Here is a 57671-nt window from a genome sequence, read left to right as displayed (position 1 = left end):
GCCGCGTGTTGCAGCAGCCAGTCGCGGTAGTCGTCAAGGTCGCCGTCGAACGGCTGCAGACGGTGCTTCGCCACCAGCATGAACTGATCGGTCGTGGCGCGCAGCAAATGCCGGTCGTGCGAAACGAGGATCAGCGTGCCTTCGAACTGCGCGAGCGCCATGGTCAGCGCATGGCGCGTTTCGAGGTCGAGGTGGTTGGTCGGCTCGTCGAGCAGCAGCAGGTTGGGCTTTTGCCAGATGATGAGCGCGAGCGCGAGGCGCGCCTTCTCGCCGCCCGAGAACGGGGCAATGGGCGCCGCGGCCATTTCGCCGGGGAAGTTGAAGCCGCCGAGGAAGTCGCGCAACTCCTGCTCGCGCGTGTCGGGCGCGAGACGCGCGAGATGCTGGAGCGGCGAGTCGTCCGGGCGCAGCGTTTCGAGCTGGTGCTGCGCGAAATAGCCGATTTGCAGGCCCTTGCCCGTGCGCAGCTCGCCGGAGAGCGCCGTGAGTGTGCCCGCGAGCGTCTTGATGAGCGTGGACTTGCCCTGGCCGTTCGCACCGAGCAGGCCGATGCGCTGGCCGTTCTGGATCGAGAGCGTGACGCGCTCGACGATGGGCGTTTCGCTGCCGTCCTCGGCCCGATAGCCGCAGCGCACGTCTTCCATCACGAGCATGGGGTTGGGCGCGGAGTCGGGCGCGCGGAATTCGAACGTGAACGGCGAGCTGGCGTGCGCCGGTGCGATCAGCTCCATCTTTTCCAGCGCCTTCACGCGGCTTTGCGCCTGGCGCGCCTTGGTGGCCTTGGCTTTGAAGCGGTCGATGAAGCTTTGCAGGTGGGCAACGGTGCGCTGCTGCTTTTCATACGCACTTTGCTGCAGCGCCAGTTGTTGCGCACGCAGGATCTCGAACTGCGAGTAATTGCCGCCGTAACGCTTGATCTGCTGGTTCTCCAGATGCAGCGTGACGTTGCAGATCGAGTCGAGGAATTCGCGGTCGTGCGAGATCACGACGAGCGTGCCGGGATAGCGGTGCAGCCAGTCTTCGAGCCAGACGATCGCGTCCAGATCCAGGTGGTTCGTGGGCTCGTCGAGCAGCAGCAGGTCGGAGCGGCACATGAGCGCCTGCGCGAGGTTCAGGCGCATGCGCCAGCCGCCCGAGAAACTCGAGACGCTCTGGCGCGTTTGCTCGAGCGTGAAGCCGAGGCCGAGCAGCAGCGCTTCGGCTCGCGCGGGGGCAGTGTAGCCATCGGCGTCGGCGAAGGCGCCGTGCGCTTCGGCTTCGGCCGCGCCATCGTGCGCCGCCGAAGCCGCGGCGATGCGGGCCTCGATTTCGCGCAGCGCGGCGTCGCCGTCCAGCGCGTAGTCGAGCGCGGTGCGCTCGACGGCCGGGGTTTCCTGCGCGACGTGCGCGATGCGCCAGGACGGCGGCAGCGAGAAGTCGCCGGCGTCGGCGTGCAACTCGCCGCGCAGCACGGCGAACAGGGTCGATTTGCCCGCGCCGTTCGCGCCGATGAGACCGACCTTTTCGCCGGGGTTCAGCGTGAACGACGTCTGTTCGAAAAGCGGCTTGGTGCCGCGGGCAAGACTGAATTGGTTGAAGCGGATCACGACGGCGTCGGCGGGAAGAAACGAAAGAAGGCGCTATTTTAGACCGGGACGCGCAGACCGGGGCGCGTAGACCGGTGCGCGCAGCCTGCGCCGCGCTCCGGCCGGCATTGACCGAACGGCTAGCCGTCTGGTCGAGTGCTAATTGCCCGCTTTCTCACGTAGACTGGCGCTTTTCCACGGGAGAGCCAGATGACATCGATCTATTCGTTTTCGGCGCAACCGCTCGGCGGCGGCGAGCCGCTGAGCCTCGAGCGCTACACGGGCAAGGTGCTCCTGATCGTCAATACCGCGAGCGAGTGCGGATTCACGCCGCAGTACGCGGGCCTGCAAAAGCTCCACGACCAGTACGCCGCGCGCGGGCTTGCGGTGCTCGGCTTTCCGTGCAACCAGTTCGGCAAGCAGGAACCCGGCGACGCCGCGCAGATCGGCAGCTTCTGCGAGAAGAACTACGGCGTCACGTTCCCGATGTTCGAAAAGATCGACGTGAACGGGGCGAACGCGCATCCGCTGTATCGCTGGCTCACGGGCGAGGCGCCGGGGCTGCTCGGGCTCGGAGGCATCAAGTGGAATTTCACGAAGTTTCTGGTCGACCGCAACGGCGGCGTGGTGAAGCGCTATGCGCCCATGACGAAACCCGAGGCCATCGCAGCGGACATCGAAAAGCAGCTCTGAGCGCAGCCGGGCGACACAGGCGCGCTAGAGAATCGGCGCGAAGAGCCGCGCGAGATGCATCGTGATCTTGCGCCACGCGGGCGCGTCGCGATACTCGCTGCGATCGATCTCGAACGCCTGTTCGAAGTCGCGCAGCAGCATCGCTTCGACTTCGGCCGCGAAGCCGCGATGCACGGTCAGCACCATGATCTCGAAGTTCAGGCGAAACGACCGGTTATCCAGATTCGCGCTGCCGATGGCCGCAGCCACGTCGTCGATCAGCACGACCTTCTGGTGCAAAAACCCGGGCTTGTAGCGAAAGATGCGGATGCCCGCGCGCACCGCGTCGAAGGCGTACAGCATCGATGCCTCGAAGACCACGTAATGGTCGCGCCGGCTCGGGATCATGATGCGCACGTCCACGCCGCGCAGCGCTGCGAGGCGCAGGGCCGAAAACACGGCTTCGTCGGGCACGAGGTAGGGCGTCGTGATCCAGAGGCGTTTTTTCGCGGCGTTGATCGCCTCGACGAAGAAGAGCGAGCAGGTCTCCTGGCGGTCCGCCGGCCCCGTGGGCAGGACGAGGCAATACATGTCGTCGCCGTCCTGCGGCACGACCGTGGGCGGCTCGCAGCCGGGCAACTGCTGGGTGGCCCAGTACCAGTCCTCGGTGAAGGCGAACTGCACGTTGGCGACCGCCGGTCCGCGCAGTTCGATATGCGTGTCGCGCCACGGAGAGAGGCGCGCGTTCGCGCCCAGGTATTCGATGCCCACGTTGTGGCCGCCCACGAACGCGTGCTGGCCGTCCACCACGACGATCTTGCGGTGGTTGCGGAAATTGAGCTGGAAGCGATTCACGAAGTGGCGCTTCGTGGAGAACGGGTGCACTTCCACGCCGCCGTCCTGCAACTCGTGCACGTAGCTGGCGGGCAGGTCGAACGAGCCGATGCTGTCGTACAGGAAGTACACGCGCACGCCGCGTCTGCTGCAGTCGAGCAGCACGTCCTTGAGCATGTCGCCGAGCGCGTCGGCTCGCACGATGAAGAACTGCACGATCACGTAGTGCCGGGCTTGCTCGATCGCATCGAAAATGGCGGAGAAGGTCGCTTCGCCATTCACGAGCGTGCGCACCGCGTTGCCCGGCACGAGCGGCATCCCGCCCAGGCGCGCGAACGTGCGGATCACGCGTACGCCCAGTTCGTCGGCAGGCCATTCGCCCGTGGAGACGAGTTTGTCCCATTCGGGCGCGTGGGCGCGTGAGCGCAAGGTTTCGTTGCGCAGGCGCCTCGCGTCCGCATAGCCCGCGAACTTGCTGCGGCCGAGAAAGAGATACGGGACGAGCGTGAGGTAGGGCATCGTCGCGAGCGAGACGGCCCAGGCAATCGCGCCTTGCGAGGTGCGCGTGTTGAGGATGGCGTGGCACGCTGCGATCAGTCCGAGCAGATGGATGATCGCGAGCAGCGTGCCGAGGTGTGACCAGTCGAATCGCATAGATGCGTGGGACGCTCCTTCAGCCGGACGCAGGACCGGCCTACGCCGGAAAGCGCACGGCCGGAGGGCTCAATCTTACCGAACCCGCTGCGGCGACGGCTATCGTTCCGATCCTGCGAGCAGCGAGACACGGCGCACGGGCGCCGCGGCTCGCCGGGACAAGACGGGCAGGACGCTCAAACCGGCAGGTCGCAGGCCTGAATCAGGAAAACCTGATCGTCGCCGCCGCTCGTCGAGAGCCAGACGAGATCGAGGCCGCCGAACGCCGCTTCCACGTTCTCGCGCTCGTTGCCGATCTCGACCACCAGCACACCGTCGTCGGTGAGCCAGTTGCGTGCGTCCTTGATGATGCGGCGCACGATGTCCATGCCGTCCGCGCCGCCCGCGAGCGCGATTTCCGGCTCGTGACGGTACTCGGGCGGCAGCGCCTGCATCGAGTCGGCGTTCACGTACGGCGGGTTCGTGATGATCACGTCGTAGCGGCGCTCGGGCAGCGGCGCGTACAGGTCGCCTTCGAAGAGGGCGATGCGCTCGTCGAGATCGTGTTCGTGCACGTTGCGCCGCGCGACTTCGAGGGCGGGCGCGGACAGATCGACGGCGTCGATGTCGGCATTCGGGAACGCGTGCGCCGCAAGAATCGCAAGGCTAGCCGAGCCGGTGCAGAGCTCCAGCACCGCGCCGACCTGCTCGGGATCTTCCACGTAGGGCTGCAGGCCGTCTGCGAGCAGCTCGCCAATGAACGAGCGCGGCACGATGACGCGCTCATCCACGTAGAAGCGCAGGCCGTGCATCCACGCTTCCTGCGTGATGTAAGCGGCGGGTACGCGATCGGTCGCGCGGCGCTCGATCACGCCGAGCACCGTGTCGATTTCCTCGCTCGTGAGGCGCGCGTCGAGAAATGGGTCGAGCAGGTCGAGCGGCAAGTGCAGCGTGTGCAGGATCAGGTACGCGGCTTCGTCGTAGGCGTTGTTCGAGCCGTGGCCGAACGCGAGTTGCGCGGCCGAAAAGCGCGAGACACCGTAGCGCAGCAGGTCGCGAACGGTGGCGAAGGTAGCAGCGAGCGGATGGGTCATGTTCTGGACTCCAGAGCGTGTTCGGTTGGCCGGTCAGGCGATCAGCTGTTCGAGCACGCGGCGATAGACGTTCTTGAGCGGATCGATGAATTTCACTTCGATATGCTCATCGATCTTGTGGATGCTGGCGTTCGGCGGCCCGAACTCCACCACCTGCTCGCACATACGCGCGATGAAGCGGCCATCGGACGTGCCCCCCGTGGTCGACAGTTCGGTCGTGACGCCGGTTTCGTCGTGGATCGCTTTTCCGAGCGCGTCCGAGAGCGCGCCGCGCGGCGTCAGGAAGGGCAGGCCGCTCACGCTCCAGTGCAGGTCGTATTCGAGGCCGTGCTTGTCGAGGATCGCGTGCACGCGCTGTTGCAGGCCTTCCACCGTGCTCGCGGTCGAGAAGCGGAAGTTGAACATCACATCGGCGTGGCCCGGAATCACGTTGCTCGCGCCGGTGCCGCTGTGCAGGTTCGACACCTGCCACGTGGTGGGCGGGAAGTACTCGTTGCCGTCGTCCCACTTTTCGGCGACGAGTTCGGCGAGCGCGGGCGCCAGCAGGTGCACCGGGTTCTTCGCGAGATGCGGATAGGCGATATGCCCCTGCACACCCTTCACGATGAGCTTGCCCGACATCGAGCCGCGGCGGCCGTTCTTCACGCAGTCGCCGAGCGTATGCGTCGAAGTCGGCTCGCCCACGATGCAGTAATCCATTTTCTCACCGCGCGCCTGCAGCGCCTCGACGACCTTCACGGTGCCATCGGTGGCCGGGCCTTCTTCGTCGCTCGTGATGAGGAACGCGATGGCGCCGCGATGCTGCGGCTGCGCCGCCACGAACTCTTCGCTCGCCACCACGAAGGCCGCGAGCGAAGTCTTCATATCGGCGGCGCCGCGGCCATAGAGAATGCCGTCGCGATGCGAGGGCTGGAACGGCGGCGAACTCCATTGCTCGATGGGGCCGGTGGGCACGACGTCGGTGTGGCCCGCGAAGGCGAGCAGCGGGCCTTGCGCGCCTGCGGTGCCGCGCTTGACGGCCCACAGGTTGGTTACGCCGTTGGATTCGATCGTTTCGCACGCGAAGCCGAGCGCGCTGAGGCGTTCGGTCATGATGCGCTGGCAGTGCTGGTCGTCGGGCGTGACGGACGCGCGCGCGATCAGGGATTCGGTAAGGGCGAGGGTGGCGGACATAAAAAGACCACGTTCAATAAAAATGCCGGCGCCGCTGACGGAGCAGGGGCCGGCAACAACTTGTCATGACCGTGCGCGCCCGACTTGCCATGGAGCCGTTCAGGCGCACCGGTCTCATGCGGCGCTCAAGCGAACAGCTCCGCATACTGGTCGGCGGAAAAGCCGAGCGTCTTCACGCGGCCGTTCACCACAACGACGGGCCGCTTGATGATCGACGGCTTGTGGATCATCAGCGCGATCGCGCCGGTGGTCGTGTCGGCTTCGGCCTTGTGCACGTCCGACAGGCCGCGCCAGGTCGTGCCGCGCTTGTTGATCAGCTGATCGAGCGAGACGTCCTTGAGCCAGTCCTGGACGAGCGCATTCGAGACGCCCGCCTTCTTGAAGTCGTGAAACTCGAACTCGACGCCGTGCTCTTCGAGCCACACACGGGCCTTCTTCACGGTGTCGCAGTTCGGAATGCCGTAGACAACGGTCTTGGCGGACTTCGCCATCAGTCGCCTCGCAGCAGCTCGTTCAGGCCGACCTTCGCGCGTGTTTTCGCGTCGACCTTCTTGACGATCACGGCGCAGTACAGGCTGTGCGAGCCGTCCTTCGAGGGCAGGTTGCCCGCGACCACGACCGAGCCCGCCGGAATGCGGCCATACGAGACTTCGCCGGTTTCGCGGTCGTAAATCTTGGTCGACTGGCCGAGGTACACGCCCATCGAGATGACCGAGTTCTCTTCGACGATCACGCCTTCCACGACTTCCGAGCGCGCGCCGATGAAGCAGTTGTCTTCGATGATGACCGGGTTGGCCTGCAGCGGCTCCAGCACGCCGCCGATGCCGACGCCGCCCGAGAGGTGCACGTTCTTGCCAATCTGCGCGCACGAACCGACCGTGGCCCACGTATCGACCATCGTGCCTTCATCGACATACGCGCCGATGTTGGTGTACGACGGCATCAGCACGACGTTCTTCGCGATGAACGAGCCACGGCGCGCGATGGCCGGCGGCACCACGCGGAAGCCGCCCGCGGCGAAGTCTTCGGCCGTGTAATTGGCGAACTTCGAGGGCACCTTGTCGTAGAACTGGCTGTAGCCGCCGGCGGGCATCGGTGCGTTGTCTTCCAGGCGGAACGACAGCAGCACGGCCTTCTTCACCCATTGGTTGACGACCCAGTCGCCGTCCTTCTTCTCGGCGCAGCGCAGCGCGCCTTTGTCCAGCTCGGCGATGACGTGGGCGACGGCTTCGCGCACGTCGTTCGGGGCCGACTTGGGCGAGAAGTCGGCGCGGTTTTCCCAGGCGGTGTCGATGATCTGCTGAAGTTGTTGCGACATGGTGGTGATTTCGTGAGATTGATGGTTGAAAGCGGTGTTGCGCGCCGCGAGGTGCAGGACCCCGGCGCGCACGCAAAGGCTTTACGGTTTGAGCGAGCGGCAGAACTCGACGATGCGCTGCGCGCCCTCGATGCACTCCTCGACGTCGGCGACGAGCGCCATGCGCACGAAGTCTTTACCCGGATTCGTGCCATGCGCCTCGCGCGCGAGGAACGAGCCGGGCAGGACCGTCACATTATAGTCGGCGTAGAGACGCTGGGCGAACGCGGTGTCCGTGAGGCCGGTGCGCGCGACGTTGGCCCACAGATAGAACGCCGCGTCGGGCAATTTCACGTCGAGCACGTCAGCGAGCATCGGCGTGACGGTCGAGAACTTCCGCACGTACTTCGCGCGGTTTTCGCGCACGTGCGCCTCGTCGCCCCAGGCCGCGATGCTGGCGGACTGCCACACGGGCGACATGGCCGAGCCGTGATAGGTGCGGTACAGCAGGAACTGCCTGAGGATGGCGGCGTCCCCGGCTACGAAGCCCGAGCGCATGCCCGGCGCGTTCGAGCGCTTCGACAGGCTCGACAGCATCACGAGGCGCTCGAAGCCGCGGCCCAGCTTGTGCGCCGCTTCGAGACCGCCGAGCGGCGGCGCGGCTTCGTCGAAGTAGATTTCCGAGTAGCACTCGTCCGAGGCGATCACGAAGCCGTAGCGGTCGGAGAGCGCGAACAGCTCGCGCCAGTCGTCGAGCGTGATCACGGCACCCGTGGGATTGCCCGGCGAGCACACGTACAGCAGCTGCGTGCGGGCCCAGACTTCTTCGGGAACCTGCGAATAGTCGCAGGCGAAGTTGCGGGCCGGATCGCTGTTCACGAAGTACGGCTCGCCGCCGCCCAGCAGCGCGGCGCCTTCGTAGATCTGGTAGAAAGGGTTCGGGCAGAGTACGATCGCCCGCTTTGCCGGGTCTTTCACGCCCGCTGTCGGGTCGATCACGGCCTGCGCAAGCGCGAACAGCGCCTCGCGCGAGCCCGAGACGGGCAGGATTTCCGTATTCGCATCGATGGCCGGCAGCCCATAGCGCGCCTTCACCCAGTTTGCAATCGACTCGCGCAGCGCCGGGGTGCCCGCCGTGGCCGGGTACGACGAAAGGCCGTCGAGCGAAGCGACGATGGCGTCGCGGATCAGCGCCGGAGTGGGGTGTTTCGGCTCGCCGATCCCGAAGCTGATGTGGCGCAGGTCGGCGTTCGGCGTGACGTCCTTGAAGAGCACGCGCAGCTTTTCGAAGGGATAGGACTGAAGGGTGTCGAGTAGCGGATTCACTTGGGGCTGGACAGGCGTGGGCGAAAGACGGATGGCGTGGCGCGCAGGATCGGAGTGGCCACTGCGGGCCGGCGAGCCAGTTGCACCGCGCTGGGCGAAAAACGCGGATACGCGGCGCGGCCCTGCGGCTGCAAGCGGTCGATTATAGCGTGGCGCCGCTGCTGCTGCGGGCGCCGGTCCGATCCCGCCCTGGTGCCGCCCGTGCTTGCCGGGCAACGAAATAAAGGAAAAGCATGAAATTTTCGAATGACGACGCGCGTGCTGCGAACGCGCGGCCACGACAAGGGAAGCCCAGGCTATGAGCCAGAGCACGGGCTTGCGCGCCGCCTGGCCGACGCTTGCCATCATGGTTGGCGCGTCCGTCTGGGGTTTTGTCTGGTATCCGCTGCGCATGCTGGCGGCCGCGGGGCTCACCGGAACGGCTTCCAGCGCTGCGACGAGCGCGGCCGGCTGCCTCTTCGTGCTGGTGCTGCGCTGGCGTTCGCTCGCGACCGTGCGCTGGCACTGGGTGCTGCCGATGCTCGGACTCGCCGCGGGCGTGACGAACGTCGGTTTCGTGTGGGGCGCGATCCACGGCGAAGTGATGCGCGTGCTGCTGCTCTTCTATCTGACCCCGGCGTGGACGGCGATTTTCGCGCACTTCATCCTGCACGAGCGCCTGAACTGGGCGGGCGGCGCGCTTTCGGCGCTTTCGCTGCTGGGTGCGGTGCTGATGCTCTGGTCGCCGCAGCTCGGTGTGCCGCTGCCCGCCAACGCGGCCGAATGGGCGGGTCTTATCGGCGGCATGGGTTTCGCGATGAGCAACGTGCTCGTCGTGAAGACGAGCCGCGTGCTGCCGCACATGAAGCCGGAGATGCGCACCGCCGTGATCTTCGCGGGCGCGGCGCTGTTCGGCGCGCTGACCTCCTGTTTCGAGCCGATGTCGGCCGCGCCGGCGGGCGAGCATCTCGCACGCGTCGTGCTGCTCGTGCTCGCGCTCGGCGTCGTGCTCGGCAGCAACAACATGCTCGTGCAGTACGGGCTTGCCCGCGTGCCGGCGAACCGTGCCTCGATCATCATGCTGTTCGAGATCGTCGTGACGGCGCTCACGTCGTGGCTCTTCGCCGGTGAGACGCCGGGCCCGCGCGAATGGGCTGGCGGTGCGTGCATCGTGCTTGCTTCCCTGCTGTCGAGCTGGGTGCACCGGCAGCAGGACGCGCGCAAGGGCGGCGCGCACGCGAGCGCCGATGCGAGCATCATGACCCACGCCGACGCCAGCCGCACCGATGACGCGGACGACGCCGACAGCAACGGCCCCGGCGGCGACGATGGCAACGGCGGCGGCAACGGCGATGGCAGCGTAGGCGGCGCCACGGGGCCAGGGCCTTCCCGCGCGCGGAATGGCGCGCGTGCGATGGTATGATTGCCGCTGATTCCCGCCGGCCGCACGCGCGCATGCGCGTTCGTACGGCGAGCCGTAGCGGCTGCCCAGTGCGCACTCCGCCGTCGCGCGATCGATACCGGATGCGCGGCGGCAAGCGACGTACGGCACGGGCGGTCCCGTTCACCACTATTCCAACAGCGATATCGCCGTGCGTCTGACTTCGATTAAACTCGCTGGCTTCAAATCATTCGTCGATCCCACGCATTTCCAGGTTCCGGGCCAACTCGTCGGGGTGGTCGGGCCAAACGGCTGTGGGAAATCCAACATCATCGACGCGGTGCGCTGGGTGCTGGGTGAATCCCGGGCGTCCGAGCTGCGCGGCGAGTCGATGCAGGACGTCATCTTCAACGGTTCCACCGCGCGCAAGCCGGGCAGCCGCGCGAGCGTCGAACTGGTGTTCGACAACGCGGATGGCCGCGCCGCCGGGCAGTGGGGCCAGTATGCCGAGATCGCCGTGAAGCGCGTGCTCACGCGCGACGGCACGTCGAGCTACTACATCAACAACCTCCCGGCTCGCCGGCGCGATATCCAGGACATTTTCCTGGGTACGGGCCTCGGCCCGCGCGCCTACGCGATCATCGGGCAGGGCATGATCGCGCGGATCATCGAGGCGAAGCCCGAAGAACTGCGCGTGTTCCTCGAAGAAGCCGCGGGCGTTTCGAAATACAAGGAACGCCGGCGCGAGACCGAGAATCGTCTGCACGACACGCGCGAGAACCTCACGCGCGTCGAGGACATCGTGCGCGAGCTGTCCAGCAACCTCGAAAAGCTCGAGGGCCAGGCGATCGTTGCCACGAAATACCGCGAGCTGCAGTCCGAGGGCGAGGAAAAGCAGCGCCTCCTGTGGCTCTTGCGCAAGAACGAGGCAGCGGGCGAGCAGCAACGCCAGCAGCGTGCGATCGAGCAGGCGCAGATCGACCTGGAGCGCCATACCGCGCAGCTGCGCGAAGTGGAAGCGCAGCTCGAAACGCTGCGCGTGGCCCACTACTCGGCAAGCGACGCCATGCAGGGCGCGCAGGGCTCGCTTTACGAAGCGAACGCCGAGGTGAGCCGCCTCGAGGCCGAGATCAAGTTCATCGTTGAGTCGCGCAATCGCGTGCAGGCGCAGATCGCCGCGCTCACCGCGCAGCGCGAGCAATGGCAGGTCCAGGCGCAGAAGGCGCAGGACGATATCGAAGACGCCGAAGAACAACTGGCGATCGCCGAGGAAAAGGCAGCGCTGGCCGAGGAAGATGCGGCGGCGAAGCAGGAAGCGCTGCCCGCGCTCGAAAACCGCTGGCGCGACGCGCAGGCGCAACTGAACGACGAGCGCGCGGGCATCGCGCGCACCGAGCAGGCGATCAAGCTCGAAGCCGCGCATCAACGCAACGCCGACCAGATGCTCCAGCAGCTTCAGCAGCGCCACGAGCGTCTGAAGTCGGAGGAAGGCGGCCTCGACGCGCCGGACGAAGCCCAGCTCGAAGAGCTGCGCATGCAGCTGGCCGAGCAGGAGGAAGTCCTTCACGAAGCGCAGGCGCGCCTCGCCGACGCGCAGGAAACGGCGCCGCGCCTCGACGCGGAACGCCGCGCGGCGCACGAGCGCGTGCAGGCGGAAAACGCACAGATCCACCAGTTCGAAGCCCGCCTCGCTGCACTCAAGCAGTTGCAGGAAAGCGTGCAGACGGAAGGCAAGATCCAGCCGTGGCTCGAACGTCACGAACTGGGCGCGTTGCCGCGGCTGTGGAAGAAGCTGCACGTCGAAGCGGGTTGGGAAACGGCGCTCGAATCGGTGCTGCGCGAGCGGCTCGCCGCGCTCGAGGTGTCGAACCTCGACTGGGTGAAGGCATTCGCGAGCGACGCTCCGCCCGCAAAGCTCGCGTTCTATTCGCCGCCGGCCGCGGGTCAGGCGAGCGCTGCGGCCGCGGGCCTTACGCCGCTGCTCTCGCTCGTGCGGATCGACGATGCGGGCTTGCGCGCGGTGCTCACCGAATGGCTCGGCTCGACCTACGTCGCGGGCGATCTCGCCGAGGCGCTCGCCCAGCGCGCGCAATTACCCGGCAGCGGCGCGTTCGTCGTGAAGGCCGGTCATATGGTGACGCGCGTGGGTGTGCAGCTGTACGCCGCCGACACCGAGCAGGCCGGCATGCTCGCGCGTCAGCAGGAAATCGAGAATCTCGAGCGCCAGGTGCGCGCCCAGACGCTGCTCGCCGACGAGGCACGCACGGCTGTCGTGCGCGCGGAAGCGGCGCACACACAGGCGGCCCAGGTGCTCACGGATGTGCGCCAGCAGGCCGAGCGCGCGACCCAGCGCGTGCACGCGCTGCAAATGGATGTGCTCAAGCTGACCCAGGCGCATGAGCGCTACACGGCGCGCAGTACGCAGATCCGCGAAGAACTCGACGAGATTCGCACGCAGATCGAAGAGCAGCGCGCGTTGCGCGCGGAGTCGGAAGCGAACTTCGAGCGCCACGATGTGGAACTCGCCGAACTGCAGGCCCGCTTCGAGGACAACCAGCTCGCCTTCGAGGCGCTCGACGAGGAACTCGGCGCGGCTCGTAATGAGGCGCGCGACCTCGAACGCGCGGCGGCCGACGCGCGCTTTGCCGCGCGCAACATGGCGAACCGCATCGAAGAGTTGAAGCGCAACATTCAGGTCGCGCACGACCAGAGCGAACGCGTGTCCGCGTCGCTCGAAGACGCGCGCGCCGAACTGGAAACGATCAACGAACAGACCGCGCACACCGGCCTGCAGGACGCGCTGGAAATTCGCGCGCAGAAGGAAGACACGCTGCGCGCCGCGCGCGCCGAACTCGACGACCTGAGCGCCAAGCTACGCGCCGCCGACGAAACGCGCCTCGCCGCGGAACGCGCGCTGCAGCCGTTGCGCGACCGCATCACCGAACTTCAGCTGAAGGAGCAGGCCGCGCGCCTGAACGGCGAGCAGTTCGTCGAGCAACTGCAGGCCGCTGGCGTCGACGAGGCCGCGCTGCAGGAAAAGCTCACGGCCGATATGAAGCCGTCGTATCTGCAAGGCGAGGTCACGCGCATCAACAACGCGATCGCGGCGCTTGGGCCCGTGAACATGGCCGCGCTCGACGAGCTGGCCGCGGCGAAGGAGCGCAAGACCTTCCTCGACGCGCAGTCGGCCGACCTCACGAGCGCGATCGAAACGCTCGAAGACGCGATCCGCAAGATCGACCAGGAAACGCGCACGCTGCTGCAGGGCACGTTCGACGAAGTGAACCGTCATTTCGGCGAGCTGTTCCCGCGCCTGTTCGGTGGTGGTCAGGCGAAGCTCATCATGACCGGCGACGAGATTCTCGACGCCGGCGTGCAGGTGATGGCGCAACCGCCCGGGAAGAAGAATTCGACGATTCACCTGCTCTCCGGCGGCGAGAAAGCACTCACGGCCACGGCCCTCGTGTTCGCGATGTTCCAGCTCAACCCGGCGCCGTTCTGTTTGCTCGACGAAGTGGACGCGCCGCTCGACGACGCGAACACCGAGCGCTTCGCGAACCTTGTTCGCGCGATGTCGGACAAAACACAGTTCCTGTTCATTTCGCACAACAAGATCGCCATGGAGATGGCGCAGCAGCTCATTGGCGTGACGATGCAGGAGCAGGGCGTTTCGCGCATCGTCGCGGTCGACATGGAAACTGCGGCGGGTTTCGCCCAGAATACGGTCTAATCGATTTATACGGTCTAACGGACGGCGCGCGATGCGCGGCCGGCGGCGCCATCGGTTAGGCAGCCGCCGCGCGCAATGCGCTCGCCACAGAAACGGCGCACAGAATGCGCGCGCCGTCGAATAAGAATTGCTGATGGAGCATGCATGGATGAGTTGACTCTCGGGTTGATCGGCGCGGGCGCCGTGGTAGTCGGGGGCGTGGTGGCATACAACGCGTGGCAGGGCGCGAGGGTGCGCCGGCGCATGCCGCGCCCGATGCCCGAAGAGGCGGTCGAAGCGCCGCAGCGCGACGAGTTCCAGGAGCCGAGCCCGTTCATCGAACCGGCGCATGCTCCGTCGCGCCGCGAGCCGTCGCTCGCGGGCAGCACGGAAGCCGGGCGAGTGGAGCCGGGTTTCGGGACCGCGGCGCCACTCGACACGCCGGCCGACATCCAGGCGGAAACGACGACACCCAACGGCTTTCCGGAGGCTGAATCCGCTGCAGACGAGGGGGGCGACAAGGCGCCGGCCGCGAGTGCGGCTGCCCCGCAACCCGCAAAGGACGACGCGGACGAAGCCGGGCGCATCGAACCAGTCATGCCGGCCGCCACGACGATCTCTTCGGCGCCGCCCGCCGTGGTCGACCGTCGCATCGATTGCATCGTGCCGATCCGGCTTGGCGCGCCGGTGGCGGGCGAGCGGGTGATTCCGTTGGCGCAGCGGCTGCGCCGCGCGGGCAGCAAGCCGGTTCACATCGAAGGCAAACCCGACGGGGGCGACGGCTGGGAGTTGCTCCAGAGCGGTGTGCGCTACGAAGAACTGCGCGCGGCTGCGCAACTCGCGAATCGCAACGGTCCGCTCAACGAACTCGAGTTCTCGGAATTCGTGACCGGCGTGCAGCAGTTTGCCGACGCGCTCGACGCCGCGCCCGAGTTTCCGGACATGATGGAGACGGTCGCCATGGCGCGCGAGCTGGACGGCTTCGCGGCGCAATGCGACGCACAGCTTTCCGTCAACGTGATGTCGGATGGCGCGCCGTGGTCGGCAAACTACGTGCAGGCCGTGGCCGCGCAGGACGGCTTGCTGCTTTCGCGCGACGGCACGCGCTTCGTGAAGCTCGACGCGAAGCAGAGCCCCGTTTTCATGCTGCAGTTCGGCGACACCAACTTCCTGCGCGACGACCTCACGTACAAGGGCGGCGAGCTGATCACGCTGATCCTCGACGTGCCCGTGGCCGACGAAGATATCCTGCCGTTCCGACTGATGTGCGACTACGCGAAGTCGCTTGCGGAGCGCATTGGCGGCCGCGTGGTCGACGACCAGCGCCGGCCGCTGCCGGAATCGGTGCTGCAGTCGATCGACAAGCAGCTCATGACGCTTTACGCGAAGCTGGAGCAGGCCGGCATTCCGGCCGGCTCGCCGGCCACGCGGCGACTGTTCAGCCAGTGACGCCGCAGGCCGGCAAGCGGCCAACAGACAAGGCGCGACGCCGTAAGGGCGCCGCGCTTTTTTTTGCGCGCAGGCGGCGCGGCGCGGTGGGCGTCGGCACGCGTGTTGCAGTGCACTCAGGTTCGCCTCGCTGGACTCGGGCGTCAATGCGACGGACGCAGCGTTAGCCATTCGGCAAGGACGCTGGCGAGGCCCGTTCGGCGGCGCACGAAGATGGCCGTTCGGTCGATGCGACACGCGCCGCTTCCTGAGATAATCTGACGTCCGAAATCTCTTCCAACAGCGAGTTGCCCAAGGCATGGTCCGTACTCCCGCCCGTCCTCCCGAAGAAGCCACCGCTGCGCAGCGCGCGGTGTGGTTGCGCGCCGAACTCGAGCGTGCGAATCACGCCTACTACGTGCTCGACCAGCCGGAGCTGCCCGACGCGGAATACGACAAGCTGTTCGACGAACTTCAGCAGATCGAGGCCCAGCATCCCGACCTCATCACGCCCGATTCGCCCACTCAGCGCGTGGGTGGCGAAGTCGCCGGGGGCTTCGAGCCGGTGGTCCACGACGTGCCGATGCTGTCGCTCAACAACGGCTTTGCCGACGAGGACATCGTCGCGTTCGACAAGCGGGTGGCCGATGCGCTCGGCAAGATCGAGGGCGCCGGAATCGTCGAGGTCGAATACGCCGCTGAACTGAAGTTCGACGGCCTCGCCATCTCGCTGCGCTATGTCGACGGCGTGTTCGTCCAGGCCTCCACGCGCGGCGACGGCGCGACCGGCGAGAACGTCACGGAGAACGTGCGCACGATCCGCTCGCTGCCATTGCGCCTGAAGGGCAAGCGCGTGCCGAAGGTGCTCGACGTGCGCGGCGAGGTGCTGATGTTCCGCCGCGACTTCGAACGCATGAACCAGCGTCAGCGCGACGCCGGCCACAAGGAATTCGCGAATCCGCGCAACGCGGCGGCGGGCAGTCTGCGCCAGCTCGATCCGAAAATCACGGCGCAGCGGCCGCTGTCGTTTTTCGCTTACGGCATTGGCGTGCTCGAGGGCGAGCCGATGCCGGCTACCCATAGCGAACTGCTCGACTGGTACGCGGAAATGGGCCTGCCGGTCAATGCCGAGCGGGCTGTCGTGAAGGGCGCGCAAGGTCTGCTGGAATTCTTCCGCGCCGAGGGCGAGAAGCGCGACGGCCTGCCGTACGACATCGACGGCGTGGTCTACAAGGTGAACCGCCGCGACGAGCAGGACGCGCTCGGCTTCGTCTCGCGTGCGCCGCGCTTCGCGCTCGCGCACAAGTTCCCGGCCCAGGAGGCGCTCACGAAGCTGCTGGCCATCGACGTTCAGGTGGGCCGCACGGGCGCGATTACGCCGGTGGCGCGGCTCGAGCCGGTGTTCGTCGGCGGCGCGACGGTGACCAACGCCACGCTGCACAACGAAGACGAAGTGCGGCGCAAGGACATCCGCATCGGCGACACGGTGATCGTGCGGCGCGCCGGCGACGTGATTCCCGAGGTGGTCAGTGCGCTCATGGACCGCCGTCCGGCCGACGCCCACGAGTTCGTGATGCCGACTGAATGCCCCGTCTGCGGATCGCGCATCGAGCGGCTGCCCGACGAGGCAATCGCCCGCTGCACGGGTGGCCTGTTCTGTCCGGCCCAGCGCAAGCAGGCGCTCTGGCACTTCGCCCAGCGCCGCGCGCTCGATATCGACGGCCTGGGCGAGAAGATCATCGACCAACTGGTCGACCAGAACCTCGTGCGCACGCCCGCCGATCTGTTCAATCTCGGCTTCGGCACGCTCGCGCAGCTCGAGCGCATGGCGGACAAGTCGGCGCAGAACCTGCTCGACTCGCTCGAGAAGGCCAAAGCCACGACGCTTGCGCGCTTCGTCTACGCGCTCGGCATCCGGCACGTGGGCGAATCGACGGCCAAGGATCTTGCGAAGCACTTTGGCTCGCTCGATCCGATCATGAGCGCGTCGGTCGAAGAATTGCTCGAAGTCAACGATGTGGGCCCTATCGTCGCGCTCGCGATACACGAGTTTTTTGCGGAGGAGCATAACCGCACGGTGATCGAGCAACTGCGCGCACCGGGCAAAGTAACATGGGCGGAAGGCCCGCCCGCGCCGAAGGCGCCGGTGGGTGTGCTGGCCGGCAAGACGGTGGTGCTCACCGGCACGCTGCCCACGCTCGCGCGCGACGAGGCGAAGGAGATGCTGGAAGCAGCCGGTGCGAAGGTCGCCGGCTCGGTGTCGAAGAAGACCGATTACGTGGTGGCGGGCGCCGATGCGGGCAGCAAGCTCGCAAAAGCCGAGGAACTCGGCGTGCCGGTGCTCGACGAAGAAGGAATGCGCAAGCTCCTGGAGGGGCAAACGACATGATTCGCGAAATTCTCAGAATGGGCGATCCGCGCCTGCTTGGCATTGCGAGGCCGGTCGATCACTTCGATACGCCCGAGTTGCACGAACTCATTGCCGATATGTTCGACACCATGCACGCGGCGAACGGCGCGGGACTCGCCGCCCCGCAGATCGGCGTCGACTTGCAGGTGGTGATCTTCGGTTTCGAACAGAACGAGCGCTATCCCGAGGCGCCGGCCGTGCCGCAAACGGTGCTCATCAACCCGGTCATCCATCCGCTGTCGCACGACATGGAAGAGGGCTGGGAGGGGTGTCTTTCGGTGCCGGGCATGCGCGGCGCCGTGAGCCGCTATTCGATGATCCGCTATGACGGTTTCGATCAGTACGGCACGCCCATCGAGCGTGTGGCCGAGGGCTTTCACGCGCGGGTCGTCCAGCACGAATGCGATCACCTCATCGGCAAGCTGTACCCCATGCGCATTACCGACTTCTCGAAGTTCGGCTTTACCGAGGTTCTGTTTCCGGCACTCGACCCGAACAACGACGACTGACGATCGAAGCATCAAGAAAAACGGGAGCCAGATGGCTCCCGTTCTCATTCGGCGCGGCGTCGGGCGCCGATGTGGCCCGACGTGGCGTTAGAACGCTTCGTCGGCGGCCAGATAGCGCCATTGGCCTTGCGGCAGCGCGCCAAGCAGCACGCGGCCCATGCGCACACGCTTGAGGCCCACGACCTTCAGGCCGACCAGTTCGCACATGCGGCGGATCTGGCGCTTCTTGCCCTCGCGCAGCAGGAAACGCAACTGCTCGCCGTTTTGCCAGCTCACCTGCGCGGGCTTGAGCGGCACGTCGTCGAGTGACAGGCCGTGGCGCAACTGCGCGAGCAACTCGGGCGGGAAGTGCTGGTCGATTTCGGTCTCGATGTCGTTGTAGGTGACGCGCACGAGGTATTCCTTGTCGATGTCCGAACTCTCGCCGATCAACTGCTTGGCCACGCGACCGTCCTGGGTCAGCACGAGCAGGCCGGTCGAGTCGATGTCGAGCCGGCCAGCCGGGGCGAGCGTGCGCAGATGCTTCGCCGAAAAGCGGATACCCGAGTGGTCGCCGTCCCAATGGTTCTCGCCGGTGACGAGCGTGGCGGCGGGCTCATAGCCGTCCTCGGCCTGGCCCGACACATAACCCACGGGCTTGTGCAGCAGGATCGTCACCTGGCGCGCCTGCGCCGCGAGCGCGGCCGGATCGACTTCGATGCGCTGATTCGGCGTGACCTTGGCGCCTAGCGTGTCGACGACTTCGCCGTCCACATACACCCAGCCCTTTTCGATCCATTCGTCGGCTTCGCGGCGCGAGCACAGGCCCAGTTCGGACATGCGCTTGGACAGGCGCAGGGTGTTGTCGCCATCGACTTCTTCCCGCGGTGTGCGGCGCGGTGCGGATTCGCCGTCATCGGTGCGGCGCGGGGGCTTCCCGGCCGATTTGACAGGGCCGGCGGTCTTGCGGCCGCCACCGCCTTCGTCGGCGCTGCGGCGTGCACGCGGCGCGGCGCCTTCGCGGTCATCGCGCGAGGTGGCTTTCACCGGGCGCGCGAAACGGCGCTCCGTGCCCTCGTCGCCGGCGCGCGTGGGGCGGCGGTCGTCACTGTTCGTGCGGCGGGCGAAACGTCCCTCGCTGCCTTCGCCGCGGCCGCGCGGCGGACGGCAGTCATCGCCTTCGCTGCGCTGTTCGAAGCGGCGCTCGCCACCTTCCTCGCGGCTACGCGGCGGGCGACGGTCGTCGCCCTCGGCGCGGCGCGCGAAGGGGCGTGCACCGTCTTCTTCGCGGCTGCGCGGTGGGCGGCGGTCATCACCCTCGGGGCGGCGCGCGAAGGGGCGTGCACCACCTTCGTCACGGCTGCGCGGCGGGCGTCGGTCGTCGCCTTCGGGGCGGCGCGCGAAGCGTCGGTCGCCACCTTCTTCGCGGCTACGCGGCGGGCGGCGATCATCGCCTTCGGTGCGTCGTTCGAAGCGACGCTCGCCACCTTCGTCGCGGCTGCGCGGCGGGCGGCGGTCGTCACCCTCGGGGCGGCGCGTGAAGGGGCGTGCGCCGCCTTCGTCGCGGCCACGCGCGGGGCGGCGATCCTCGCCTTCGGTGCGTCGTTCGAAGCGACGCTCGCCACCTTCTTCGCGGCTGCGAGGCGGGCGGCGATCGTCACCTTCCGGGCGGCGCGCGAAGGAGCGTGCGCCACCTTCTTCGCGGCTGCGAGGCGGGCGACGGTCATCACCCTCAGTGCGGCGCGCGAAGGGGCGTGCGCTGCCTTCGTCGCGGCTACGCGGTGGGCGTCGGTCATCGCCTTCGGGGCGACGCGTGAAACGGCGCTCATCACCTTCGTTACGGCCGCGCGCAAATCCACGTGCCTCATCGCCGGAACGACGGGCCGGGCGGCGCTCGTCGCCGAACCCGCCTTCGCGAGCGGGTCGCGCCGGGCGCTCGCCCGGACGCGTATCGCCGGTGCGAGGCGTGGCGCGGCCGGCCGAGGTGCGGGCAGGCTTCCCAGCGGAAGTCTTCGCAGCCGATGCCGGCCTGGCGTCCGCCGGTCGCGCCTCGGCCGGTCGCACCGGCTTACGCGCGGTCGTACTGCCGCGGCGGACGGGGGCGCGTTCCGGAGTGGTCGGGCGCGGATGTTTGGCTGTCAGTTTGGCTCGCATGGATCTGGGTATTTCGCTTGGGTCATTCACACTGCGATCGCGCGCAGCAATTCGGTTTCGACGTGAATCTGCTGGCGGTTGTCGGAGAGTCCCGAACCGTCGAGCAGAAACACGTCTTCCACCCGTTCGCCGAGCGTATTGATCCGCGCCGCATGGACGCCGACATGATGCTCCGCGAGCACGCGCGCGATGGAATAGAGGAGGCCCGGCCGGTCGTTCGCCGACACGGACAGGATGTAGTATTGGCCGCGCTCGTCGGCCCGCAGGTCGACGCGCGGCGTCACCGGGAAGGTGCGTGACAGGCGCGAGAGACGGCCCTTCGACGGCTCGGGCAGTGCATTGCCCGTCGCCTTCAGGCGTGCCGCGAGTTCCTGCTCGACGAGGTTCGCGATATCGCGATAATGCACGTCGCCCTCGGTGTGGGCGACGATGAAGTTATCGAGCGCGTAGCCGTGGCGTGTGGTGCTCACGCGCGCGTCGAGCACGGAAAGGCCGCTGCGGTCGAAGTACGCGCACATCGTCGCGAACAGGTCGGGGCGGTCCTGCGCGTAGACGAGCACCTGCAGCGCCTCGCCGATCGGCGACGGGCGCGCGCGCACGACCGGCTCCGGCGCCTCGACGTGGCGATAGAGCACGCGCGTTTGCCAGGCGATATCGGCGGCGTCGTGGCGCAGGAAGTAGCCAACGTCGAGCTTCTCCCAGAGCGCGCGGTGGGCGTGCTCCGGCACGGTCTCGAGACGCAGCAGCGCGAGCGCCAGCTCCTGGCGCGTCTTGAGCTCCGAGTGCGCGTCAGGCTTGGCGCCACCGAGCACGGCGAGCGTCGAGCGGTAGAGGTCTTCAAGCAGCTTGCCTTTCCAGTTGTTCCAGACCTTCGGGCTCGTGCCGCGAATGTCGGCGACCGTCAGCAGGTAGAGCGCCGAAAGACGCCGTTCCGTGCCAACGAGTTCGGCGAAGCGCTTGACGACCTCGGGGTCGGTGATGTCCTGCTTCTGGGCAACCTGGCTCATCATGAGGTGCTGCTGCACGAGCCAGACGACCAGGTCCGCGTCGTCGCCCGTGATGTCGTGCTCGCGGCAAAAGCGCCGCGCGTCGGCCATGCCGAGCTGCGAGTGGTCGCCGCCGCGGCCCTTGGCGATGTCGTGGAACAGCGCCGCGACGTAAAGCACCCAGGGCCGCTCGAAGTTGGCGATGAGCTGGCTGCAGAACGGATACTCGTGCGCATGCTCGGCCACGGCGAAGCGGCGCATATTGCGCAGCACCATCAGGATGTGCTGATCGACCGTATAGACGTGATAGAGGTCGTGCTGCATCTGCCCGACGATGCGGCGGAAATTCAATAGATAGCGCCCGAGCACGCTCGTCTGGTTCATGAGCCGCATGGCGTGCGTGATGCCGGCCGGCTGCTTGAGGATCTCCATGAAGAGCCGTCGGTTCTCCGGGGCGCGGCGCCAGCGCAGGTCCATGGTCTCGCGCGCGTTGTAGAGCGCGCGCAGCGTGCGCGCCGACAAGCCCTTCACGCCGGGCACCTGCTCGTAGAGCAGGAACGCTTCGAGAATCGCGTGCGGCTCGCGTTCGAACACGTCGTCACTGACGATTTCCAGCATTCCCTGCTTCTCGACGAAGTGCTCAGAGAGCGTGCGCGTGATGCCACTTGTGCTCGGAAAGAGCTGCGCCTCGATGTTCTGGATCAGGATGGTGGACAACTGCGTGACCGCCTTCGCGGCCCAGTAGTAGCGGCGCATGAGCTGCTCGCTCGCGCGCCGCGCGCTGCTGGCCTTGTAGCCGAAGCTTTCGGCCACGGCCGTCTGCAGGTCGAACACGAGGATGTCCTGGCGGCGGCCCGCGATCACATGCAGGCGCGCGCGCAACGCCTTGAGAAATGCCTCGTTGCGGCGCAGTTCGCGCGCCTCGCGCCCGGTGATGAGGCCGCGCTGGTCAAGCTCCTTCCAGCTGCTGCCGAAGGCGGCGGCCTCGGTGATCCAGAGGATCAGCTGCAGGTCGCGCAGGCCGCCGGGGCTTTCCTTGACGTTGGGTTCGAGCGAATAGGGCGTGTCCTGGAAGCGCGCGTGGCGCTGGCGCATTTCGAGCACTTTCGCCTGGAAGAACGCACGCGGGTCCATGGCGTCGCGATAGCGCTGCGCGAAGTCGCCGAAGAGCGTCGCGCTGCCCGTGATGCGGCGCGCCTCGAGGAGCGACGTGCGCACGGTGACGTCGTTGGCGGCTTCTTCGAGGCATTGCGAGACGCTGCGCACGCTGCTGCCGATATCGAGTCCGAGATCCCACGCAAGGCCGATAAATCGCTCGATGCGTTCTTCGAGCGGCGCGAGCGGCTCGTCGTCCGGCAGCAGCACGAGGATATCGACGTCGGACCAGGGCGCAAGCTCGCCGCGCCCGAAACCGCCCACCGCCACGAGCGCCAGCGTGGCCGGCAGCTCGCACAGGTTCCAGGCGCTGCACAAGGTGTCGTCGGTGGTGCGGGCGAGGGCGCGCATCAACGAGTCGACATTGGTCGCGGTCTTGAAACGCTCGAGCAACTGGGCCTTGGCGGCCTTGTAGTCGGACTTCAGCGACGACGTATCGGGAACGGCGACAGCGGGAACACTCATGGGCTCGGGTCGTGTCTGGCGTGGTTGGGCGGGCGGCTGGTCGTGCGCGCGGCAGGCCTCGCGATGGCGGCTGGCCGCGTTGCTTCGTCGGTTAATGCGTCGGCTGCTTTGCAGGCTGCCTCATCGTGCTGCGGATGCCGGGCGGCGTCCGCATGTCCTGCCTCGCTTGCGTTGGGCGCGCTGGCCCGGGGCGCGGGCCGCTCTCTACGAGCCCATCCATTTTGCGCCGGATCGCGCCAGGAAGCGCTTTCCGGCACTTTTTCCGGCGGTCAGGCCGCTGTGCCCGCCATCTGCGCGACGATGGCCGGCTTGGCGGGCGTGCCCGCCGAGACGGTCAGGACCTCGTAGCCCGTTTCTGTCACGAGTACCGTGTGCTCCCACTGTGCCGAGAGGCTGCGGTCCTTCGTCTTGACGGTCCACTGGTCCGGCATGGTGCGAATGTCGCGGCGGCCGGCGTTGATCATCGGCTCGACGGTGAAGATCATGCCGGGCACGAGTTCAATGCCGGTGCCCGGCCGGCCGTAGTGCAGGACCTGCGGGTCTTCGTGGAACACCGTGCCGATGCCGTGGCCGCAGTATTCGCGCACCACGCTGTAGCCCTGGCTTTCGGCGTAGCGCTGAATGGCGTGGCCGATGTCGCCCAGGTGGCCGCCCGGACGCACCTGGTCGATGCCGAGCCACATGCATTCATAGGTGGTCTGCACGAGGCGCTTCGCGAGGATCGAGCCTTCGCCGACGATGAACATGCGGCTCGTGTCGCCGAAATAGCCTTCCTTGATGACGGTGATGTCGATATTGAGCGCGTCGCCGTTCTTCAGCGCCTTGTCGCCCGGAATACCGTGACAGATCACGTCGTTCACGGAAGTACAGATCGCCTTCGGGTAGGGCGGGTAGCCCGGCGGCTGATAGTTCAGCGGCGCGGGCACCGTGCCCTGCACATCGGTCATGTATTCGTGGCACAGGCGGTCGAGCTCACCCGTCGTCACGCCCGCGGTGACGAACGGCGTGATGTAATCGAGCACCTCGCTCGCCAGCCGGCAGGCGACGCGCATTTGCGCGATGTCTTGTTCGTTCTTGATCGAAATGGCCATGGTTTGCGCCCGAAAATGCAGTCGAATATTGAATTATCGCACCTAATGCCAGTGATCGCTGGCTTTTGAAATGGCGGGTCGCGATCCGGCGCGCGCTGCATGCGACATGGATGGCGCGGTATTCCGCGGGTAATAGCTGTCTTGAGTAAAGGGCGGTCTGCGTGCTATACTCTTCGGCTAAGTCGCTTCCCATATCTTTCGAATTCACGTTCGAAAGAAGTACGCAAGTACAAAGAGTACCTGTGGGGGCGGCTGGATCCGCCGTTGCCGCGGAGCGCTTTGCCAAAGACGGATTTTGGCGGGTGCGCGAAGAACATTCGGAAGCATCTTCTTCAGGCAGCACACTCGCAAGCCGGCGCACCCAGGGTGTCGGGCGCGTCGATCTCCGGAAACGGGAGGGCGCACCGATACGGCAGCCGGCTTCAGACCCAAACCCTAGCGGAGAATTGCAACATGGCAGTTACCATGCGCCAAATGCTGGAAGCCGGTGTCCACTTCGGTCACCAAACGCGCTTCTGGAACCCGAAGATGGCCCCCTTCATCTTCGGTCATCGCAACAAGATTCACATCATCAACCTCGAAAAGACGCTGCCGATGTACAACGACGCACTGAAGTACGTGCGTCAGCTGGCAGCGAACCGCGGCACGATCCTGTTCGTCGGCACGAAGCGTCAATCGCGCGACACGATCGCCCAGGAAGCACAACGCGCTGGCATGCCGTTCGTGAACGCACGCTGGCTCGGCGGCATGCTGACCAACTTCAAGACGCTGAAGGTTTCGATCAAGCGCCTGAAGGACATGGAAGCAGCCGTGGAAGCAGGCGAGCTCGAGAAGATGAGCAAGAAGGAAGCGCTCCTGTTCGAACGCGAAATCGCCAAGCTGCAAAAGTCGATCGGCGGCGTGAAGGATATGGGCGGCATTCCGGACGCGATCTTCGTGGTCGACGTCGGCTATCACAAGATTGCCGTGACGGAAGCGAACAAGCTGGGCATCCCCGTGATCGCCGTGGTCGATACGAACCACTCGCCGGAAGGCATCGATTACGTGATCCCGGGCAACGACGACGCGAGCAAGGCCGTTGCGCTCTACACGCAAGGCGTGGCTGACGCGATCCTCGAAGGCCGCGCCAACGCGGTCAACGAAGTGGTTGCAGCGGCGCGCGGCAACGACGGCGACGACGAGTTCGTCGAGGTCAATTCGGAGGCGTAAGCTGCCCCGTGTCCGGCAAGAAAAGGGGGCTTTCCATAGGCCCCTTTTTTTTAAGCCGCGACTTTCGTCGCCGCGACATATGCGCGGCACCGTAGCCCTGTAGAAGCAGCTGTAAAAAAGCGTTTCACCGCAGGCTCAAACGGAAACGAATTTCTGCCGGCCGCGTCGAAAGGCGGGCGGCGTGTACCAGACAGACTCAAGGAGCGAATGATGGCGGCAATTACCGCAAGCATGGTGGCAGAACTGCGCGCGAAGACCGATGCGCCGATGATGGAATGCAAGAAGGCGCTGACGGAAGCCGACGGCGACCTCGCGCGTGCCGAAGAATTGCTGCGCGTGAAGCTCGGCAACAAGGCCAGCAAGGCCGCTTCGCGCGTCACGGCCGAAGGCGTGATCTCGTCGTTCATCGGTAGCGGCGCTGGCGCGATCGTCGAACTGAACTGCGAAACCGACTTCGTTTCGAAGAACGATGACTTCATCGGCTTCTCGAAGAAGATCGCTGAACTCGTCGCCACGCAAAACCCGGCTGACGTCGCCGTTCTGTCGGCGCTGCCGCTGGACGGCTCGACGGTCGACGCAGTGCGCCTCGCACTGGTCGGCAAGATCGGCGAAAACCTCTCGATCCGCCGCTTCGCGCGTTTCGAAACCGCCAACCAGCTGGCTGCATACCTGCACGGCACGCGCATCGGCGTGCTGGTCGAGTACACAGGTGCGCAAGAGCAAGTGGGCAAGGACGTCGCGATGCACATCGCCGCGATGAAGCCGGTCTCGCTGTCGTCGGACGACGTGCCGGCCGACCTGATCGCCAAGGAGCGCAGCATCGCCGAGCAGAAGGCCGCCGAATCGGGCAAGCCGGCTGAGATCGTCGCGAAGATGGTCGAAGGTTCGGTCCAGAAGTACCTGAAGGAAGTCTCGCTGCTGAACCAGCCGTTCGTTAAGAACGACAAGCAGACGATCGAGCAGATGCTCAAGGCTGCTGGCACGACGGTGCAGAAGTTCGCCCTCTTCGTGGTGGGCGAAGGCATCGAGAAGCGCCAGGACGACTTCGCTGCCGAAGTGGCCGCGCAAGTCGCTGCTGCAAAGCAGCAATAAAGACCGGTAAGCCCGCCTGCCGCGCCTTGCACGGCAGGCGGCGACCGCAGTTGTTGCAGCACCGCAGTTAGCACCGTAGTTTGCTGAGTTGTAAGCCGTGGCGGAGCAATCCGCCGTGGCGGGCAGCGTAGCGGCGACGCGCATGGTAGTCCCCCGCCGTGCGCGGCGTCGGAAATCTTCGCTATTTCTGGCGGCGCTTGCCCGAAGCCGTATTTCACCCCTACAGTTTCAAGTTATTGCCCTTTGCGCGCGATCCTGGATACCTCCATGCCCACACCCGCCTATAAACGCGTCCTGCTCAAACTTTCCGGCGAAGCCCTGATGGGCGATGATGCCTTCGGCATCAATCGCGCCACGATCGAACGTATGGTGGCAGACGTGGCCGAGGTGGTGCGTCTGGGCACCCAACTCGCAGTCGTGATCGGCGGCGGCAACATTTTCCGCGGCGTCGCGGGCGGCGCGGCCGGTATGGATCGCGCAACGGCCGACTACATGGGCATGCTGGCCACGATGATGAACGCGCTCGCGCTGCAGGACGCCATGCGTCACGCGGGCATCGAGGCGCGCGTGCAGTCGGCGCTGCGCATGGATCAGGTCGTTGAGCCGTACATCCGCCCCCGCGCGATTCGCCAGCTCGAAGAAGGCAAGGTCGTGATCTTCGCCGCCGGCACGGGCAACCCGTTCTTCACCACCGACACGGCTGCTGCGCTGCGCGGCTCGGAAGTCGGCGCCGAAGTCGTGCTGAAGGCCACCAAGGTCGATGGCGTCTACTCGGCCGATCCGAAGAAGGACCCGACCGCCACGCGCTACTCGACGATCAGCTTCGATGAGGCAATTGGCCGCAACCTGCAGGTGATGGACGCCACCGCGTTCGCGCTGTGCCGCGACCAGAAGCTGCCGATCCGGGTTTTTTCCATCGTCAAGCCGGGTGCGCTCAAGCGCATCGTTCTGGGCGAAGACGAAGGTACGCTCGTCCACGTGTAAACTCTCGTCTCACGAGAGGTTCGAACACGGGCCGCGCCGCCCATCAGCGCGCTGGCGGGCTCGTTCCGTTATGAAGGTTCGGAGGTATCAAAATGGCTGTGGCTGACATCAAAAAGGGCGCCGAGCAGAAAATGCAGCGCTCGATCGACGCGTTCAAGAGCGATCTGGCAAAAATCCGAACGGGCCGCGCCCATACCGGTCTGCTCGACCACATCCAGGTCGACTACTACGGTTCGCCCGTGCCCATCTCGCAGGTCGCGAACCTCACGCTCGTCGACGCGCGCACGATCGGCGTGCAGGCTTGGGAAAAGAAGATGGTGCCGGTCATCGAAAAGGCGATCCGCGAGTCGGATCTCGGCCTGAACCCGGCCACGCACGGCGACCTGATCCGCGTGCCGATGCCCGCGCTCACCGAAGAGCGCCGCAAGGAGCTCACGAAGGTCGTCAAGAACGAAGGTGAAACGGCGAAGGTCGCCGTGCGCAACCTGCGTCGCGACGCCAACGAGCAACTCAAGAAGCTCGTGAAGGACAAGGAAATTTCCGAAGACGACGAGCGCCGTGGCGGCGATGAAGTCCAGAAGCTGACTGACCGCTTCGTGACCGAGATCGACAAGCTCGTCCAGACGAAGGAAGCCGAGATCATGACGGTCTGAGGCCTCAGGCCTTCCAGATTCGCCAGATTTCCGGCGTTCCCTTTTTTTATCGCAGTTACAGTCCGACGGCCATGACCTATACCAGCTCAACCGTTCGCGTGCCCGACGTGGCGGCCGTGCCGCGCCACATCGCGATCATCATGGACGGCAATGGCCGTTGGGCGACCCAGCGGCGCCTGCCGCGCGTCGCGGGCCACACGCGCGGCGTCGACGCCGTGCGTTCGGTCGTCGAGTCGTGCGTGGAGCGCGGCGTCGAATACGTGACGCTCTTCGCCTTCAGTTCCGAGAACTGGCGCCGACCGACCGACGAAGTGTCGTTCCTCATGCGCCTTTTCGTCACCGCGCTCGAGCGCGAGGTGGCGCGCCTGCACGCGAACGGCATCCGCCTGCGCGTGGTCGGCGACCTGTCGATGTTCAACGAGCGCATCCAGGACCTGATTCGCCGCGCGGAAACCAAAACCGCGCGCAACACCCGTCTCACGCTCACGATCGCCGCCAACTACGGCGGCCGCTGGGATATCCTGCAGGCCACGCGCAAGCTGGTCGAGGAAGCCGCGGCCACGGGTCAGGCGGTTCCCGTCACCGAAGACACGCTGTCCCAGCATCTGGCAATGGCCTACGCGCCCGAGCCGGATCTCTTCATCCGCACGGGCGGCGAGCAGCGAGTGAGCAACTTCCTGCTCTGGCAACTCGCCTACGCCGAGTTCTATTTCACCGACACGTTCTGGCCGGATTTCGACGCCGAAGCGCTCAGCCGCGCCATTGCGTCGTATGCCGAGCGCGAGCGCCGCTTCGGCCGCACGAGCGCGCAGGTCGTCGCCCAGAACGCCGATTCCCTTTCATGCTGAAGACCCGCGTCATTACGGCGCTCGTCCTGCTGGCAGTCTTCCTGCCGGTCACGCTGTTCGCGCCGGTGGCGGCGTTCGGCGCGCTGATCGGCGTCGTGGTCGTGTTCGCCGCGTGGGAGTGGGCGCGCCTCCTGAAGGCGGGCGCGACCGGCTCGATCGTCTACGCCGTGATCGCGGCGGCCGCCGTGGCGCTCAGTACGTGCCTGCCGGCGCCCCGGCCGCTCTTTCAGGCGGCGGGCGTGTTCTGGATCATCGCCGGCCCTTACGTGCTGCTGCGCAAGCCGGTGCTCGCGGCGGGCGCCTGGCGCGGCTTCCTGCTGGCCGCCGGGCTCGTCGTTTTCGCGGCCTGCTGGCACGCCCTCGTTGCCGCGCGCACGGCCGGCGTGGCGTTCGTTTTGTCCCTGTTGCTCGTGGTCTGGCTGGCCGATATCGGCGCATACTTTGCAGGTAAGGCATTCGGAAAGCATAAGCTTGCGCTTTCGATCAGCCCCGGCAAGACCTGGGAGGGCGCCGTGGGCGGCTGGGCCGCCGTGATGGTGGTGTCGGGCGCGGCGATCGCGCTGCACGCGTTCGAACCCACGCTGTATTCCGCGCTAGCCGCCCAGATCGGGCTCGGCCGTGCGCTTTTTGTACTTACCGTGCTGGTCGCGTTCAGCGTGATCGGCGATCTGTTCGAGTCGATGCTGAAGCGCCAGGCTGGCGTGAAGGATTCGAGCGGCCTCCTGCCGGGCCACGGCGGAGTCCTCGACCGCATCGACGCGCTGCTGCCCGTGCTGCCGCTTGCCATGTTGCTGCTCGGCTAAAGGGGCTTGGCCAGGACGCTCGGCTAGAGATTTGAATATGCAAAAACGACTCACACTGCTCGGTTCCACGGGCTCGATTGGAGACAGCACGCTCGACGTCGTCGCGCGGCATCCGCAACGCTTCTCGGTCTATGCGCTCACCGCGCATCGCAACGGCGAGAAGCTCGTCGAACAATGCCTGCGCTTCGCCCCCGAGGCGGCCGTGGTCGGCGACGCCGAAACCGCCGCACAGGTCGAGCGCAAGCTGCGCGCGGCGGGCTCGAAGACCATCGTGACCTACGGGCCGCAGGCGCTCGTCGAAGTCTCGAAAAGCGATGGCTGCGACACCGTGGTCGCGGCCATTGTCGGCGCGGCGGGTCTCGCACCCACGCTCGCAGCGGCGAAGGCCGGCAAGCAGATCCTGCTCGCCAACAAGGAAGCGCTCGTGATGTCGGGCGACATCTTCATCGACGCCGTGCGCGACAGCGGCGCCGTGCTGCTGCCGCTCGACAGCGAGCACAACGCCGTGTTCCAGTGCTTCCCGCGCGAAAACGCGCAGCGCGAGGGCGTCACGAAGATCATCCTGACCGCCTCGGGCGGCCCGTTCCGCACCCGCGAGCCCTCGACGCTCGTGAACGTGACGCCCGACGAGGCCTGCAAGCACCCGAACTGGTCGATGGGCCGCAAGATCTCGGTCGATTCGGCCACGATGATGAACAAGGGCCTCGAAGTGATCGAGGCGCATTATCTGTTCGACCTGCCGGGCGAGCGCATCGACGTGCTGATCCACCCGCAGAGCGTGATTCACTCGATGGTTTCGTACGCCGACGGTTCGGTGCTCGCGCAACTAGGCAACCCCGACATGCGCACGCCGATCGCGCACGCGCTGGCGTGTCCGGATCGTGTCGATTCCGGCGTCGCGCAACTCGATCTCGCGCAAATCGCGACGCTCACGTTCGAAAAGCCCGACTACGCGCGCTTTCCGTGTCTTGCACTCGCGATGCAGGCATTGGGCGCCGGCGGCGTGGCGAGCGCGGCGCTCAACGCGGCGAACGAAGTTGCGGTGGAAGCATTTTTGAACCGGCGCATCGGCTTCATGGCCATCGCCCAGACGGTAGATGCCGTACTCAACGCGCTCGAGAACCGCAACGCGTCGAGTCTCGAAGTCGTGCTCGAAGCCGACGCGGCCGCCCGCCGCGCGGCTCACACCATCATCGACAGCCTGCCGGTGCCGGCCTGACAGGTCAGCGAGGGGCTTGCGGAAGGGCCCTGGTGGCCCCTCAGGCACGCGAGCCTGACCTCGGGGCCGCTCCCGCACCGGTGCGCTGCTTCCAGCCCAGGAGGCGCTCATGAACCTGCTTACCGAACTGGTCGCATTCGTCGTGGCGATCGGCGTGCTGGTCGTCGTGCACGAATACGGGCACTACAGCGTCGCGCGCCTGTGCGGCGTGAAGGTCCTGCGTTTCTCGATCGGCTTTGGCCGGCCGCTCGTGCAGTGGGTCAGCAAGACGAGCGGCACCGAGTGGACCATCGCGGCGCTGCCGCTCGGCGGTTACGTGAAGATGCTCGACGAACGCGAGTCGCCCGGGCAGATTCCCGCGAGCGATTTGCCGCACGCGTTCAACCGCCAGTCGGTCGGCAAGCGCATCGCGATCGTCGCGGCGGGGCCGATCGCCAATTTCGTGCTGGCCGTCGTGCTCTTTTCCTTGGTGTACGCGAGCGGGGTGACCGAGCAGAAGGCCATTGTCGCGGCGCCGCCCGCGCAATCGGCGGCAGCTCGAGCCGGCTTCCAGGGCGGCGAAACGATTCTTTCGGTGAGCGATGCAAACGGCAGCCGCACCGAGCCCGTGCGTTCGTGGTCTGACCTGCGCTGGAAACTGCTTGCCACGGCGTTCGACCAGGGCCGTGTCGTCCTTGCCGCGCGCGATGGCGAGGGCACCTACGATTTCCCGCTCGATCTCTCGCAACTGACCAGCAAGGATCTCGACGACGACTTCCTGGCGAAGCTCGGCCTCGAGGCGGGCGGCAACACGCTCAAGGTGGCGGCCGTGGAGGCGGGTAGTGCGGCGCAACATGCCGGGCTGCAAGCGGGCGATCAACTGCGCGCAGTCGACGGCCGGCCCGTGGACAGCGCAAGCACTTTCATCGCGTACGTGAAGGCGCGTGCGGGCAAGCCTGTGCGGCTCACGGTCGCGCGCGGCGACGCTGCCCAGCACACGCAGCAAACGCTCACGCTCACAGTCACGCCCGCGCTGCAACGCGACGCGCAAACGGGCGAAGAAGTGGGTCGAATCGGTGCGGCGCTCTCGGCGCAGGCGCCTTCCGTGGACGTGCGCTATGGGCCGCTCGAGAGCGTGCGGCTCGGTGCGTATCGCACTTGGGACATCGCCGTGTATTCGCTGCGGATGTTCGGCCGCATGATCACGGGCGAAGCATCGCTGAAGAATCTGTCGGGCCCGGTGACGATTGCCGACTATGCCGGCAAGAGCGCGAGACTCGGTCCTTCAGCGTTCCTGTCGTTCCTCGCGCTCGTGAGCATCAGCCTCGGCGTATTGAATCTGCTCCCAATTCCGGTATTGGACGGGGGGCATCTGTTATATTATGCGGTTGAAGCCGTAACGGGCAAAGCCGTCTCGGACCGCTGGCAGCTCGTACTGCAGCGCGCGGGACTTGCCTGCATCGTCGCACTGTCGGCGATCGCGTTGTTCAACGATCTGGCTCGGTTAATCCATTTTTAAAGATGTCTGGCGGCGTCCGTGGGCGTGCCGCCTGACCTGATGCAGCTATACATAATTGGGGAAGCACGTTGTTCAGACCTCATCGCTTGGTTCCAAAAACGGTTGCGGCCGCGGCGATCGCCGCACATGGACTCGTTGCCCACGCAGCAACGACGCCTTTCGTGGTTCAGGACATCCGCATCGAAGGGCTGCAACGCGTCGAGCCGGGCACGGTGTTCGCCTACCTGCCGATCAAGCAGGGCGACACGTTCACCGACGACAAGGCGTCCGAGGCCATCCGCGCACTCTATGCGACGGGCTTCTTCAATGACGTGAAGATCGCCACCGAAGGCGGCGTCGTGGTGGTGCAGGTGCAGGAGCGCCCGGCCATCGGCACGATCGACTTCGCGGGCATCAAGGAATTCGACAAGGACAACCTCACGAAGGCGCTGCGCGCGGTCGGCCTCTCGCAAGGCCGCTACTACGACAAGGCGCTCGTCGACAAGGCCGAGCAGGAGCTCAAGCGCCAGTACCTCACGCGCGGCTTCTACGCCGCCGAGGTCACGACCACGGTCACGCCGATCGACCGCAATCGCGTCGGTCTGCTGTTTTCGGTGGTCGAAGGTCCGAGCGCGAAGATCCGCCAGATCAACTTCATCGGCAACAAGACGTACAGCAGCGGCACGCTCCTGGCGGAGATGCAGCTGTCCACGCCGAACTGGTTCTCGTGGTACACGAAGAACGACCTCTACTCGAAGGAAAAGCTCACGGGCGACCTCGAGAACGTGCGCTCGTACTACCTGAACCACGGCTACCTCGAGTTCAACATCGACTCGACGCAGGTCTCGATCTCGCCCGACAAGAAGGACATGTACCTCACCATCGGCATTCACGAAGGTGAGCCGTACAAGGTGTCGGGCATTCAGCTGTCGGGCAACCTGCTCGACCGTGAGGCCGAGCTCAAGAAACTCATCAAGATCAAGCCGGGCGACACCTTCTCGGCCGAAAAGCTGCAGGCCACGACCAAGGCCATCGTAGACAAGCTAGGCGAGTACGGTTACGCGTTCGCGACCGTCAACGCGCTGCCGCAGATCGATCAGGCGAATCACACGGTCAACCTCACGCTGCAGGTCGATCCGAGCCGCCGCGTGTACGTGCGCCGTATCAACGTGGTGGGCAACACGCGCACCCGCGACGAAGTCGTGCGCCGCGAAATGCGCCAGCTCGAAAGCTCGTGGTTCGACTCGAACCGCCTCGCGCTCTCGAAGGACCGTATCAACCGTCTGGGCTACTTCACCGACGTCGACGTGACCACGGTGCCCGTGGAAGGCACGGCCGACCAGGTGGACGTGAACGTGAAGGTCGCCGAAAAGCCGACCGGCGCGATCACGCTGGGCGCGGGTTTCTCGTCCACGGACAAGGTGGTGCTGTCGGCGGGCGTATCGCAGGACAACGTGTTCGGTTCGGGCACCTCGCTCTCGCTGAACGTGAACACCGCGAAGACGTACCGCACGCTGGCCCTCACGCAGGTGGACCCGTACTTCACGGTGGACGGCATCAAGCGCATTACCGACGTCTACTACCGCACGTACCAGCCGCTGTACTACTCGACCGATTCGAGTTTCCGCATCATCACGATGGGCGGCGACCTCAAGTTCGGCATCCCGTTCTCGGAAGTCGACACGGTCTACTTCGGCGCGGGCTTCGAGCAGGACACGCTCGACGTCGACTCGAACACGCCGCAGAGCTATATCGACTACGTGAACCAGTTTGGCCGCGTGTCGAACAATGTGCCGCTCACGGTGGGCTGGTCGCGCGACGCGCGTGACAGCGCGCTCGTGCCGAGCAAGGGCTACTTCACGCAGGCGAATGCCGAGTACGGCACGCCGGTTGGCGGCACGCAATACTACAAGGCTGACATCCAGGCGCAGTACTACTACTCGTTCGCGCGGGGCTTCGTGCTGGGCTTGAACTTCCAGGGCGGCTACGGTAATGGCCTCAGCGGCAAGCCGTACCCGATCTTCAAGAACTACTACGCCGGTGGTATCGGTTCGGTGCGTGGCTACGAGCCGAGTTCGCTGGGTCCGCGCGACAAGACGACGAACGACCCGATCGGCGGTTCGAAGATGCTGGTCGGCAACATCGAGCTGACCTTCCCGCTGCCGGGCACGGGCTATGACCGGACGCTGCGCGTCTTCACGTTCGTCGATGGTGGTAACGTCTGGGGCACGGAAGGCAACAGTATTGGCGCCAATGGCTTGCGTTACAGCTACGGCTTCGGTCTCGCGTGGATTTCGCCGATCGGTCCGCTCAAGCTGAGCCTGGGCTTCCCGGTTACCAAGCACGAAGGCGACCAGTACCAGAAGTTCCAGTTCCAGATCGGGACGGCATTCTGACGTATGTTTTGCCCGGCGTTCGTTGCGCGCGCAGCGCGCGGCGCCGGAATCCAGGAAACGAGAGGATGACTTTGCTAACGGGTATGTTTTCCAGACGGACGATCGGGGCGATGACCGTGTCGCTGGCGCTCCTCGGTTTTGGCATGGGCGTGGCGCAGGCGCAGGAAGCCAGGATCGCGGCGGTGAACTCCGATCGCATCCTGCGCGAATCCGTTCCCGCGAAGGCCGCGCAGACCAAGCTCGAAGCCGAGTTCGCCAAGCGCGACAAGGATCTGCAGGACATGGCGCAGCGCCTGAAGTCGATGTCCGATTCGCTCGACAAGAACGGCCCGTCGATGTCGCCGACCGATCGCGCATCGAAGCAGCGCGACCTGTCTGCGCTCGACAGCGACTTTCAGCGCAAGCAGCGCGAATTCCGCGAAGACCTGAACCAGCGCCGCAATGAGGAACTGGCCGCGGTGCTCGACCGGGCGAACAAGGTGATCAAGCAGATCGCCGAGCAGCAGCATTACGACCTGATCGTGCAGGAAGCAGTGTACGTGAGCCCGCGCATCGACATCACCGACCAGGTGCTGAAGGCGCTCGCAGCGAATAGCGCGGGCGGTAGCAGCAGCAACTAAGGCAACGAAAAGCAACTAAGGCAGGAGCAGCACGCGCATGGCATTTACGCTTGAGGACATCGTCGGGCGGTTCGGCGGCGAGGTGGTGGGCGATGCGACGCAACGCGTCAGTTCGCTGGCGCCGCTCGACCAGGCCGGTCCGCAACAGCTCGCGTTCCTCGCCAATCCGAAGTATCTCGCGCAGGTCGAGACGACCGGCGCGGGCGCGGTGCTCATCAGCCCCGGCGATCTCGAGAAGCTCGCATCGCGCGAAGGACGCAACTTCATCGTCACACCGAATCCGTATGCTTACTTCGCGCGTGTCGCGCAGGCGTACATCGACCTCGCCGCGCCGAAGGCGCAGCCGGGCATCCACGCCAGCGCCCACGTCGACGCGAAGGCGCAGATTGCCGCGAGCGCGGTGATCGGCCCGAACGTCACGGTCGAAGCAGGCGCGGTGATCGGGGAAAACGTGCGGCTCGACGCGAACGTCTTCATCGGCCGCGGCACCGAGGTGGGTGAGGGCTCGCACCTGTATCCGGGCGTGACCGTCTATCACAGCTGCAAGCTTGGCGCGCGCGCCATCGTGCATGCCGGCGCCGTGATCGGCTCGGACGGCTTTGGTTTCGCCCCCGATTTCACGGGCGAGGGCGACGCGCGCACGGGTAGCTGGGTCAAGATTCCGCAGGTGGGCGGCGTGGCCATCGGGCCGGACGTCGAGATCGGCGCGAACACCACGATCGACCGCGGCGCGATGGCCGATACGATCATCGAAGACTGCGTGAAGATCGACAACCTCGTGCAGATCGGCCACAACTGCAAGATCGGCGCGTACACGGTCATCGCGGGCTGCGCTGGCATTGCGGGCAGCACGACGATCGGACGCCATTGCATGATCGGCGGTGCAGTGGGCATCGCGGGGCACGTCACGCTGGGCGACTACGTGATCGTCACGGCGAAGTCGGGTGTCTCGAAGTCGTTGCCGAAGGCTGGTATCTACACGAGCGCTTTCCCCGCGGTCGATCACGCCGACTGGAACAAGAGCGCCGCGCTGTTGCGTAACATCGACAAGCTGCGCGACCGTATCAAGGCGCTCGAGGCGGCGGTCGCCCAGAAGCCGCCGGGCGAATAAGAAAGCAGTATCGAGGTAGCGGGCGGCGTGTCGCGGGAGCGGCGCGCCGCTTTGCGTCGCGGACGAGCAAAGCTCCCCGCCGGGGCTCCCCGCCCGGGGCTACCCGCCCGGGGCAATACGCATGCACGGGAGCCCGGGCGTGGCGCATACTTCGCGTCAGCGCGGGCGTGTTTGGTCAAGCGCCTCGAAAATCGAAATCGAAAGTCACACGCGCAATTCCTGCGTGAGCAGAACCACCATGAACATCGAAAAACTCAACTTCGACATCCACAAGATTCTCACGCTGCTGCCGCACCGCTATCCGTTCCTGATGGTGGACCGGGTCATCGAGCTGGAGCCGCACAAGAGCATCAAGGCGTTGAAGAACGTGACGGTCAACGAGCCCTTTTTCACGGGACACTTCCCGCAGCGCCCGGTCATGCCCGGCGTGATGATTCTCGAGGCGCTGGCGCAAACCGCCGCGCTGCTCACGTTCTCGGAGGAAGAGCAGGACTTCGAGAATACGCTGTACTACTTCGTGGGCATCGACGGCGCGCGCTTCAAGCGCGTGGTCGAGCCGGGTGACCAGCTCATCCTCAACGTGACGTTCGAGCGCTACATGCGCGGCATCTGGAAGTTCAAGGCGGTGGCCGAAGTGGAAGGCTCCGTGGCCTGCGAGGCGGAACTCATGTGCACCGTCAAGAAAATGGACGCGGCGCAATAAGAAGCGCCGCCGCATGCCGCAGCGCGCCTTGACCTCGAGGCGTCGGCGCACGGAAACAGAATCGGAGAGCGAGGACGAATGAGCAGGATCCATCCCACTGCGGTCGTCGAGTCGGGCGCGCAGATCGACGAATCGGTCGAAATCGGGCCGTTCGCGGTCATCGGTGCGAACGTCACCATCGGTGCGCGCACGAAGGTCGGTTCGCATAGCGTGCTCGAAGGCCACACGACGATTGGCGAAGACAACACGATCGGCCACTACGCGTCGATCGGCGGCCGTCCGCAGGACATGAAGTACAAGGGCGAGCCCACGAAGCTCGTGATTGGCAGCCGCAACACCATCCGCGAGTTCACGACGCTGCATACGGGCACGGTGCAGGACACCGGCGTCACGATCATCGGCGACGACAACTGGGTCATGGCCTACGTGCACGTGGGCCACGACTGCCGTCTGGGCAACAACGTCATCATGTCGAGCAACGCGCAGCTCGCCGGCCACGTGTTCGTCGAAGACCACGCGATCGTCGGTGGCATGACCGGCGTGCACCAGTTCGTGCGCATTGGCGCGCATTCGATGGTCGGCGGCGCCTCGGCGCTCGTGCAGGACGTGCCGCCGTTCGTGATCGCCGCCGGCAACAAGGCGGTGCCGCACGGCATCAACGTCGAAGGTCTGCGCCGTCGCGGTTTTTCGGCTGACGCGATTTCCGCGCTGCGCTCGGCGTATCGCACGCTCTACAAGAACGGCCTCTCGCTCGAAGAGGCGAAGGTGCAGCTCGCCGACCTCGCGCAGGCGGGCGGCGACGGCGACGTGCACGTGAAGGCGCTGCTCGACTTCGTCGAGCAGTCGCAACGCGGCATCATTCGCTGATCGATGGCGCTGCAAACGCGTCCGCTGCGCCTTGCGATGGTCGCCGGCGAGCCGTCCGGCGACCTGCTTGCGTCGTCACTGCTCGCGGGTCTCAAAGCCCGCTTGCCCGACACTACGCAGTACTACGGAATCGGTGGTCCGCGCATGATGGCCGCTGGCTTCGACGCGCACTGGCCGATGGAAAAGCTCTCGGTGCGCGGCTACGTCGAGGCGCTGCGGCACATCCCCGAGATTCTGCGCATCCGCAACGAGCTCAAGCATCAGCTGCTGGCCGAACCGCCGGACGCGTTCATCGGCGTGGACGCGCCTGACTTCAACTTCGGCCTCGAGCACGCGCTGCGCGATGTGGGCATTCCGACGATCCACTTCGTCTGCCCGTCGATCTGGGCGTGGCGTGGCGGGCGTATCAAGAAGATCCAGAAGGCCGTGGATCACATGCTGTGCGTGTTTCCGTTCGAAACGGCGCTCCTCGAGAAGGCCGGGGTGGCGGCGTCGTACGTGGGTCATCCGCTCGCCGACGAGATTCCGCTCGAACCGGACCTGACCGGCGCGCGCCGCACGCTGGGCATGCCGGAAAGCGGCCCGGTGATCGCGGTGCTGCCGGGCAGCCGCCGCTCGGAAATCAACCTGATCGGCCCGACTTTCTTCGACGCGATGCAGATCATGCAGCGGCGCGAGCCGGCGCTGCGTTTCGTGATGCCGGCGGCAACGCCGGCTATCCACGCGCAGCTGCAGGAACTCGCGAACGCGCATCAGGGCCTCGCGCTCACGATCATCGACGGCCAGTCGCAACTCGCCATGACGGCCGCCGACGCGATCCTCGTGAAGAGCGGCACGGTCACGCTCGAAGCGGCGCTGCTCAAGAAGCCGATGGTCATCTCCTACAAGGTGCCCTGGCTCACGGGGCAGATCATGCGCCGCCAGGCCTATCTGCCTTACGTGGGCCTGCCGAACATTCTCGCGGGCCGCTTCGTCGTGCCGGAAATCCTGCAGCATTTCGCCACGCCAGAGGCGCTTGCCGACGCGACGCTCACGCAGTTGCAGGACGAGGCAAACCGGCGCACGCTGACCGAGGTGTTCACGCAGATGCATCTGACCCTGCGCCAGAACACCGCGGAGCGCGCGGCCGAGGTGGTCGCGCGCATCGTCGAAGGCCGAAAGGGGCGCGCATGAGCGAGGACACGATCAAGCGCACGACCAGGCGTACGACAGCGCCGGCGGTGAAAAAGCCGCCGTCGCAGGCGGCGCTGAAGCTCGCCGCGCGTCGCAAGGCGGCGCGGCAGGCCGGACTGCTGTTCGAATCGCCGGACGACGTGATCTGCGGCGTGGATGAGGCCGGCCGCGGGCCGCTCGCCGGGCCGGTGGTCGCAGCGGCCGTGATTCTCGATCCGGCCCGGCCGATTCGCGGGCTCAACGATTCGAAGATGCTGACGGCGCAGGCGCGCGAAACGCTCTACGAGCGCATCGTCGAACGCTCGCTCGCGTGGTGCGTCGCGTCGGCGAGCGTCGAGGAAATCGACACGCTCAACATCCTGCACGCGACGATGCTGGCGATGCGGCGTGCAGTCGAAGGCTTGAGCATCGTGCCGACGCTCGCGAAGATAGACGGCAATCGCTGCCCGGTGATGCCGGTGCGCGGCGAGGCGGTGATCGGCGGCGACGCGCTGGTGCCGAGCATTTCGGCGGCGTCGATCATCGCCAAGGTCACGCGCGACCGCATGCTGGTCGATCTGCACCAAGTCCACCCGCATTACGGTTTCGACGCCCATGCAGGCTACGGCACGCCGCAGCACCTCGAAGCGTTGCGCGTGCATGGTCCGTGCGAGCATCACCGGCGCTCGTTCGCGCCCGTGCGCGAGGCCTATGCGCTACACGGCATCGTCCTGACCGGTGCTTTGACGGTGGTCAGCGACGCCGCCGGCCTCGAAGCAGACGACGCCTTCGCGCCGCTGCCTTGAGCCGCCGCTGCCGGCGTCTCGCGCGAGCCGGCGCCGTTTCGCGTAGTGCCGGCGCCGCCGTTTTTCTATCTCCCTATCCTCATTTGACACGCCAGAGCCGCCCGTGAAAGCCATTACCTCGCGCGACAATCCGCTCTACAAGCGCCTGAAGGCGCTCGCCGGCTCGACGCATCAACAGCGGCGCAGTCATCAGGCCCTGCTCGAAGGCTTCCATCTCGCGAGCGCGTGGCTCGGCGGCGGCACGCAGCCCGAATACTGCGTCGTGACCGAAGGCGCGCTCGCGCATGAAGAAGCGCAGGCGATCGTCGCCCGCGTGGACGAGCGCCGCGTGATCACACTGCCCGATGCACTCTTCGGGCAGCTCTCGAACGTCGTGCACGGCGTGGGGCTGCTGCTGCTCGTCGATATGCCTGAAGCGCAGTTGCCCGGGCGTGTCGGCTCGACTTGCCTCGTGCTCGACGGACTGCAGGACGCCGGCAACGTCGGCTCGATCCTGCGCAGCGCGGCGGCGGCCGGCATCGACAAGGTGTTCTGCACGCCGGGCACGGCCTATGTGTGGTCGTCGAAGGTGCTGCGCTCGGCGATGGGTGCGCATTTCCTCTTGCAGGTCTACGAGAACGTGGAGGCCGAAGCGCTCGTCGGGATGCTCGGCGTGCCGGTCGTCATCACCGATTCGCATGGCGCGCAGGCGATCGACGAGGCCGATCTCACGGGTCAGGTCGCGTGGGTGTTCGGCAACGAAGGGGCGGGCGTCTCGCAGGTATGGCGCGACGCGGCCGCGCTGCGCGTGACGATTCCGCAGCCGGGCGGCATGGAGTCGCTCAACGTCGCGGCAGCGGCGGCCGTGTGCGTGTTCGAGCAATGCCGGCAGCAGCGGCACCTACGTTGACGTTCGCCCCCACGAACGAAAAAGCCCGCGTGATGCGGGCTTTTTCGTTTCAGGCGCGCCGTTTCAATACGACGGCTTGTCGATGCGGATTTCCTGCAGGATCGTGGTGGCGATTTCCTCGATCGACTTGTGCGTCGACGAGAGCCACTTGATGCCTTCGCGCCGCATCATCGCTTCGGCTTCGTTGACCTCGTAGCGGCAATTTTCCAGCGCGGCGTACTTGCTGCCTGGGCGCCGCTCGTTGCGGATCTCGGTCAGGCGCTGTGGATCGATCGAGAGGCCGAATATCTTCGTGCGATGCGACAGCAACGCGTTCGGCAGCTTGCCGCGCTCGAAATCGTCCGGGATGAGCGGGTAGTTCGCGGCCTTCACACCGTACTGCATCGCGAGATACAGGCTAGTCGGCGTCTTGCCGCTGCGCGACACGCCCACGAGGATCACGTCGGCGTCGGCGAGATTGCGGTCGGACTGGCCGTCGTCGTGCGCGAGCGAGAAGTTGATCGCCTCGATACGGTTCTTGTATTCGTCGGTGTCGGCGTTCTGGTGGCCGCGGCCCATGGCGTGGCTCGACTTGAGCTCCAGTTCCTGCTCGAGCGGCTCCACGAAGGTCTGGAACATGTCCATCACGAGCGCATTCGCGCGCTTGACGATCTCGTTCGAGTTGCTGTCCACGAGCGTGGTGAACACGATGGGGCGGCGCCCTTCCTGCACGGCGGCTTCGTTGATCTTCTCGGCGGTCGAGTAGGCCTTTTCGGACGAATCGACAAAGGGCACGCGCACGAGGCGGAATTTCTGGTCGAACTGCGACAGGATCGAATGCGCGAAAGTTTCGGCAGTGATCCCGGTACCGTCGGAGACGATGAATACGGTAGGCGGCATCGGTTGAGGCTGGGTACGTGAGCTGCAGGGCCGCTCGGGACAGGCTTGGGCGCCCGGAAAGCCCCGTCCGGCGGGACCGAGGGGCAATTCTCGCCGCCTGGCACAAATTCCAGAGTCGGCACGGTAGAATAACGGCAACCTGTTGGATAAGCAATTGCAGTGCAACCGCGCCAAACAGCCGCCTATCGCGGTGCATTCTGGTGTCAATTTGCAGCGATTCCATCTAACTCCATGGATTCGCGCGCATCTTCGTGCTTTTCCATTGAATGGAAATTCGCGCCCCGTGAGCGATTGCTTCTCCAACAGGTTGCGCAAGACGCGAATCCGCTTCCAATGGGCGAGCCGCGTTCGAGCCCACTTGCGCAATCGTGAATTTTTTTCACACTTAGGGGCTTGTATGACTAACACCGTTGCCAAGGATCAGGCGTATGTAGTGCCTTTCGAGCAGTTGCGGATGACCGATGTCGAGATCGTGGGCGGCAAGAACGCCTCGCTCGGCGAGATGATCAGCCAGTTGGCTGAGGCAGGCGTGCGGGTGCCCACGGGCTTCGCGACGACCGCGCTCGCCTTCCGCGACTTCCTGAAACATAACAACCTGACCGAACGGATCGCCGCTCGTCTGGAGACGTTCGACGTCGACGACGTGAAGGCGCTGGCCGAAGCGGGCAAGGAGATCCGTCAATGGATCATCGATGCGCCGCTGCAGCCGAAACTCGAAGCGGAAATCCGCGCCGGTTTCGAAACGCTGCAAAACGGTTCGCCGTCTGAGCTCTCGTTCGCCGTGCGTTCGTCGGCAACGGCGGAAGACCTGCCCGACGCGTCGTTTGCCGGTCAGCAGGAAAGCTACCTCAACGTGGTGGGCATCGAAGACGTGCTCGATCGCCTCAAGCACGTGTTCGCGTCGCTCTACAACGACCGCGCCATTTCCTATCGCGTCCACAAGGGCTTTACCCACGCCGAAGTCGCGCTGTCGGCTGGCGTGCAGCGCATGGTCCGTTCGGACCGCGGCGCCGCAGGCGTGATGTTCACGCTGGACACGGAATCGGGCTTCAAGGACGCCGTCTTCATTACGTCGAGCTACGGCCTTGGCGAAACGGTCGTGCAGGGCGCCGTGAATCCGGACGAGTTCTACGTCTTCAAGACCACGCTCGCTCAAGGCAAGGCGCCGATCATCCGCCGCTCGATCGGCTCGAAGCTTATCAAGATGGAATTCACGCAGCCGGGCGAGCCGGGCCGCGTGAAGACGGTCGACGTCTCGCACGAACAGCGCAACCGCTTCTCGATCACCGACGAAGACGTGATCGAGTTGGCCAGATACGCCGTCATCATCGAGAAGCATTACCAGCGCCCGATGGACATCGAGTGGGGCAAGGACGGCCTCGACGGCAAGATCTTCATTCTCCAGGCGCGTCCTGAGACCGTGAAGAGCCAGGCCGCCGGCAAGGTCGAGCAGCGCTTCAAGCTCAAGGGCCAGTCGCAGGTGCTCGCAACGGGCCGCGCGATCGGCCAGAAGATCGGCGCGGGCCGCGTGAAGGTGATTCACGATCCGTCCGAAATGGAACGCGTGCAGCCGGGCGACGTGCTCGTCGCCGACATGACCGACCCGAACTGGGAGCCGGTGATGAAGCGCGCTTCGGCGATCGTCACGAACCGTGGCGGCCGTACCTGCCACGCGGCGATCATCGCGCGTGAGCTGGGCGTGCCGGCCGTGGTGGGCTGCGGCGACGCGACCGACGTGCTGAAGGACGGCGCGCTCGTGACCGTTTCGTGCGCGGAAGGCGACGAAGGCCGCATCTACGACGGTCTGCTGGAAACCGAAGTCAGCGAAGTGCAGCGTGGCGAGCTGCCGGCCATTCCGGTCAAGATCATGATGAACGTGGGCAATCCGCAGCTCGCGTTCGACTTCTCGCAACTGCCGAATGCGGGTGTTGGCCTCGCGCGTCTCGAGTTCATCATCAACAACAACATCGGCGTGCACCCGAAGGCGATTCTCGAGTACCCGAATGTCGACGCGGACCTGAAGAAGGCCGTGGAAAGCGTTGCACGCGGCCACGCCTCGCCGCGCGCGTTCTACGTCGACAAGCTCACGGAAGGCATCGCCACGATCGCGGCGGCGTTCTATCCGAAGCCCGTGATCGTGCGTCTGTCGGACTTCAAGTCGAACGAGTACAAGAAGCTGATCGGCGGCTCGCGCTACGAGCCGGACGAAGAAAACCCGATGCTGGGTTTCCGCGGCGCGTCGCGTTACATCGCCGAGGACTTCGCGCAGGCGTTCGAAATGGAGTGCCTGGCGCTCAAGCGCGTGCGTGAAGAAATGGGTCTCGCGAACGTCGAGATCATGGTGCCGTTCGTGCGTACGCTCAAGCAGGCGGAGCGCGTGGTCGGCCTGCTCGAGAAGTTCGGCCTCAAGCGCGGCGTGAACGACCTCAAGCTGATCATGATGTGCGAAGTGCCGTCGAACGCCATTCTCGCCGAAGAGTTCCTGCAGTACTTCGACGGCTTCTCGATCGGCTCGAACGACCTCACGCAGCTCACGCTCGGCCTCGACCGGGACTCGGGCATGGAACTGCTCGCCGTCGACTTCGACGAGCGCGATCCGGCTGTCAAGTTCATGCTCAAGCGCGCGATCGAAACCTGCCGCCGTCTGAACAAGTACGTCGGCATCTGCGGTCAGGGCCCCTCCGACCACCCGGATTTCGCCCAGTGGCTCGCGGAAGAGGGCATCGCTTCGATCTCGCTGAACCCGGATTCGGTTGTCGAGACGTGGCAGCAGCTGGCGAAATCGCAGTCGAAGTAAGCGCGGTGCCGGGGGCGTAAGTCTTCGGCACATGCAGAGCTTGATGCAGCTTCCCGTGCGTCGTTGCACGGTGCGGAAAAAAGTGTCAGCTTCGTGCTATAACACCCCGGTCTATCCGGGGTGTTTTACTTTGGGAGGTCGTCGTGGGTCCGCATGGATTGTTCTGGTGGATTGCCGCTGGCGTGCTCATCGTCGCCGAGCTGATGACCGGCACGTTTTACCTCTTGATGATCGCGCTCGGCTTTCTCGCCGGCGCGCTCGGCTATGAGCTTGGCGCGCCGCTCGACGTGCAGTTGATCGTCGCTGCGGTGGTCGGGCTCGCGGCCGTGGTTACGTTGAGGCGCTCGCGCTTTGGCCGCCGCCGGCGCATGACCGACGCCTCGACCGATCCGGGCGTGAACCTCGATATTGGCGCGACACTGGCCGTCGTCGCATGGCGCGACGGTCGCGCGCGAACGATGTATCGCGGCGCCGAATGGGACGTCGAACTCGCGCCCGGCGAGCCCGAAGATGCGCCTCTCTATGAAATCAAGGCAGTGCGTGGCAGTTGCCTCGTCGTCGCGGCCAAGCGCGAGCGGCGCGAAGCCAGTGCGCCAGGCACCGCTCGCGACGACCCACGCCATGCGTGACGGGCCGATTTCAAAATCACACCAACACACCACACAGAAGCGAACGGAGGTCCCGTATGCAAGTCCCAGTCGTCGGCCTGATTCTGCTCGTGATCGTCGTCGTGCTGATCGCGCAGACCATCAAGATCGTGCCGCAACAGCATGCCTGGGTGCTCGAACGGCTTGGGCGCTACCACGCCACGCTCACGCCGGGGTTGACGATCGTGCTGCCGTTCGTGGATCGCGTGGCCTACAAGCACGTGCTCAAGGAGATTCCGCTCGACGTGCCCAGCCAGGTCTGCATCACGCGCGACAACACGCAGCTTCAGGTGGATGGCGTGCTGTACTTCCAGGTGACCGATCCGATGAAGGCGTCGTACGGCTCGAGCAATTTCGTGTTCGCAATTACGCAGCTTTCGCAGACCACGCTGCGCTCGGTGATCGGCAAGCTCGAACTCGACAAGACCTTCGAGGAACGCGACTTCATCAACCATAGCGTCGTGTCGGCGCTCGATGAAGCCGCATCGAACTGGGGCGTCAAGGTGTTGCGCTACGAAATCAAGGATCTCACGCCGCCGAAGGAAATCCTCCACGCCATGCAGGCGCAGATCACCGCCGAGCGGGAAAAGCGCGCACTCATCGCGGCCTCGGAAGGCCGCAAGCAGGAACAGATCAACCTGGCCGCCGGTGCGCGCGAGGCGGCGATCCAGAAGTCGGAAGGCGAGCGTCAGGCGGCGATCAACCAGGCGCAGGGTCAGGCGGCCGCCATTCTCGCGGTGGCCGAGGCGAACGCGCAGGCCATCCAGAAGGTCGGCAACTCGATCCAGGCGCAGGGCGGGATGGATGCCGTCAATCTCAAGGTCGCCGAACAATACGTGAATGCCTTCGCCAATCTGGCGAAGCAGGGCAATACGCTGATCGTGCCGGGCAACATGGGCGACCTGAGCACGATGATCGCTTCGGCGCTGACGATCGTGAACCGGGCGGGCCTGCGCGAGGGGCAGATCAGCGGGGCTGGGGCGACGAAGGGCGCATAAGCGCTCAGGCCGCCGAAAATGACAGCGGGCTGCGTGAGCGGCCCGTTCTCCATCTGAAGGCTTGAGGAAGAATCAGGTGGGCGAGCGCATCAGGCGCGCCTTTTCGCGCTCCCAGTCGCGCTTCTTCTCGGTTTCGCGCTTGTCGTGCAGCTTCTTGCCCTTGGCGAGGCCGATCTCGCACTTCACGCGGCCGCCCTTGTAGTGAAAGTTCAGCGGCACGAGCGTGAAGCCGCGCTGCTCCACTTTGCCGATCAGCTTGTCGATTTCTTCGCGCTTCAGGAGCAGTTTGCGGATGCGCGTGGGGTCGGGCTGGATGTGCGTCGAGGCCTCGGGCAGCGGGCTGATGTGCGTGCCGATCAGGTAGAGCTCGCCGTCCTTGATCATGACGTAGCTTTCCTTGATGTTGGCTCGCCCGGCGCGCATGGCCTTGACTTCCCATCCTTCCAGCACGAGCCCAGCCTCGTGGCGCTCTTCGATGAAGTAATCGAAGAACGCTTTTCTGTTGTCGATGATGCTCATAGGAAAATGGGATCGGCCCAACTCGTTTAAAATTGCGATTTTAGCAAAGCGGGCTTCCGAAAGCCCGTAGCGCTTTCACCCTAGCCACGCATTGCGCAATTTATGGCGGATGTCCAGAAAACCGTGTTGATTCGCCATTCGGCGGAACAAATGTTCGACCTCGTCACCGACGTCGCCGACTATCCCAACTTCCTGCCGTGGTGCGGCGGCATCGAGATTCGCCGTCAGGACGACAGCGGTATGGAGGCGAAGATCGACATCAACTTCAAGGGCATCAAACAACACTTCGCCACGCGCAACTCGCAAAAGCGGCCCGAGCGCATCGACATGGAATTCGCCGATGGCCCGTTTCGCAAGTTCACGGGCTACTGGCGTTTCACGCCGCTGCGCGCCGACGCCTGCAAGATCGAGTTTGCGCTGCATTACGAGTTTTCAAACATCATTCTCGAGAAGCTCATCGGGCCAGTGTTCCATCACATCGCGAACACCTTCGTCGACTCCTTTGTGAAGCGCGCCGACCAGCGCTACGGCAAGCCATGAACGCGAATCTCTCCATCGACGTCTGCTACGCGCTGCCGGATGCGCAGACGCTCATCAGCATCGAACTGCCCGCGGGCGCGACCGTCCAGCAGGCCATTGATGCGAGCGGCATTCTCGCGCGCCATCCCGAGATCGATCTGGTGCAGCTCAAGGTGGGCGTGTACGGCAAGCTCAAGCCGCTCGACACTGTGCTCGCCGACCACGACCGCGTGGAAATCTATCGGCCGCTGATCGTCGATCCCAAGATGGCGCGCCAGCGCCGTGTCGACAAGACCCGCAAGGAAGGCTCGATCGAAGGGCGCAAGTGGTTGCCCAAGGACTCGCGCTAGGGCTCGAGCCGGGTTGCCACGGATTTGCCGCACAAACGTAATGGGCAGGACAGCCTTACGCTGTCTCGCCCATTCGGCTTCTTGCGGCCCGGTGCGCTCAGGCGGTGGTCGTGCGGCCGTTTCGCTTCGCGTCGGCGTCGGGTTGCGCGAGGCGGCTTTCGTTGCCGATGCCCGGCAGATCGCCGTCCGGCACGATGCCGTCGCCGTGCGCGGTATCTTCGGGGCCGCCCGAGTGCTGACGCACCGACCGGCTCACGCCCGCCACCAGCAGCACGATCGCGACGATTTCCAGCCCGCGCGGCAGCCGGTGATCGTAGATAAAGCCGTAGAGCAGGGCGAACAGCGTCTCGAACACGATCATCTGGCCCGAGAGCGTGAGCGGCAAGCGCTTGGCGGCCGCGTTCCAGAGGCCGTTGCCGAGCCATGACGCGCCGATCGCGAGCACCAGATTCAACTGCCAGAACGTGGTCCAGCGGCCGGCGGCCACGGTTTCCTGCACCCAGTGGGAAGGCACGACGAGAATGCCGAGCCAGAGCAGGCCGCCGAGCGCGCCCGTGACCACGCCCCAGAGCACCGACCATTCGTTGCCGCTGAAGTGCGCATTGCGCTGCAGATAGCGAGCGTTCTCGACCGCGAACCAGGTCCAGCACACGAGTGCGCCGACGGCGCAGCCAATGCCCGCAATGCGCGTGAGGACGCTCGCGCCGCCTGCGTCGCTGGCGGCGGTGAACACGTCCACGTTGATGCAGACGATACCGGCCGCGATCATCGCAAGCGGCCAGACCAGACGCGAAAGCGGCACGGCGCCATGGTCGCGGCGGCCGAGCAGCGTGACTGTGACGGGCAGCACGCCGACGATCAGCGAGGCCGGCGCGATGCCCACCAGATGAATCGCGCTTGCGAGAAACAGGTAATAGAGCACGTTGCCCACGAGCGCGAGTTTCACGAGCGCGACGAGATCGGCGCGCGTCATGCGCGGCCAGACGCGGCGCAGCATGGGCACCAGCGCGGCGAGCGAGACGAGCCCATACATCGCGTAGCGGCCCGCGCTCAGGAGCAATGGTGAGAACTCCGCCAGTTGCCGGGGTACGAGGAACACCGTTCCCCATAACGCGCCGGCGAGCACGCCGTACAACACACCACGCTGCATTTGTATTGCCTCCAGAAACTTCGCGCGGCCCAGGCGGGCCGTTTTGACAGGACGGCCCGAAGCATAACTGGAGGCGTGCGCACCCGTCTTGTTCAATCCTGCAGCGTGCGCCCGATATTCGGGTCGGAGGCGAGCCGCGCCCGCACGGCTCTCGCCGGCAGGGCCGGAGCGTGGAAATAATCCCGAAAACCGCGCTAAGCTACTGTTAGCGCTGATGATTTCCAGGGCGCTATCGCGTATAATCTGCTTTTGCGCCTATAGGATTTGCCATGCGTCTGATCCAGAAAGCACTCACGTTCGATGACGTGCTCCTCGTCCCCGCCTTTTCCGACGTTCTCCCGCGCGACACCAGCCTGAAGACCCGGCTGACCCGCAATATCTCCCTGAACATTCCGCTCGTGTCGGCCGCTATGGATACCGTCACGGAAGGCCGTCTGGCAATCGCCATGGCGCAGCAGGGTGGCGTCGGCATCGTCCACAAGAACCTCACGCCGGCCGAGCAGGCGCGCGAGGTCGCGAAGGTGAAGCGCTTCGAGTCGGGCGTCGTGCGCGATCCGATCACGGTTCCGCCGCAAATGAAGGTCGCCGACGTCATCGCGCTCTCGCAGCAGCATGGCATTTCGGGTTTCCCGGTCGTGGAAGGTGCGCAACTCGTCGGCATCGTCACGAACCGCGACCTGCGTTTCGAAACGCGTCTGGATGAGCCGGTGCGCTCGATCATGACGCCGCGCGAGCGCCTCGTCACCGTCAAGGAAGGCACGCCGCTCGTCGAAGCCAAGGCGCTCATGCACAGCCACCGCCTCGAGCGCGTGCTGGTCATCAACGACGCGTTCGAGCTGCGCGGTCTCATGACCGTCAAGGACATCACCAAGCAGACCGAGCACCCGGCTGCCTGTAAGGACGAGCACGGCAAGCTGCGCGCGGGCGCGGCAGTCGGCGTCGGTCCCGACAACGAAGAGCGCGTCGAGCTGCTGGTGCAAGCCGGCGTGGACGTGATCGTCGTGGATACGGCGCACGGCCATAGCAAGGGCGTGCTCGAGCGCGTTCGCTGGGTCAAGAAGAACTTCCCGCATGTCGAAGTGATCGGCGGCAACATCGCCACGGCCGACGCGGCGCGCGCGCTTGTCGAGTACGGCGCGGACGGCGTGAAGGTCGGCATCGGCCCGGGCTCGATCTGCACGACGCGTATCGTGGCCGGCGTGGGCGTGCCGCAGATCAGCGCGATCTCCAATGTCTCGGAAGCGCTCAAGGGCACGGGCGTGCCGTGCATCGCCGACGGCGGCGTGCGCTACTCGGGCGACGTTTCGAAGGCGCTGGCCGCCGGCGCGAACGCCGTGATGATGGGCAGCATGTTCGCGGGCACCGAAGAGTCGCCGGGCGACGTGTTCCTGTACCAGGGCCGCCAGTACAAGTCGTATCGCGGCATGGGCTCGGTCGGCGCGATGAAGGACGGCGCCGCGGACCGCTACTTCCAGGACAACTCGGCGAACATCGACAAGCTCGTGCCGGAAGGCATCGAGGGCCGCGTCGCCTACAAGGGTCCCATCAACGCCATCCTGTTCCAGCTGATCGGCGGCGTGCGCGCCTCGATGGGCTACTGCGGCTGCCGTACGATCGAAGACCTGCATGCGAAGGCGGAGTTCGTGCAGATTACCGGCGCCGGCCTGCACGAGTCGCACGTGCACGACGTGCAGATCACGAAGGAAGCGCCCAACTATCACGTGGACTAAACCTCGATGAAGCCGCTGCTGCGCGTGCTGCTGATTGTCGATGCGTTGACGTTGCTGGGGTTCGGCGTGCTGTTCGTTCTCACGCCCTGGACCCTGGTCTACAACGCGTTGCAACTGGTGCAAACGCAGCCGGCGCTCGTTGGGCAGGCTTTCGGCGTGGTGCTGCTGGGTTTCGCGTGGCTCGCGCTGCGCGCGGCCTTCCACGGGGAGATGACGGTGCCCGTGGGCCGCACCGTGGGGCACGTCAACTGGATTGCGGGCGTGCTGATGCTGGTCTGGCTGATCGGGGTGCGTAGTCCGCAGCTCACGGGCTTCGGCCAGTTGGTGGCTGGCGCGGTGGGCGTCTGGCTGATCGTCCTGGGGTTGGGCGGTGCGCGGCTGGCGGGTTTGGTGCGCAAGCGCGAAAGAACTACGCCGGCCGCAGCCGCCGCGCAGCGGCGCGAAGCTCGCGAGGCTCGCAAGGCCGCCAAGGCGCGGCGCGAGGAGCCGGTGACGTACGCGAAGCCCGGTCCTGCGCGAACGGCGTGGGGCGGTGCGCGTGAGCCGAACCGGCCCGCAGCGCCGGTCGAGCCCGTGGTCGAAGTCCCGACCGTGACGCCCGCGGCGGTCCCGACGGTTACGCCCCGTCCGTCGCCGGTTACGCCGCCGCCTGCCAGCCCGGCGCAAGCTCAAGAGGCGCGCCAGGCGGCTCGCGACGAAGCGGCCGACGCACCGAGGCCGCCGCTGCGTGGCTGAGGCCGCGCGCAAACCCGGCCTCCGAAACAGCAGACGCAGTGCGCCCGAAGCACACCCGAACTTGCGCCACCCGGTGCCGCCGTAGCGCGGGGCTCCGGTCCTGATGAATTCACGCTGCGCGCGTTTGAACTGTCGCGCGGCTTTATGTATCCGTTCTTTTTTAGGTCTCGTCCGCAGCCATGCACGACAAAATCCTGATCCTCGACTTCGGCTCGCAAGTCACCCAGCTCATCGCTCGCCGCGTGCGCGAAGCCCACGTTTATTCGGAAATCCATCCGTACGATGTGGACGACGCGTTCGTGCGCGAATTCGCGCCGAAGGGCATCATCCTCTCCGGCGGCCCGAATTCGGTCACCGACACCGACACGCCGCGCGCGCCGCAAGCCGTTTTCGAACTGGGCGTGCCGGTTCTCGGCATTTGCTACGGCATGCAGACGATGGCCGAGCAGCTCGGCGGTAAGGTGGACGGCGGGCACCTGCGCGAATTCGGCTACGCCGAAGTGCGCGCGCGCAACCACACGAGCTTCCTCGAAGGCATCGAAGACTTCCGCACGAGCGAAGGCCACGGCATGCTCAAGGTGTGGATGAGCCACGGCGACAAGGTCACGGAAATGCCGGCGGGCTTCCAGCTGATGGCATCGACGGAATCGTGCCCAATCGCGGCCATGGCCGACGAAGCGCGCCACTTCTACGGCCTGCAATGGCACCCGGAAGTCACGCACACGGTGCAGGGCCGCGCGATGCTCGAGCGCTTCGTGCTCGGCATCTGCGGCGCGAAGGCCGACTGGGAGATGGGCCACTACATCGACGAAGCCGTCGAGACGATCCGCAAGCAGGTGGGCAACGAGCACGTGATTCTCGGCCTCTCGGGCGGCGTGGATTCGTCGGTCGCGGCGGCGCTGCTGCATCGTGCGATTGGCGACCAGTTGACCTGCGTGTTCGTCGATCACGGCCTGCTGCGTCTGAACGAAGCCGAGCAGGTGATGTCGATGTTCGCCGACAACCTCGGCGTGAAGGTGATCCACGTCGACGCGAGCGAAGCGTTCATGTCGAAGCTCGCGGGCGTGACCGATCCGGAAGCGAAGCGCAAGATCATCGGCGCGGAGTTCGTCGAAGTGTTCCAGACGGAAGCGGGCAAGCTTAGCGACGCCAAATGGCTCGCGCAAGGCACGATCTACCCGGACGTCATCGAGTCGGCCGGCAAGGGCAAGAAGGCCGCGCACACGATCAAGAGCCACCACAACGTGGGCGGCCTGCCGGAAACGCTCAACCTCAAGCTGCTCGAGCCGCTGCGCGAACTCTTCAAGGACGAAGTGCGCGAACTGGGCGTGAAGCTCGGCCTGCCGCACGAAATGGTCTATCGCCATCCGTTCCCGGGCCCGGGCCTCGGCGTGCGCATTCTCGGCGAAGTGAAGCGCGATTTTGCGGATCTGCTGCGCCGTGCCGATGCGATCTTCATCGAGACGCTGCGTAACACGATCGACAAGGAAACCGGCAAGTCGTGGTACGAGCTCACGAGCCAGGCGTTCGCCGTGTTCCTGCCGGTGAAGAGCGTGGGCGTGATGGGCGATGGCCGCACCTACGAGTATGTCGTTGCGCTGCGCGCGGTGCAGACGCTCGACTTCATGACGGCGCACTGGGCGCACCTGCCGCACGAACTGCTGGGCCACGTGTCGAACCGCATCATCAATGAAGTGCGCGGCATCAACCGTGTGGTGTACGACATCTCGGGCAAGCCGCCCGCGACGATCGAGTGGGAGTGAGGTTCTCCCGCTAGCCTGCTGGCGATGCAAAAACCCGCGTCCGGCACATTGTGTCGGCGCGGGTTTTTTTGCTTCTGGTGCGTGCCGGTCGGCGCGTTTTGATATACGATATATATATCGTATATGGAGTTCAAGATGAGCCGGATTCTGATAGATCTGACTGATGCACAAGTCGAAGAGCTGGCGGCGCTCGTGCAGACCGAGCACCGGTCGCGGGCGGCAATCATTCGCGAGGCGATCGAGTCCTATATTGCGCAGCGCAAGCGCTCGGCGGCCGGCGAGGACGTATTCGGCGCCTGGAAGGGCAAGCAGGTCGACGGCCTCGACTATCAGCGGGAGTTGCGTTCGGAATGGTAAGAGCGCTATTCGACACCAATATCCTGATCGATTACCTTAGCGGCAGGCTTCAGGCGAAAAAGGAACTGGCGCGTTACGAATATCGCGCGATCAGCACGATCACGTGGATGGAGGTCATGGTCGGCGCGCAGCCGGACGACGAGGCGGCGATTCGCGGCTGGCTGGCATCGTTCGATGTGCTCGACCTCGACCACCGCATTGCAGACCGCGCCGTCACGATCCGCAGGACCAAGAAGGTGCGCCTGCCCGACGCGATCGTCTGGGCGACTGCTCAGGTTCAGTCGCTGCTGCTAGTGTCGCGCAACACGAAGGACTTTCCGGCCGACGAGCCGGGCATCCGCGTGCCGTACAAGGTCTAAGTGCGCGGTAAGGCAAGCATCGCAAGCCGGGCTATCCAAGGCCCGGCTTGCGCAGAATGATGCGCTCAATGCTTCAGGCACGTATCCGCGTTCTTCCAGGTGCATACGTCGAGGCCCGTGTGAACGATGGGTTTCACCGTTTTCCCTTCCGCCAGGTCGCGCATCACCATCGCTGCCTGATAGCCCATTTCCTCAGGCCGCTGCCCGACCAGCGCATTGACCTTGTGGTCCTTGAGGGCCTGCAGTTCCGGTCCGAGCGTATCGGCTGAAACGATCACGAACTGGCCGCTGTTGATCTTGTCCATGATCGGCGCGACCACCTGCGAATACGCCTCGGGTGCGAAGAGCGGCCAGCCGCCCTCGAACACGAACGCCTGCAGCGTGCTGGCGTTCGCGGTGAGCGTGTCCTGCATCATCTGGTTCGCTTTCGCGGCGTCGTCGTTCACGTAGAGCGGGCAGGCGCTGATCTCGTGCCAGTTGTTTTCGCCCGCCAGCTTCTTGATGCCTTTCTTGCCCGAGAGCACGTCGCGCGTGCCCTGGGCGCGCTGGTTGATGTTCTCGGCCGCGGGGTTGCCCATCACGAGGCAGATGTTGCCGCCCTTGGGCATCAGCGTCTTCAACTGCTCGCCGAGCTTTGCGCCCAGCTCGTAGTTGTCGGTGCCCACATACGACTTGCGCAACGACTGGTCCTTCGGCAACAGATCGGCGTCCGCGGTGATGATCGGGATCTTCGCGTTGCGGCGGCGGATCACTTCGGCAATGGCCGGCGCGTTCGACGGCGAAATCGCAATCGCCGCGACGCCCTTGGTCAGCAGGTCGTCGACGATCTGCACTTCGGCGCTTTCGTCCGCGGCTGTCGCGGGGCCGGTGTAGTAGCAGTTGTAACCCTGTTTGCTGAGCTCCTTGTTGGCCCGGTCGCAGCCTTGGTGCATGAGGTCGAAGTACGGATTGTCGAGGCCCTTCACGACCAGCGCGAGGGTCTTGTCGGCTGCGTAGGCGGAAGAGGCCAGCATGGCGAGCCCCCCGATCGCAGCGAGATACATCCACGCTTTCTTCATGGTTTCCTCCTGTGCGGCGCCGGTTGTACGGCGCGCGTGTCTCGTACAGTTTTCGTCATCGCAAGGAAAGCCCGCGCCCGTGCCTTGGGCTTTCTGCGGAACCTCGCGCAACGAGTCGCGTTTCTTGTGATGGCTCACGTCCGGCGGTTCCGCGTGCGGTCCGGCCGCGCCTCCCTGAAATCCGTTCAGTCTTCTTGCCGCTCGCCGCCGAGCCGGTTGAACAGCACGGCGATGATGATGAAGCCGCCCACGACCGTGCCCTGCCAGAACGAGTCCACGCCGAGCAGGATCAGGCTGTTGCGGATCACCTCGATGAGCGCGGCGCCGACGATCGTGCCGAACGCGCTGCCCACGCCGCCCGCGAGATTGGTGCCGCCGATCACCGTGGCGGCGATCACGCGGAGTTCGTCGCCGGTGCCGAGGCCGGTGGTCACCGCGCCGAGCCAGCCCACTTCGAGAATGGCCGCGACGCCTGCCATCAGGCCGCCCAGCACATACACCGAGCAGATCACGCGCCGCACCGGCACGCCCGTGAGATTTGCCGCATGACGGTTGCCGCCGACCGCGAAGACATAGCGGCCCCAACGCGTGAAGGCGAAGGCGAACCAGAACAGCACGCCGAGGACAATCAGAAACCACACGGGATTGGCCACGCCGAGCGTTTTGCCGCCGCCGAGCACGAGGAGCTTGTGCCCGTCGGGTCCGAATTCGAAGATGGTCCGGCTTCCGGAGATCACGAGCGCGAGGCTGCGGCCTACGCTCAGCATGCCGAGCGTCACGACGAACGGCTGCATGTTGAGATATGCGATGAGCAGGCCGTTCATGAGGCCGACCAGCCCCGCAGTGAGCAGCCCGAGGCCGATGCCGGCCCAGATCGGGTAGCCCGCGTTCATCGTGACGGAAAGCACGATGCCGCTCAGGCCAATCGTCGAGCCGACCGAAATGTCGATCCCGCCCGTGACGATGATGGCCATCATCCCCAGCGCGACAATGGCGACGAAGGCGAAGTTGCGCGTGACGTTGAAGAGGTTTTGCGGCGTGGCGAACGTCGAGGTAACGAACGAGAGCAGGACGCAGGCGGCGAGCGTCGCCAGCACCACCCAGAACACCTGGCTCGCGAGCAGTCCGCTCCAGCGCGTGTGGGTCTTCGCGGATTGGGGGTCGTCAAGCAAAGTCGGCATCGGGTTTGGCCTTTGCGGCGCATCGTTCAATTTCGGGTCTCCTGTCGGCAGCACTTGGCGCTTCAGCGCTTAGTGCTGCCCCATGCAAAGCTGTCAGCAGCACTTGGCGCTTCAGCGCTTAGTGCGGCCTCATGCAACGCAATCGCGCGCGGGCATCTTCAGGCGGCGGCGATGGCTCCGGTGATCAGGCCGGTGACTTCCTCCGGCGAAGAGGCTTCGATCTGCTTGTCCGCCACCATGCGCCCGCGCCGCATGACGACCACGCGGTGGGCGACTTCGAAAACGTCAGGCATGCGGTGACTGATGAGAATGACGGCAATGCCGTGTTCGGACAGGCGTTTGATGAGGTCGAGCACCTGCACTACCTGGCGCACGCTGATCGCGGCGGTGGGTTCGTCCATGAGCACGAGCCGCGCCTCGGACAGTCGCGTGCGCGCAATCGCCACGGCCTGCCGCTGGCCGCCCGACATCTGGCGGACGAGATCGCGCGGGCGCGTTTCGGACTTCAGTTCCTTGAAAAGCTCGGCGGCACGCCGGTACATGGCCGCGTGATCGAGCACGCGAAAGGGCCATATGCCGATGCGCGGCTCGCGCCCGAGAAAGACGTTGGCCGCCGCCGTGAGGTTGTCGCAGAGCGCGAGGTCCTGATACACGACCTCGATGCCCTTGGCGCGGGCGTCCACGGGTCTGCCGAAATGAACGGGCTTGCCGTCGATGAGAACTTCGCCATGGGAGGGCGGGAAGTTGCCGGCGATGACCTTTACCAGCGTGGATTTTCCGGCCCCGTTGTCGCCCATCAGTCCGACCACCTGGCCGGGTTCCAGGCTCAACGTCACGTCGGTCAGCGCCTGAATAGCGCCGAAGTGCCTGGAAACGCCTCTGAGCTCAAGAAGACTCATGGACTGTCGCGCTCGCGCTTGTGAAGCCGCCCGTTGCAGTGTCCAGGGTGGCCAGTAGACATGCTAACTAGCATGTTTTTTAGAGCACGATGGGCCTTTTAGCAAGACTATTTCATCAGCCGGTCCTTCTGCGCCGCTAGCAGGCCGCCGATGAGATAAAATTGCATTTTCGCCGAAAAACCCCGCCAGGCGGACCTGGCGCGCTTGTCTCAGGCTTCCAGCGGCATCGCGCTCGTCCCCTTGAGTTCATCGAGGCAGACGATCGACTGCACACTGTTCACGCCGGGGGCGCGCATCAGCGTATCGAGCAGGAACTCGGAAAGCGCTTTGAGATCGCGCGCCACCACCTTCAGAACGTAGTCGATATCGCCAGTCACGGAGTAGCACTCCTGCACCTGCGGCAACGTCGCGACGAGTTCCTTGAACTTGACGAGCTCGCGCATGTGCCCGCGCTCCATCGTCACCTGAATGAAGGCGACCACGCCGAAGCCGAGCGCCTGCGCGTCGAGGCGTGTCTCGTAGCGCCGGATCACGCCGAGCTCCTCGAGCCGCCGGTGACGCCTGAGTGTCTGCGCGGGCGAGAGCTTGATCGCGGCCGCGAGTTCGAGGTTCGAAGCGCGGCCGTGCTCCTGCAGTGCGGCGAGAAGCCGCATGTCAATCGTATCGAGCGCGAGATTCTGCATTTATCTTGCGTGAGATGGGTTTGAGGCGAGAGGGAATTGTATCAATCAGGGTTTGCCTGCGTACGAGATGAAATCATATTTTTCCGCGCCAACTATACACTGGGCGCACCCGATCAGGCTGGCGACCAATACCCGCAAGCCTGGCAGCGCGCCCGCGCAGAACGGTGTGCGCGCAATTTTATTTCGTGGAGCGGAGCCGGCGTCCCACCCGGGTGCTTTGGCCCCGCGCAGATAAGTCGGAGACAGGAAGAGACATGGTTTCAAACGACACGCGTGAAAATCGCGGCCAGCTAAAACGCGGCCTCAAGAATCGCCACATCCAGCTCATTGCGCTGGGCGGGGCGATCGGCACGGGCCTGTTCCTCGGCATTGCGCAGA

Annotated in this window: 51 protein-coding genes (2 of these 51 cut by a window edge); 33 read left to right on the top strand and 18 right to left on the bottom strand. The window is 65.4% G+C overall.

Going from position 1 to position 57671, the window contains the following annotated elements:
• On the bottom strand, positions 1-1586 hold the 5' portion of the coding sequence (locus M3I56_RS04740; protein WP_254352773.1) for an ATP-binding cassette domain-containing protein. The gene continues 364 nt to the left of window position 1, outside the view; 1586 of the gene's 1950 nt are visible here — the first part of the coding sequence; the start codon lies at positions 1584-1586; its stop codon lies off the left edge, out of view.
• Between the two features lie 189 nt (positions 1587-1775).
• On the opposite strand from M3I56_RS04740, the gene M3I56_RS04735 reads away from it, so the two are divergent.
• Positions 1776-2258, top strand: coding sequence for a glutathione peroxidase (locus M3I56_RS04735; protein WP_254352772.1), 483 nt, complete (start codon positions 1776-1778; stop codon positions 2256-2258).
• A gap of 24 nt (positions 2259-2282) precedes the next feature.
• On the opposite strand, the gene cls is transcribed toward M3I56_RS04735, so the two are convergent.
• The 6 genes from cls to dapC all read right to left on the bottom strand — a co-directional run bounded on the left by cls (position 2283) and on the right by dapC (position 8594).
• Positions 2283-3725 (bottom strand): cardiolipin synthase, encoded by a 1443-nt coding sequence (gene cls, locus M3I56_RS04730; protein ID WP_254352771.1) that lies wholly within the window; start codon positions 3723-3725, stop codon positions 2283-2285.
• Positions 3726-3901: 176 nt separating this feature from the next.
• Positions 3902-4798 (bottom strand): 50S ribosomal protein L3 N(5)-glutamine methyltransferase, encoded by an 897-nt coding sequence (prmB, locus tag M3I56_RS04725; protein WP_254352770.1) that lies wholly within the window; start codon positions 4796-4798, stop codon positions 3902-3904.
• Between the two features lie 33 nt (positions 4799-4831).
• The gene (gene dapE / locus M3I56_RS04720) at positions 4832-5971 is read right to left on the bottom strand and encodes a succinyl-diaminopimelate desuccinylase (protein ID WP_254352769.1); all 1140 of its coding nucleotides are present in this window, start codon (positions 5969-5971) and stop codon (positions 4832-4834) included.
• Positions 5972-6096: 125 nt separating this feature from the next.
• A complete protein-coding gene (locus M3I56_RS04715) occupies positions 6097-6462 on the bottom strand; it encodes an ArsC family reductase (RefSeq protein WP_254352768.1) in 366 nt (121 codons plus the stop codon).
• Positions 6462-7289: a 2,3,4,5-tetrahydropyridine-2,6-dicarboxylate N-succinyltransferase gene (gene dapD, locus M3I56_RS04710; RefSeq protein ID WP_028204072.1), complete on the bottom strand. Its 828-nt coding sequence runs from the start codon at positions 7287-7289 to the stop codon at positions 6462-6464. The genes M3I56_RS04715 and dapD overlap by 1 nt, the downstream gene beginning before the upstream one ends.
• Positions 7290-7370: 81 nt before the next feature.
• Positions 7371-8594, bottom strand: coding sequence for a succinyldiaminopimelate transaminase (dapC, locus tag M3I56_RS04705; RefSeq protein ID WP_254352767.1), 1224 nt, complete (start codon positions 8592-8594; stop codon positions 7371-7373).
• Between the two features lie 298 nt (positions 8595-8892).
• Here dapC and M3I56_RS04700 point away from each other — a divergent pair, with 298 nt between their 5' ends.
• The 5 genes from M3I56_RS04700 (at position 8893) to def (ending at position 18010) form a co-directional block, all read left to right on the top strand.
• Entirely contained in the window at positions 8893-9996 is a 1104-nt protein-coding gene (locus M3I56_RS04700) for a DMT family transporter (RefSeq protein ID WP_254352766.1), read from the top strand.
• 169 nt (positions 9997-10165) lie between these two features.
• Positions 10166-13684, top strand: coding sequence for a chromosome segregation protein SMC (gene smc / locus M3I56_RS04695; protein ID WP_254352765.1), 3519 nt, complete (start codon positions 10166-10168; stop codon positions 13682-13684).
• A 144-nt stretch (positions 13685-13828) separates the two neighbouring features.
• Positions 13829-15112, top strand: a complete 1284-nt coding sequence (locus M3I56_RS04690) for a cell division protein ZipA C-terminal FtsZ-binding domain-containing protein (protein WP_254352764.1) — start codon at positions 13829-13831, stop codon at positions 15110-15112.
• Between the two features lie 298 nt (positions 15113-15410).
• The gene (ligA, locus tag M3I56_RS04685; protein WP_254352763.1) at positions 15411-17480 is read left to right on the top strand and encodes an NAD-dependent DNA ligase LigA; all 2070 of its coding nucleotides are present in this window, start codon (positions 15411-15413) and stop codon (positions 17478-17480) included.
• Complete coding sequence (gene def, locus M3I56_RS04680; RefSeq protein WP_254352762.1) at positions 17477-18010, top strand: peptide deformylase; 534 nt, start codon at positions 17477-17479, stop codon at positions 18008-18010. The genes ligA and def overlap by 4 nt, the downstream gene beginning before the upstream one ends.
• Positions 18011-18097: 87 nt before the next feature.
• Here def and M3I56_RS41330 read toward each other — a convergent pair whose 3' ends face one another.
• The 4 genes from M3I56_RS41330 to map all read right to left on the bottom strand — a co-directional run bounded on the left by M3I56_RS41330 (position 18098) and on the right by map (position 23840).
• Entirely contained in the window at positions 18098-19036 is a 939-nt protein-coding gene (locus M3I56_RS41330; protein ID WP_309249127.1) for a pseudouridine synthase, read from the bottom strand.
• A complete protein-coding gene (locus tag M3I56_RS41325) occupies positions 19033-19848 on the bottom strand; it encodes a histone H1 (protein ID WP_309249126.1) in 816 nt (271 codons plus the stop codon). The genes M3I56_RS41330 and M3I56_RS41325 overlap by 4 nt, the downstream gene beginning before the upstream one ends.
• Before the next feature lie 321 nt (positions 19849-20169).
• On the bottom strand, positions 20170-22749 hold the full coding sequence (locus M3I56_RS04670; RefSeq protein WP_254352760.1) for a [protein-PII] uridylyltransferase: 2580 nt from the start codon (positions 22747-22749) through the stop codon (positions 20170-20172).
• Between the two features lie 269 nt (positions 22750-23018).
• A complete protein-coding gene (gene map, locus M3I56_RS04665; protein WP_254352759.1) occupies positions 23019-23840 on the bottom strand; it encodes a type I methionyl aminopeptidase in 822 nt (273 codons plus the stop codon).
• A 453-nt stretch (positions 23841-24293) separates the two neighbouring features.
• Here map and rpsB point away from each other — a divergent pair, with 453 nt between their 5' ends.
• From rpsB to M3I56_RS04585, 16 genes are all read left to right on the top strand, one after another.
• Positions 24294-25049, top strand: a complete 756-nt coding sequence (rpsB, locus tag M3I56_RS04660) for a 30S ribosomal protein S2 (protein ID WP_254315250.1) — start codon at positions 24294-24296, stop codon at positions 25047-25049.
• 210 nt (positions 25050-25259) lie between these two features.
• Complete coding sequence (tsf, locus tag M3I56_RS04655) at positions 25260-26141, top strand: translation elongation factor Ts (RefSeq protein WP_254352948.1); 882 nt, start codon at positions 25260-25262, stop codon at positions 26139-26141.
• A 267-nt stretch (positions 26142-26408) separates the two neighbouring features.
• Positions 26409-27125, top strand: coding sequence for a UMP kinase (gene pyrH, locus M3I56_RS04650; RefSeq protein WP_028204061.1), 717 nt, complete (start codon positions 26409-26411; stop codon positions 27123-27125).
• Between the two features lie 92 nt (positions 27126-27217).
• Positions 27218-27778, top strand: coding sequence for a ribosome recycling factor (gene frr / locus M3I56_RS04645; protein WP_028204060.1), 561 nt, complete (start codon positions 27218-27220; stop codon positions 27776-27778).
• Positions 27779-27849: 71 nt separating this feature from the next.
• Positions 27850-28626, top strand: coding sequence for an isoprenyl transferase (locus tag M3I56_RS04640; protein WP_028204059.1), 777 nt, complete (start codon positions 27850-27852; stop codon positions 28624-28626).
• Entirely contained in the window at positions 28620-29429 is an 810-nt protein-coding gene (locus tag M3I56_RS04635) for a phosphatidate cytidylyltransferase (RefSeq protein ID WP_254352758.1), read from the top strand. Before M3I56_RS04640 ends, M3I56_RS04635 begins: the two co-directional genes overlap by 7 nt.
• Before the next feature lie 37 nt (positions 29430-29466).
• Positions 29467-30648 (top strand): 1-deoxy-D-xylulose-5-phosphate reductoisomerase, encoded by a 1182-nt coding sequence (locus M3I56_RS04630; protein WP_254352757.1) that lies wholly within the window; start codon positions 29467-29469, stop codon positions 30646-30648.
• Between the two features lie 109 nt (positions 30649-30757).
• Entirely contained in the window at positions 30758-32146 is a 1389-nt protein-coding gene (gene rseP, locus M3I56_RS04625) for an RIP metalloprotease RseP (protein WP_254352756.1), read from the top strand.
• A gap of 68 nt (positions 32147-32214) precedes the next feature.
• Entirely contained in the window at positions 32215-34521 is a 2307-nt protein-coding gene (gene bamA / locus M3I56_RS04620) for an outer membrane protein assembly factor BamA (protein ID WP_028204055.1), read from the top strand.
• A gap of 71 nt (positions 34522-34592) precedes the next feature.
• Entirely contained in the window at positions 34593-35141 is a 549-nt protein-coding gene (locus M3I56_RS04615) for an OmpH family outer membrane protein (RefSeq protein WP_254352947.1), read from the top strand.
• A gap of 37 nt (positions 35142-35178) precedes the next feature.
• Positions 35179-36252: a UDP-3-O-(3-hydroxymyristoyl)glucosamine N-acyltransferase gene (gene lpxD, locus M3I56_RS04610; RefSeq protein WP_254352755.1), complete on the top strand. Its 1074-nt coding sequence runs from the start codon at positions 35179-35181 to the stop codon at positions 36250-36252.
• Between the two features lie 238 nt (positions 36253-36490).
• Entirely contained in the window at positions 36491-36955 is a 465-nt protein-coding gene (fabZ, locus tag M3I56_RS04605; protein ID WP_028204052.1) for a 3-hydroxyacyl-ACP dehydratase FabZ, read from the top strand.
• Positions 36956-37033: 78 nt separating this feature from the next.
• Entirely contained in the window at positions 37034-37822 is a 789-nt protein-coding gene (lpxA, locus tag M3I56_RS04600; protein ID WP_028204051.1) for an acyl-ACP--UDP-N-acetylglucosamine O-acyltransferase, read from the top strand.
• Positions 37823-37825: 3 nt separating this feature from the next.
• Positions 37826-38995 (top strand): lipid-A-disaccharide synthase, encoded by a 1170-nt coding sequence (gene lpxB / locus M3I56_RS04595; RefSeq protein WP_254352754.1) that lies wholly within the window; start codon positions 37826-37828, stop codon positions 38993-38995.
• Positions 38992-39780, top strand: coding sequence for a ribonuclease HII (gene rnhB, locus M3I56_RS04590; RefSeq protein WP_254352753.1), 789 nt, complete (start codon positions 38992-38994; stop codon positions 39778-39780). Before lpxB ends, rnhB begins: the two co-directional genes overlap by 4 nt.
• Before the next feature lie 103 nt (positions 39781-39883).
• Complete coding sequence (locus M3I56_RS04585; protein ID WP_254352752.1) at positions 39884-40669, top strand: RNA methyltransferase; 786 nt, start codon at positions 39884-39886, stop codon at positions 40667-40669.
• A 63-nt stretch (positions 40670-40732) separates the two neighbouring features.
• Here M3I56_RS04585 and M3I56_RS04580 read toward each other — a convergent pair whose 3' ends face one another.
• Positions 40733-41548, bottom strand: a complete 816-nt coding sequence (locus tag M3I56_RS04580; protein WP_028204047.1) for a pyruvate, water dikinase regulatory protein — start codon at positions 41546-41548, stop codon at positions 40733-40735.
• A 397-nt stretch (positions 41549-41945) separates the two neighbouring features.
• On the opposite strand from M3I56_RS04580, the gene ppsA reads away from it, so the two are divergent.
• From ppsA to M3I56_RS04565, 3 genes are all read left to right on the top strand, one after another.
• Positions 41946-44345 carry a phosphoenolpyruvate synthase gene (gene ppsA / locus M3I56_RS04575; RefSeq protein ID WP_254352751.1) on the top strand — a complete coding sequence of 800 codons (2400 nt, stop codon included), beginning with the start codon at positions 41946-41948 and terminating at the stop codon, positions 44343-44345.
• Between the two features lie 143 nt (positions 44346-44488).
• Positions 44489-44974, top strand: a complete 486-nt coding sequence (locus M3I56_RS04570) for an NfeD family protein (protein WP_254352750.1) — start codon at positions 44489-44491, stop codon at positions 44972-44974.
• A gap of 56 nt (positions 44975-45030) precedes the next feature.
• Positions 45031-45990: an SPFH domain-containing protein gene (locus M3I56_RS04565; protein WP_254352749.1), complete on the top strand. Its 960-nt coding sequence runs from the start codon at positions 45031-45033 to the stop codon at positions 45988-45990.
• 72 nt (positions 45991-46062) lie between these two features.
• On the opposite strand, the gene smpB is transcribed toward M3I56_RS04565, so the two are convergent.
• Positions 46063-46509: an SsrA-binding protein SmpB gene (gene smpB / locus M3I56_RS04560; RefSeq protein WP_028204044.1), complete on the bottom strand. Its 447-nt coding sequence runs from the start codon at positions 46507-46509 to the stop codon at positions 46063-46065.
• Between the two features lie 102 nt (positions 46510-46611).
• Here smpB and M3I56_RS04555 point away from each other — a divergent pair, with 102 nt between their 5' ends.
• Together M3I56_RS04555 and M3I56_RS04550 are read left to right on the top strand one after the other, a co-directional pair.
• A complete protein-coding gene (locus tag M3I56_RS04555; RefSeq protein WP_254352748.1) occupies positions 46612-47049 on the top strand; it encodes a type II toxin-antitoxin system RatA family toxin in 438 nt (145 codons plus the stop codon).
• Positions 47046-47378: an RnfH family protein gene (locus M3I56_RS04550; protein WP_254352747.1), complete on the top strand. Its 333-nt coding sequence runs from the start codon at positions 47046-47048 to the stop codon at positions 47376-47378. The genes M3I56_RS04555 and M3I56_RS04550 overlap by 4 nt, the downstream gene beginning before the upstream one ends.
• A gap of 97 nt (positions 47379-47475) precedes the next feature.
• Here M3I56_RS04550 and M3I56_RS04545 read toward each other — a convergent pair whose 3' ends face one another.
• Entirely contained in the window at positions 47476-48528 is a 1053-nt protein-coding gene (locus M3I56_RS04545) for a DMT family transporter (protein WP_254352746.1), read from the bottom strand.
• A gap of 269 nt (positions 48529-48797) precedes the next feature.
• Between M3I56_RS04545 and guaB the strand changes: the two genes are divergently transcribed.
• From guaB to M3I56_RS04520, 5 genes are all read left to right on the top strand, one after another.
• Positions 48798-50258, top strand: a complete 1461-nt coding sequence (guaB, locus tag M3I56_RS04540; protein WP_069265633.1) for an IMP dehydrogenase — start codon at positions 48798-48800, stop codon at positions 50256-50258.
• 6 nt (positions 50259-50264) lie between these two features.
• Positions 50265-50993 (top strand): hypothetical protein, encoded by a 729-nt coding sequence (locus M3I56_RS04535; RefSeq protein WP_254352745.1) that lies wholly within the window; start codon positions 50265-50267, stop codon positions 50991-50993.
• A 179-nt stretch (positions 50994-51172) separates the two neighbouring features.
• Positions 51173-52756: a glutamine-hydrolyzing GMP synthase gene (gene guaA, locus M3I56_RS04530; RefSeq protein WP_254352744.1), complete on the top strand. Its 1584-nt coding sequence runs from the start codon at positions 51173-51175 to the stop codon at positions 52754-52756.
• Between the two features lie 135 nt (positions 52757-52891).
• On the top strand, positions 52892-53113 hold the full coding sequence (locus M3I56_RS04525) for a ribbon-helix-helix protein, CopG family (protein ID WP_254352946.1): 222 nt from the start codon (positions 52892-52894) through the stop codon (positions 53111-53113).
• Positions 53107-53472 (top strand): type II toxin-antitoxin system VapC family toxin, encoded by a 366-nt coding sequence (locus M3I56_RS04520; RefSeq protein ID WP_254352743.1) that lies wholly within the window; start codon positions 53107-53109, stop codon positions 53470-53472. Before M3I56_RS04525 ends, M3I56_RS04520 begins: the two co-directional genes overlap by 7 nt.
• A 65-nt stretch (positions 53473-53537) precedes the next feature.
• Here M3I56_RS04520 and M3I56_RS04515 read toward each other — a convergent pair whose 3' ends face one another.
• From M3I56_RS04515 to M3I56_RS04500, 4 genes are all read right to left on the bottom strand, one after another.
• A complete protein-coding gene (locus M3I56_RS04515; RefSeq protein ID WP_254352742.1) occupies positions 53538-54530 on the bottom strand; it encodes a sugar-binding protein in 993 nt (330 codons plus the stop codon).
• 185 nt (positions 54531-54715) lie between these two features.
• Entirely contained in the window at positions 54716-55711 is a 996-nt protein-coding gene (locus M3I56_RS04510; protein ID WP_254352741.1) for an ABC transporter permease, read from the bottom strand.
• Between the two features lie 158 nt (positions 55712-55869).
• Positions 55870-56610 (bottom strand): ATP-binding cassette domain-containing protein, encoded by a 741-nt coding sequence (locus tag M3I56_RS04505; protein WP_254352740.1) that lies wholly within the window; start codon positions 56608-56610, stop codon positions 55870-55872.
• A 209-nt stretch (positions 56611-56819) separates the two neighbouring features.
• Positions 56820-57293, bottom strand: a complete 474-nt coding sequence (locus M3I56_RS04500; RefSeq protein ID WP_133186690.1) for an Lrp/AsnC family transcriptional regulator — start codon at positions 57291-57293, stop codon at positions 56820-56822.
• Positions 57294-57547: 254 nt separating this feature from the next.
• Between M3I56_RS04500 and M3I56_RS04495 the strand changes: the two genes are divergently transcribed.
• Positions 57548-57671, top strand: the 5' end (the start) of a protein-coding gene (locus tag M3I56_RS04495; RefSeq protein ID WP_254352739.1) for an amino acid permease. The gene runs 1271 nt beyond the window's last position; 124 of the gene's 1395 nt are visible here — the first part of the coding sequence; the start codon lies at positions 57548-57550; its stop codon lies beyond the right edge, outside the window.

Source organism: Paraburkholderia sp. CNPSo 3281, from assembly GCF_024206515.1.
Classification (GTDB): Bacteria; Pseudomonadota; Gammaproteobacteria; order Burkholderiales; family Burkholderiaceae; genus Paraburkholderia; species Paraburkholderia nodosa.
This window is presented reverse-complemented; position numbering and strand designations above follow the sequence as displayed.

Excerpts from the sequence above, each read along its gene's own strand:
- M3I56_RS04735 (WP_254352772.1), top strand. The coding sequence starts at position 1,776 with ATGACATCGATCTATTCGTTTTCGGCGCAACCGCTCGGCGGCGGCGAG.
- cls (WP_254352771.1), bottom strand. The coding sequence starts at position 3,725 with ATGCGATTCGACTGGTCACACCTCGGCACGCTGCTCGCGATCATCCAT.
- prmB (WP_254352770.1), bottom strand. The coding sequence starts at position 4,798 with ATGACCCATCCGCTCGCTGCTACCTTCGCCACCGTTCGCGACCTGCTG.
- dapE (WP_254352769.1), bottom strand. The coding sequence starts at position 5,971 with ATGTCCGCCACCCTCGCCCTTACCGAATCCCTGATCGCGCGCGCGTCC.
- M3I56_RS04715 (WP_254352768.1), bottom strand. The coding sequence starts at position 6,462 with ATGGCGAAGTCCGCCAAGACCGTTGTCTACGGCATTCCGAACTGCGAC.
- dapD (WP_028204072.1), bottom strand. The coding sequence starts at position 7,289 with ATGTCGCAACAACTTCAGCAGATCATCGACACCGCCTGGGAAAACCGC.
- M3I56_RS04700 (WP_254352766.1), top strand. The coding sequence starts at position 8,893 with ATGAGCCAGAGCACGGGCTTGCGCGCCGCCTGGCCGACGCTTGCCATC.
- M3I56_RS04690 (WP_254352764.1), top strand. The coding sequence starts at position 13,829 with ATGGATGAGTTGACTCTCGGGTTGATCGGCGCGGGCGCCGTGGTAGTC.
- ligA (WP_254352763.1), top strand. The coding sequence starts at position 15,411 with ATGGTCCGTACTCCCGCCCGTCCTCCCGAAGAAGCCACCGCTGCGCAG.
- def (WP_254352762.1), top strand. The coding sequence starts at position 17,477 with ATGATTCGCGAAATTCTCAGAATGGGCGATCCGCGCCTGCTTGGCATT.
- M3I56_RS04670 (WP_254352760.1), bottom strand. The coding sequence starts at position 22,749 with ATGAGTGTTCCCGCTGTCGCCGTTCCCGATACGTCGTCGCTGAAGTCC.
- map (WP_254352759.1), bottom strand. The coding sequence starts at position 23,840 with ATGGCCATTTCGATCAAGAACGAACAAGACATCGCGCAAATGCGCGTC.
- rpsB (WP_254315250.1), top strand. The coding sequence starts at position 24,294 with ATGGCAGTTACCATGCGCCAAATGCTGGAAGCCGGTGTCCACTTCGGT.
- tsf (WP_254352948.1), top strand. The coding sequence starts at position 25,260 with ATGGCGGCAATTACCGCAAGCATGGTGGCAGAACTGCGCGCGAAGACC.
- pyrH (WP_028204061.1), top strand. The coding sequence starts at position 26,409 with ATGCCCACACCCGCCTATAAACGCGTCCTGCTCAAACTTTCCGGCGAA.
- frr (WP_028204060.1), top strand. The coding sequence starts at position 27,218 with ATGGCTGTGGCTGACATCAAAAAGGGCGCCGAGCAGAAAATGCAGCGC.
- M3I56_RS04640 (WP_028204059.1), top strand. The coding sequence starts at position 27,850 with ATGACCTATACCAGCTCAACCGTTCGCGTGCCCGACGTGGCGGCCGTG.
- M3I56_RS04635 (WP_254352758.1), top strand. The coding sequence starts at position 28,620 with ATGCTGAAGACCCGCGTCATTACGGCGCTCGTCCTGCTGGCAGTCTTC.
- M3I56_RS04630 (WP_254352757.1), top strand. The coding sequence starts at position 29,467 with ATGCAAAAACGACTCACACTGCTCGGTTCCACGGGCTCGATTGGAGAC.
- rseP (WP_254352756.1), top strand. The coding sequence starts at position 30,758 with ATGAACCTGCTTACCGAACTGGTCGCATTCGTCGTGGCGATCGGCGTG.
- lpxD (WP_254352755.1), top strand. The coding sequence starts at position 35,179 with ATGGCATTTACGCTTGAGGACATCGTCGGGCGGTTCGGCGGCGAGGTG.
- fabZ (WP_028204052.1), top strand. The coding sequence starts at position 36,491 with ATGAACATCGAAAAACTCAACTTCGACATCCACAAGATTCTCACGCTG.
- lpxA (WP_028204051.1), top strand. The coding sequence starts at position 37,034 with ATGAGCAGGATCCATCCCACTGCGGTCGTCGAGTCGGGCGCGCAGATC.
- lpxB (WP_254352754.1), top strand. The coding sequence starts at position 37,826 with ATGGCGCTGCAAACGCGTCCGCTGCGCCTTGCGATGGTCGCCGGCGAG.
- rnhB (WP_254352753.1), top strand. The coding sequence starts at position 38,992 with ATGAGCGAGGACACGATCAAGCGCACGACCAGGCGTACGACAGCGCCG.
- M3I56_RS04580 (WP_028204047.1), bottom strand. The coding sequence starts at position 41,548 with ATGCCGCCTACCGTATTCATCGTCTCCGACGGTACCGGGATCACTGCC.
- ppsA (WP_254352751.1), top strand. The coding sequence starts at position 41,946 with ATGACTAACACCGTTGCCAAGGATCAGGCGTATGTAGTGCCTTTCGAG.
- M3I56_RS04565 (WP_254352749.1), top strand. The coding sequence starts at position 45,031 with ATGCAAGTCCCAGTCGTCGGCCTGATTCTGCTCGTGATCGTCGTCGTG.
- smpB (WP_028204044.1), bottom strand. The coding sequence starts at position 46,509 with ATGAGCATCATCGACAACAGAAAAGCGTTCTTCGATTACTTCATCGAA.
- M3I56_RS04555 (WP_254352748.1), top strand. The coding sequence starts at position 46,612 with ATGGCGGATGTCCAGAAAACCGTGTTGATTCGCCATTCGGCGGAACAA.
- M3I56_RS04550 (WP_254352747.1), top strand. The coding sequence starts at position 47,046 with ATGAACGCGAATCTCTCCATCGACGTCTGCTACGCGCTGCCGGATGCG.
- M3I56_RS04545 (WP_254352746.1), bottom strand. The coding sequence starts at position 48,528 with ATGCAGCGTGGTGTGTTGTACGGCGTGCTCGCCGGCGCGTTATGGGGA.
- guaB (WP_069265633.1), top strand. The coding sequence starts at position 48,798 with ATGCGTCTGATCCAGAAAGCACTCACGTTCGATGACGTGCTCCTCGTC.
- M3I56_RS04535 (WP_254352745.1), top strand. The coding sequence starts at position 50,265 with ATGAAGCCGCTGCTGCGCGTGCTGCTGATTGTCGATGCGTTGACGTTG.
- guaA (WP_254352744.1), top strand. The coding sequence starts at position 51,173 with ATGCACGACAAAATCCTGATCCTCGACTTCGGCTCGCAAGTCACCCAG.
- M3I56_RS04525 (WP_254352946.1), top strand. The coding sequence starts at position 52,892 with ATGAGCCGGATTCTGATAGATCTGACTGATGCACAAGTCGAAGAGCTG.
- M3I56_RS04520 (WP_254352743.1), top strand. The coding sequence starts at position 53,107 with ATGGTAAGAGCGCTATTCGACACCAATATCCTGATCGATTACCTTAGC.
- M3I56_RS04515 (WP_254352742.1), bottom strand. The coding sequence starts at position 54,530 with ATGAAGAAAGCGTGGATGTATCTCGCTGCGATCGGGGGGCTCGCCATG.
- M3I56_RS04510 (WP_254352741.1), bottom strand. The coding sequence starts at position 55,711 with ATGCCGACTTTGCTTGACGACCCCCAATCCGCGAAGACCCACACGCGC.
- M3I56_RS04505 (WP_254352740.1), bottom strand. The coding sequence starts at position 56,610 with ATGAGTCTTCTTGAGCTCAGAGGCGTTTCCAGGCACTTCGGCGCTATT.
- M3I56_RS04500 (WP_133186690.1), bottom strand. The coding sequence starts at position 57,293 with ATGCAGAATCTCGCGCTCGATACGATTGACATGCGGCTTCTCGCCGCA.